This window comes from Trinickia sp., assembly GCF_051953405.1.
GTDB lineage: Bacteria > Pseudomonadota > Gammaproteobacteria > Burkholderiales > Burkholderiaceae > Trinickia.
In genome coordinates this window covers 1-49,574 of the sequence record NZ_JBQCIV010000085.1, presented here as the reverse complement: position 1 = coordinate 49,574, position 49,574 = coordinate 1, and the positions used below count along the sequence as shown (strand labels likewise).

Sequence of the window (49,574 nt, the reverse complement as noted above, 5' to 3'; positions counted from 1 at the left end):
CTCTGGAGCTGCAGGGCGAAGCTGACCAGCGCCGTGCTGCGACCCGAACCCGCGCGTCCCGCGACGAGGAACGCGCCCGTGTCGTCGGGGTCGATGACGACAGGCAGCAAGTCATCGGCGCGGACGCCGACGATCAGCATGCAGTGCCCCCAGATCCCGTGCGGCCGGCAGAAGCCCTGAGCGTCGCGCTCGAGCGTGAAGCCCGTGCCGCGGTTCTGCAGGCTGATCCCGGTGCCCGGCACGACGACGCCCGAGCCGAAACCCATGTAGTTCGATTGGATAAAGCTCACCATCATCCCGCGTTCGTCGGCGGCGCTCAGATAGATCGTCCCGCCGGCCGGCGGCATGCCGAAGCCGAACTGCGTCGCCCGCTTAAGGTCGATCATCGCGGCGCGCGAGGCGAGGTAGGCGTCGTCCAGCATCTGCTCGGGGGTGACTTCCATCGCGCGCGGATCGGCCACATAACGATAGACGTCGGCGAACGCGAGTTTCATCGCCTCGATCTGCACGTGCTGCGAGTCGATGCCGTCGCGCGCCAGCGCCGCCAAGTCGAACCGCTCGAGGATGCCCAGTGCGATGAGCGCCGCGATGCCCTGGCCGTTCGGCGGAATTTCGTGAACCGTGTAGCCGCGGTAGTCTTTGCCGATGGGCTCGACCCAGGCCGGCCGGTAGCTGGCCAGATCGAGCACGGTCATCGCGCCGCCGCCTTCGCGCGTGTAGGCGGCGATCCGCTCGGCCGGCTCGCCTTCGTAAAACGCGCGCGGCCCTTGCGCCGCCAAAAGCCGCAGCGTGCGCGCGTGATCGGGCAACCGCACGAGTTCGCTGACGAGCGGCGCGCGCCCGTTCGGCATGAAGGTGCCGGCGAACCCAGGCTGATCCTTCAGCTCGGGCACGGCCGCGCCCCATTTTTGGGCAACGACGCTCGCCACGGCATGGCCCCGTTCGGCGATGTCGATCACACTGACCATCAAGTCCCCGAAAGGCAGCAGGCCGAACTGCCGGTGCAGCGCCTCCCAGCCGGCCACCACTCCGGGCACGGTGGCCGTATCCCAGCCCCGTTTGGGCTGCATGGCCACGCCTGCGGTTTCGCCGTAGCGCTGCTTGAAGTACTCAACGCTCCATGCCGCCGGGGCCACGCCGGATGCGTTCAGCCCGTGCAGCTTCGCGCCGTCCCAAACGAGCGCGAACGCGTCCCCGCCCAGTCCGCATGAAACGGGCTCCACCACCGTCAGCACGGCCGCCGCCGCGATCGCCGCATCGACGGCATTGCCGCCTTGCCAGAGCACGCGCAATCCCGCTTGAGCCGCCAACGGATGGGACGTTGCGACGACATTGCGGGCGAACACCGGCAAGCGCGGCGTGGGATAGGGGTTGTGCCAGTCGAAACGGGTCATAGGTCGCAATCTCGCTCTCAAAGGGTGGGTTCGGCCAAAAGCGGAAGGCTCGAAGGTTTTACAATAGCCGCTCTTTGACTGTCCTGCCGCCGCACCATGAGCCGAGACCCACGCTTGAGCCTGAATGCCCGCCAACAAGAATTGCTCGATTGGGTGCAGCGCGACGGCTTCGTGACGGTGGACGACTTAGCCTCGCACTTCGCCGTAACACCGCAAACGATCCGGCGCGACGTGAATTGGCTCTCCGACATGAATCTGCTGCGCCGCTATCACGGCGGCGCCAGTTTGCCGACCAGCTCGGAGAACGTGTCCTACACGGCGCGGCAGCGGATGTTTCACGACGAAAAGCGGCGCATCGCCACGCTCGTCGCCACGCACATTCCCGACCAGGCCTCGCTCTTCATCAACCTCGGCACAACGACCGAGGAAGTCGCGCGCGCCTTGAATCGGCATCGGGGCCTGCGCGTCATCACGAACAACCTGAACGTCGCGAACATGATGAGCGGCTACCCCGAATGCGAGGTACTCGTCACGGGCGGCATCGTCCGCCCGTGGGACAAAGGCATCGTCGGCGAGTTGGCGATCGAGTTCATCCGACAATTCAAAGTGGATTTCGCGATCATCGGCACCTCGAGCATCGAGTTCGACGGCACGCTGCGCGACTTCGACACGCGCGAGGTGCGCGTGGCGGAAGCAATCATCGAACACGCCCGCACGGTGTTCCTGGCCGCCGATCACTCGAAATTCGGCCGCCCCGCGCTCGTGCGCCAGGGCCACCTGAACCAGATCGACGCCCTGTTCACCGATCGACCGACGCCGCCGGAGATGGCCGAGACACTCGCCACGGCCGGCACTCAGGTCTACGTCGCGGATGCCGACTGACCAAACGGCGCCTTATTCCATGCTGCGCCGCACGCGAAAGCTCAAGTAATTTCGCGAAATCGGCGCGACGAGCGAACCGCTTCCCCACCGGGCCATTGTCAAAGGGAAAATTTTCAGGGGACGATTTGGAGTTGAACGGGCGCTTGACTACACTCCAGTTCCCCAACGCACGTGCGTGCAGCATGTGCCGAGGCCATCGCTTCCCTACTCCCGATAGGTTGAGCGCAAGGTAGCCGAACAGCCGCTGCCGAGGCAATCCGATTGCCCATGGAGAGAACAATGCTGAGTCCGCATGAATTTGCCACGTTGCTACTCGTCAAGGACGCTCCCAACCAAGTCGATATGGACCGCGAAGAACTCGACGCCCTCCTCGAGCAACAACTGGTGCAGCTCGAGCGCCTCGGCTCGGGCCACCAGCAATGGCGCTTGACCGAGTCGGGCGACTCGGCGATCCGCGCGATCAAACGCTTTTCCTAGTTTCGATTCGTTTCACTTCTTTGTCGCGCCGCCCCGGTGCGCGCTTCGCGCGTACCAGCCGCGTGGCGCGACTTCGCGCGCCTGCCACGCGATGAGCCCTGCAAACTGCCGGGAGCGGTTCGGCACGCCGCGGCCTCCCTACGCTATCCTCCGCGCAGCGTCGGATCGATCTGCGCGCGCCAATCGATCGCCTTCACTCGCTGAGCATTGAAGTACTCGGCCCATGCGCGCTGCGCATCGGGGCCGCCCGCCGCTCGCATGCGGTAGTGGCTTGCGATGTCGCGATCGAACGCGCAGTACTCGGCCGACGAGAGGCGCCCGTGCCGATAGGCCACATAGGCATCGAACAACGTGCCGTAGACCGACTGCGCGTCCGCGCCATAATCCACGGCCGCGCCGCAGCTCGCCTGCAACGGCGCAAACGCCTGCCCCCCGCCGAATACCGCCACGCACCCCGTCACGAGCACCGTCCCCGCACAGGCGGCCGCCGTCATCCATCGTCGCATCGCGCACCTCTTAGTTCGTTTTCCGAGATGTTAGCCCTTGCGCGCGCTGGTTTCATCGGCGCTCGCATGCATAGTTCGAATACGAACCCTAAACACCCACTTTACTTTTTCGAATATGTTCGTTAGATTTCGCAAACGAACATTGATAGGTTCGCTTTATTTCGACGATAGCCGCAAGGCATAAGAGGGGACAGAGCAAGTGACGCAAGGCAGCCGATACGATTTGCTCGTCGTGGGCGGCGGGATCAATGGCGCGGGCATCGCCCGCGACGCCGCGGGGCGCGGCTTGTCCGTGCTGCTCGTCGAGCAACACGATCTGGCCTCCCATACTTCGTCGTCGAGCACGAAGCTGATCCACGGCGGGCTCCGCTACCTCGAATACAAAGAGTTCGGCCTCGTGCGCAAAGCGCTTCAAGAGCGCGAAACGCTGCTGCGGGCCGCGCCGCACATCATGTGGCCGCTACGCTTCGTGATGCCGCACATGCCCGATCTGCGTCCGGCCTGGCTGATCCGCGCGGGCCTATTCCTATACGACCATCTCGCGCGGCGCGAGCTGCTGCCCGGCTCGCGCGGCATCGACCTGCGCCGCCACCCGGCCGGCGCACCGCTCGTCGATTCGATCGCGCGCGGCTTCGTCTATTCGGACGGCTGGGTCGACGATGCGCGCCTCGTCGTGCTCAACGCGCTGGACGCCAGCGAGCGCGGCGCGACCGTCCTCACGCGCACGAAGCTCATCGGCGCCGTGCGAGCCGGCGGCGAATGGCATGCGCAGCTCCGACAGGCCGACGGCTCGCGCCTCGACGTGCGCGCCGGTGCGATCGCGAACGCGGCGGGGCCGTGGGTGGGCCAGTTACTGCACGACGCGCTCGGCCGCGGCGCGCATCACAGCGTGCGGCTCGTCAAGGGCAGTCATATCGTTACGCGGCGGTTGTTCGATCACGACCACGCCTACATTTTTCAGAATCCCGACAAGCGGATCATCTTCGCGATTCCGTACGAGCACGAGTTCACGCTCATCGGCACCACCGATGTCGAATACCGCGGCGATCCGGCCCAAGTCGCGATCACCGAAGACGAAACGCGCTATCTGTGCGAATCGATCAACCGCTACTTCACGCGCAAGATCACGCCGGCCGACGTTTGCTGGACTTACTCCGGGGTGCGTCCGCTGCTCGAGGAGGAAGGCGCCGAGAACCCATCGGCCGTGACGCGCGATTACCGCCTGGAACTTGACGCCCAAGCCGGCGAGGCGCCGCTCTTGTCGGTCTTCGGCGGCAAGATCACGACCTTCCGCAAGCTCGCGGAAGAAGCGCTCGATCGCCTGGCCTCGGTCATGCCGATCGCCAAAGCGGCTTGGACGGCGACCGCGCCGCTGCCCGGCGGCGATATCGCCGGCGCCAAGTTCGAACCGTTCGCCGCGAAGTTCGCAAACGAACATGTGTGGCTGCCGGCCGACGTCGCGCGACGCTATGCCCGCGCCTACGGCACCCGCGCGAACCGGCTCCTCGGCACGGCCCAGGCGCTGGCGGACCTCGGCCGCGAATTCGCCCCCGGCCTGTTCGAACAAGAGCTGCGCTATCTGCGCGACGTCGAATGGGCGCGCAGCGCGCAAGACGTCTTGTGGCGCCGCTCGAAGATCGGCTTGCATCTGCAACCCGGCACAGCCGAGGCAGTCGCAAGCGAGATCGACGCTTGGTTCGCCCGCACGCCGGCGCCTACCGTGCAGCGCAGTTCGTCCGCGTTGACGGGCTGACGACCGCAGCCGGATCGTCGGTTCGTCGGTTCGTCGAATTGGCAGTACCCGCTTCACCCGCAGTCCCAGGCCGCGCCCCTTCGATGTTCGCGGCACATCACGACAACACATGGAGAAGAGACAATGCAGGATCAATACATCCTAGCGCTGGACCAAGGCACCACCAGTTCGCGTGCGATGCTGTTCGACCGCAAGGGCAACATCGTCTCGGTCGCGCAGAAGGAATTCCGCCAGATCTACCCCCAGCCGGGCTGGGTCGAACACGATCCGCAGGAAATCTGGTCGACGCAAGCCGGCGTCGCCGCCGAGGCCGTGACGCGCGCCGGTGTGAACGGCACGGCGATCGCCGCCATCGGCATCACGAATCAGCGCGAAACGACGATCGTCTGGGATCGCGAGACGGGTCAGCCGATCTATAACGCCATCGTCTGGCAAGATCGCCGCACCGCCGGTCTGTGCGATCAGCTCAAAGCGCAGGGCCTCGAAGAAAAAGTCCGGGCGAAGACGGGCCTGCCGATCGACGCTTACTTCTCCGCCACCAAGATCCGCTGGATTCTCGACAACGTCGACGGCGCGCGCGAGAAAGCCAAGCAAGGCAAGCTCGCCTTCGGCACGGTCGATAGCTGGCTCGTCTGGAACTTCACGAAGCACGCACAGCACATCACCGACGTGACGAACGCGTCGCGCACCATGCTGTTCAACATCCACACGATGCAGTGGGACAACGATCTGCTCGAAGCACTCGACATCCCGCGCAGCATGCTGCCGGAAGTGCGCGCTTCGTCCGAAATCTACGGCAACACGGTCACCACGGTGTTCGCCTCGAAGATCCCGCTCGCGGGCATCGCCGGCGATCAGCAAGCCGCGCTGTTCGGTCAGATGTGCACGTCGTCGGGCATGGTGAAGAACACCTACGGCACCGGCTGCTTCCTGATGATGAACACGGGCGAAAAGCCGATCGAATCGAAGAACAACCTCGTCACGACGCTCGCTTGGAAGATCGGCAACGAAGTCAACTACGCGCTGGAAGGCAGCATCTTTATCGCGGGTGCGGTCGTCCAATGGCTGCGCGACGGCTTGGGCATCATCAAGAGCGCGTCCGAGATCGAAGCGCTCGCGGCCAGCGTCGAACATTGCGACGGCGTGTACCTCGTGCCCGCGTTCGCCGGCCTGGGCGCACCGCACTGGAACCCGCGTGCACGCGGCACGCTGTTCGGCGTGACGCGCGGCACGACGAGCGCCCATATCGCACGCGCGGCGCTCGATTCGATCGCCTACCAGTCGCTCGACGTGCTCAAAGCCATGGAAGCCGATTCGGGCATCAAGATCGGCGAGTTGCGCGTCGACGGCGGCGCCTGCGCGAACAACCTGCTCATGCAGTTCCAGTCCGATCTGCTCGGCGTCGCGGCCGTGCGTCCGCGCATCAGCGAAACGACCGCGCTCGGCGCCGCCTATCTCGCTGGGCTCGCGGTCGGCTACTGGAACAACGTGGGCGAACTCCAAAGCCAGTGGCAGCTCGATCGGCGCTTCTCGCCGGCAATGCAACAGGCCGACGTGCAGCAGTGCATCGCGGGCTGGCAGCGCGCCATCAACGCCGCCAAGGCTTGGGCCGACGCGAAGTGAGCGAAGCGAAGCCGGTGCGGCCGGCGTCGGCAGGCGGCGGGCCCCGGCTCGCGGCCGTCGGCGCCGGCCCCGTCGGCGGCAAGCGGATACGCACGATTCACCGATTCACGGATTTACCCCTTAACGCGCGGGCTCGCCGGGCCTATTGAGCCTGCCCGCGCCGATTCCACCAACAATCGACCAACAATAGTCATTCCGGAGACACACCATCATGTCGCCACTTATCGCGGAATTTCTCGGCACTGCGCTGCTCGTGCTACTCGGCAACGGCTCCGTCGCCAACGTGCTGCTCGCACGCACGAAGGGCAAGGGAGCCGATCTGATCGTGATCGTTTGGGGCTGGGCGATGGCCGTTTTCGTCGCTGTCTATGTGACGGCCTCGTTCAGCGGCGCCCATCTGAACCCGATCGTGACGATCAGCCTCGCGCTCGCCGGCAAGTTCGCCTGGTCCAAGGTGACCGGCTACATCGTCGCGCAAATGCTCGGCGGCATGGCCGGCGCGTTCCTCGTCTGGCTCGCCTACCGTCAGCATTTTTCGTCGACGGACGATGCCGATATCAAGCTCGCCTGCTTCTGCACCGCGCCCGCCATTCGCAGCACCCCGCACAACGTGTTGACGGAAATGATCTGCACGTTCGTCCTGATCCTCGGCGTGCTCTATCTCGCCTCGCCGCAAGTCGGCCTCGGCGCGCTCGACGCCCTGCCCGTCGGCCTGCTCGTGCTCGGCATCGGCATTTCGCTCGGCGGCCCCACGGGCTACGCCATGAGCCCCGCTCGCGACCTGGCGCCGCGCATCATGCATGCCCTGCTGCCGATCCCCGGCAAGCGCGGCAGCGACTGGCGCTACGCATGGGTGCCCGTGTTCGGCCCGCTCATGGGCGGCGCAATGGCCTCGTGGGTGTACGTCCACGCGCACTAAGCGAGGAAGATGCGGCGTCTAGCCGCATCGGATCGAATCGGGGCCGGGCGTCTGGCGCAAGCGGTATCGTGCGCCAGACGTCGGCGCCTCGATGGTCGGCCGGAGAGAAGAATCGGAGCACCGACACGCCAATACCCCGTATCATTGGCGTCTCACTACACAACAAAGTGCGCTACGGGGTTAGGCCGGCCACCGAGCGCGCGTTTCTCTCGTCATGTTCGACCATCTCATCTGCGACTGCGACGGCGTGCTCGTCGACAGTGAAGTGATCGCCGATCGCGTGCTGCTGCGCGCTTTGTCGGAGACGTTTCCCACCCACGATTTCGGCAGTGTCGCGCACCTGGCATTCGGCCAGCGTACATCGACCTTTCTCGCCGATATCGAACGGCAATTTCGCATCAAGCTTCCCGAAGGCTTTCTAGCGCGCGTCGAACGCGAGATCGACGCGGAATTGACGCGCTCGCTCGCGCCGATCGCCGGTGTGCGCGACGCGCTTTCGCAGGTCTTGCTGCCGGCGGCCGTCGTCTCGAACAGCCGGCTCACGCGGATTGCCGCGTCGCTGTCGCGCGTCGGGTTGACCGAAGTGTTCGGGCCGCGCGTGTTCAGCGCCGAGCAAGTCGCTCGGCCCAAGCCGCACCCGGACGTCTACCTGCACGCCGCCCGCGAACTGGGCGTCGCGCCCGAGCGCTGCCTGGTTGTCGAAGACAGCGTGACGGGCCTGTCCGCGGCACGCGCAGCGGGCATGCAGACGATCGCGTTCGTTGGCGCGAGCCACGTACCGAAAGGCTATGCGCAGGTGCTGCGCAATCTGGGCGTCACGCGCATTGTCGAGCGTATGGAACAACTGCCCGCGCTGATCGCCGCCGGGCTGCGCGGCGAGTTCGGGCAACTGCAGTCCTAAGCCGGGGCGCCGAGCGCGTTCATCCCACTTTGGGCGTTCCGTCGGGACGCACCAAACGGTTTTCTCGCCACCGGCGTCCGAGACTAAGCGCCCCCAGCGGATTCGTCCCGCCCAGGGCGCCTCGGTCTTACGCTTCGCTCGCGCAGCATTCGCGCTCGCGCGCGGCAGCGAGCCGCTCGCGAAACGCAACCAGCTCCTCGATCGTCAGCATCGGCAGAGCGTGCTTGGCCGCGAAACGCTCGACATCGGCGCCGCGCATCATCGTGCCGTCTTCGTTCATGAGTTCGCACAACACCCCTGCGGCGGAACACCCTGCCAACACCGCGAGATCGACCGTGCCTTCGGTGTGGCCTCGGCGCGCGAGCACGCCGCCCGGCTGCGCGCGCAGCGGGAACACATGTCCGGGACGGACGATGTCCTCGGGCTTCGCTTGGCTTGCGACGGCGGCGCGGATCGTCGTCACGCGGTCGGCGGCCGAGACGCCCGTACTCACGCCGTGGCGCGCCTCGATCGACACGGTGAACGCGGTGCCGTGACGGCTCTCGTTATGCGCGACCATCGGCGGCAGTTCGAGCGCGCGAATCTTCTCGTCCGGCAGACACAGGCAGACGATGCCGCTGCATTCGCGGATCAATAGCGCCATCGTCTCGACGCTCAAACGCTCCGCGGCGACAATCAGGTCGGCCTCGTTTTCGCGATCGTGATCGTCCTGCAAGACGACGGCGCGGCCCTCGCGCAATGCGGCTAGCGCCTGGGCGATGCGTGGGGGGACCGACGCAGAGGCGAGAAAGGGAAGTTCGGCGAATGCCGTGGAAATAGGTTCAGACATGTGAAACGCTCCTCGCGAGAGAAAAACGGCGAAAAACGTTTCAGGGCATCGCAAACGGCGCGAACGCCACCGCCCTCGGCACGGCAAAGCATGCCGAGCCGAGCGAGGCGGCGAACGCGACTGTCTGCGCATCTTCTTCCATCCGGACTATGACCGTCGGCTCTGGCTTCGCACCAGATCTGCTGACCCCGCGCGCAAGGCGGCCAATAAGGCCGCTTTTCGCATGGGCGCTCGCGGGCTCGCCGGCACATGGCCGACATACCGCCGGTGGGGAATTTCGCCCCGCCCTGAAGACGCACTAGATAGATATCGATTTGACCGGCACTTTGCCGGCCGGAACCGAGCATACACGAGCCGCGCCGCCGCTGCAGGCAAAGCCCTCCGGGCATCGAGGGCTCCGCGCCCCGGCCCGGCGGCGCATGCCGGCGGCCCGTGGGAAACGCCTCGTTGCGATCCCGAGACGGCCCTCTAAGCGATCGGCGCTATCGACGCACACGACCGAATTCGCAACGTTCTGCCCGCCCGAGACATCAAGACGCACAGGTCGCGGCGCTGCGCGCCTCGCGCACGCGACGCGCATCGAGGTAAGCCGCCAGCATCGTCACCGCAAGTGCCGCGACGGTCACGGCCACCGCCACCCAAGGCAGCGCGTCGAGCCCCGCGCCGTGCGTCAATGCCAGGCCGCCGAGCCAAGCGCCCAAGGCGTTGCCGATGTTGAACGCGCCGATATTCAGTGTCGAAGCCAAGTGCGGCGCATGGCTCGCTTTTTCGACGACGCGCATTTGCAGCGGCGGCACGGTCGCGAAGGCGGCGATGCCCCACACGAAGACGGTGACGGCAGCGGGCACAGCCAGATGGCTCGTTTTCGCGAAAACGCCCATGACGAGCGCCAGCAGCACGAGGATGCCCATTAGCGAGGGCATCAGCGCCCGGTCGGCCAGCTTGCCGCCCACCACGTTGCCGACGGTCAACCCCGCGCCGAAGAGCACGAGAATCATCGTCACCGCGCGCGGCGAAAAGCCGCCGATCTGCTCGAGAATCGGGGCAATGTAGGTAAAGACGACGAACACGCCGCCGAATCCGAGCACGGTCATCGCCAGAGCGAGCCACACTTGGGGCTCCTTGAGCACGCGTATCTCGCGAGCGAGCCCGACGGGACCTGCGTCGTGTCGGTTCGGGACGAGCGCGGCGATGCCCGCCAGCGAGAGCACACCGAGGGCGGCGACGATCCAGAACGTAAGCCGCCACCCAAACGACTGGCCGACGAACGTACCGAACGGCACGCCGAGCACATTCGCCAGCGTGAGCCCGGTGAACATGAGCGCGATCGCGCTCGCTTGCTTCTCGCGCGCGACGAGCGAGGCCGCAACGACAGCGCCGATGCCGAAAAACGAGCCGTGCGCGAACGACGTCACGACGCGGGCGATCATCAGCATCCGGTAGTCGCCGGCGACGGCGCACAGCATATTGCCGACGATGAAGACGATCATCAAGGCTTGCAGCGCAGCCTTGCGCGGCAGTTTGCTCGTCAATACGGCGAGCAAAGGCGCACCGGCGGCCACGCCGAGCGCGTAGCCGGACACGAGCAATCCGGCCGACGGAATGGAGACGGCTAGATCGCGCGCGACATCGGGCAAGAGCCCCATGATGACGAATTCGGTCGTACCGATGGCGAACGCGCTGAGCGCGAGCGCAAGTAAGGGAATGGGCATGACGGCTCCGGAAAGTTGTCGTTAGCGGTTAGGGCGTATTGTCGAAACATCGCCGCCGCTTGATAATTGCCGTCGCGCTTGAATCATTTTCAAACGAAATCGAATAATCCATGGATCGACTCGGCGACATTCGCCTTTTCGTCGAAGCGGCTCGGCTCGGCGGCATCTCGGCGGCCGGCAGGAAGCTCGGCCTGACGCCGGCGGCTGCCAGCGCACGCTTGGCCAAGCTGGAGACGTCGCTTTCGACGCGGCTCGTCGAGCGCACGACCCGCCAGCTCAGGCTCACCGACGAAGGCCGCGCGTATCTGCGGCACTGCATGCGCGCGCTGCAGGCGCTCGAGGACGCCGACGCCGAGTTGCAGGCGGGCCGCACCGTCGTGCGCGGCAAGATCCGCATTTCGACCACATCGGATTTCGGGCGCAACATGCTGATGGCGTGGCTCGACGAGTTCAACGCGCGCTACCCGGAAGTCACGTTCGCGCTGACGCTCGCCGATTCGGTCGCCAACCTGCTGCACGACGACATCGATCTGGCGATCCGGTTCGGCGCGCCGCGCGCGGACACCTCGCTGATCGCGCGGCCCCTTGCGACGAACCGGCGCGTGCTGGTCGCTTCCCCCCGCTATCTGGCGCAACATGGCGAACCGGCGGCACCGTCCGATCTGTCGCGTTTTCAGTGCATCGTGCTCACGATCGCGTCGGGGCCGCTCAACGAGTGGCGCTTCGTGCGCGGCGACGCGGCCGAGGACTACACAGTCCCGCTCGAAACGTCTCGCGAAACGAACGACGGCGCCGTCACCCGCATTTGGGCGATCGACGGGTACGGCATCGCGCTCAAATCCCTGTGGGACATCGATGCGGATTTGCGCGCCGGCCGATTGCGGATCGTGTTGCCCGAGTGGCGCTACGCGTGGGATACGCCGCTGCACGCCCTGTTTCACCGCAATCGCTACCGCCCCCCGCGCGTGCGGGCCCTGCTCGACTTTTTGATCGAGCGGTTCGCCGAGGTGGAACGCGATTGGTCGGCGCTGCCGGGGCTAGCGCCCTAATCTCGACCGGCGCTCGACCGGCGGTGCAACGCGCCCACTCGCGCCCCGCCCGGAAGCCGAAACCCCCGACCGGCTATAATGTCGGGTTATGCGGCGGGTGTCGCCGGTCACTTTGGGGGTCGCGCTTCGGTCGCGCACGTCGGGCGCCTTCGCGCCCCCATTGCGCAGTCGGTGCGCAACCGATGTGCGGCGAGGCTCAGCGGTCGCCCGCGCCCGACGCGCCGCCCGGCCGGCTATCCCGAACCGATTACCTACGCGCCTTACCCACGCCCCCAGGTCAACCACTGCGAACGGCGAGCTTCATGACCAAGAAAGTTTATGTAAAGACCTTTGGCTGCCAGATGAACGAGTACGACTCCGACAAGATGGTCGACGTACTCGGCGCCGCCGAAGGACTCGTCAAGACGGATTCCCCCGAAGACGCTGACGTCATCCTCTTCAATACCTGCTCCGTGCGCGAAAAGGCGCAGGAGAAGGTCTTCTCCGATCTCGGCCGCGTCCGCGAACTCAAAGAGGCCAAGCCCGACTTGCTGATCGGCGTCGGCGGCTGCGTCGCGAGCCAGGAAGGCGCGGCGATCGTCGCGCGCGCGCCGTACGTCGATCTCGTATTCGGCCCGCAAACCCTGCACCGTCTGCCGCAAATGATCGACGCACGCCGCGCGAGCGGGCGTTCGCAAGTCGACATCTCGTTTCCCGAAATCGAAAAGTTCGACCATCTGCCGCCGGCGCGCGTGGATGGCCCGAGTGCGTTCGTGTCGATCATGGAAGGCTGCAGCAAGTACTGCAGCTACTGCGTGGTGCCCTACACGCGCGGCGACGAAGTTTCGCGCCCGCTCGACGACGTCCTCACGGAAATCGCCGGGCTGGCCGACCAAGGCGTGCGCGAAGTGACGCTGCTCGGCCAGAACGTGAACGCCTATCGCGGCGCGCTGACGACGGGCGCGACCGACATCGCCGATTTCGCCACGCTGATCGAATACGTTGCCGAGATTCCCGGCATCGAGCGCATCCGCTACACGACATCGCATCCGAAGGAATTCACGCAACGGCTCATCGACGTTTACGCGAAAGTCGACAAGCTCGTTTCGCACCTGCACTTGCCCGTGCAGCACGGCGCCGACCGGATCTTGATGGCGATGAAGCGCGGCTACACGGTGCTCGAGTACAAATCGGTCATTCGCCGCCTGCGGGCGATCCGGCCCGATCTCTCGCTGTCGACCGACATCATCGTCGGCTTTCCGGGCGAGACGCAGGAAGATTTCGACAAGACGATGGCGCTCGTGCACGAGATGAGCTACGACACGAGCTTCTCGTTCATCTATAGCCCGCGCCCCGGCACGCCGGCCGCGAACCTTCACGATGACACCCCGCGCGAGGTCAAGCTCGAACGCCTGCAACATCTGCAGGCGACGATCGACGCCAACGTCGTGCGCATCAGCGAATCGATGGTCGGCAAGATCGAGCGCATCCTCGTCGAACGCCCGGCGCGCAAGGATCCGACCGAACTGGCGGGCCGCACTGGGAACAACCGGGTCGTGAACTTCCCGGCGCCGGTGGCCTCGCATGCGCGGCTCATCGGCCAAATGATCGACGTGCGCATCACGCGCGCCTATCCGCATTCGTTGCGCGGCGAACTCGTGCTCGCCGACCACCCGCAATCCATCGCTCAAGCTTAAGGAACGCACTCTCGCCTTGAAGACCGCCCCGTCCCTGGAATTCACCGCGCCGCGCGAAGATAACGCGCGTCTTGCCAACCTGTGCGGGCCGCTCGACGAAAACCTGCGGCAGATCGAGCAAGCGCTCGACGTCACGCTGCAGCGGCGCGGCCATCGCATCTCGATCCGCGGACGCGGCGCGAAAGTCGCGCTCGGCGCGCTCGAAACGTTCTACAACCGCGCACGCGAGCCGCTTTCGGTCGACGACATCCAGCTCGCGCTCGTCGAAGCGCGCCATCCCGCCAATCGCGGCGCGGCGCAAGACGAGGCCGCATCCAACCGCTACGATCCCGACCATCCGTTCGACGAGCCCGCGGGACTCGACGACGAAAACGTCGAAGAACTCGGCCCGAAGCTGTACACGCGCCGCGCCGATTTGCGCGGACGCACGCCGGCGCAGCGCGAATACCTGAAGCAGATCGTCTCGCACGACGTCACGTTCGGCGTCGGGCCCGCGGGCACGGGCAAGACCTACCTTGCGGTAGCCTGCGCCGTCGACGCGCTCGAGCGCGATCAGGTCAAACGCATCGTCCTCACGCGCCCGGCCGTCGAAGCCGGCGAGCGGCTCGGCTTTTTGCCGGGCGATCTCGCGCAAAAGGTCGATCCGTACCTGCGCCCGCTCTACGATGCGCTGTACGATCTGCTCGGCTTCGACAAAACGGCGAAGATGTTCGAGCGGCAAATGATCGAGATCGCGCCGCTGGCCTATATGCGCGGACGCACGCTGAACCACGCGTTCATCATCTTGGACGAAGCGCAGAACACGACGCCCGAGCAGATGAAGATGTTTCTCACGCGCATCGGCTTCGGTTCGAAGGCCGTCGTCACGGGCGACACGACGCAAGTCGACTTGCCGCGCGGCGCCAAGAGCGGCCTCATCGAAGCGCAGCAAGTCCTGACGAACGTGCGCGGCATCGCGCTCACTCGCTTCACGAGCGCGGACGTGGTGCGTCATCCGCTCGTGGCGCGCATCGTCGAAGCCTACGACAAGCACGGGAAGAAGGACGACGCGCAGCCGATCGACGGACGATGACGACAGACGCGTCCCGAACGAATGAACGAATGAAAGAGAAGACACGCACGCCGCAACTGAAGCTTTCGTTGCAGTTCCCCGCCGCCAAAGCCTTCCCGGACCACAAGGCGGCGCTCTCGCGCGCGCACGTCGCGAGCTGGATCAAAGCGGCGCTGTTCGCCGACGCCGAACTCACCGTGCGCTTGGTCGATGCCGACGAAGGCCGGCTGCTGAACCGCACCTACCGTAGCAAAGACTACGCGACGAACGTGCTGACGTTCGCCTACGCGGAAAGCGAAGACGATCCCGTCTCGGGCGACCTCGTCCTGTGCTGCCCCGTGATCGAGCGCGAGGCCGCCGAACAGGGCAAACCGCTCCTCGCGCATTACGCGCACATGATCGTGCACGGCACGCTTCATGCACAGGGCTACGATCACGAAGACGACGAGGAGGCGCAAGAGATGGAAGCGCTCGAAACGCAGATCCTCGGCCGGCTCGGCTTCGCCGATCCGTACGGAGACCGTTCCCGCTAGCCCCTACGCGATGTCCGACACGAGCCAACTCCCCGCCCCGCTCGACTCGGTATGCCCGAGTTACCCGCCCGTGCTCGGCGAAGCGCGGCTCCTTGACGACGACGAACTCGCGGCGTCGCTCGCTCAGACGATCAGCCACTGGGACGGCACGAGCGATTTATGGCTGTTCGGGTATGGCTCGCTGATCTGGAACCCCGGCATGCCGGCCGCGGAAACCGTACGCGCCCGCGTGCGCGGCTATCACCGCGGGCTCTATTTATGGTCTCGCGTGAACCGAGGCACGCCCGAACAACCGGGCCTCGTCTTGGCGCTCGATCGCGGCGGCTCTTGTACCGGGATGGCCTTTCGGCTGGCCGGCGACGGGGCCCGCCCGCACCTGGAGGCGCTGTGGCGGCGCGAAATGCCGATGGGCTCTTACCGGCCCGCGTGGCTGCCGTGCTGGCTGTCCGACGGGCGCCGCGTCGATGCACTGGCGTTCGTCATGCGGCGCGACGTGCCGACCTACACGGGCAAACTGTCCGACGATATGGTCAAGGCCGTGCTCGGTTGCGCGCGCGGCCGCTACGGCACGACGCTCGACTATGTCTGCCGCACGGTCGAGGCGCTGCGCGAGTGCGGCATGCCCGATCGCGCGCTCGAAGCGCTGCTCAAGCGCTGCCTCTGAAGACGCGATCGCGCGCGACCGGCACGGACGGCAGCCACAGATATCGCGCATATCGCACCGGCACGCATCCGTCGCCCTAACTTAGTGGGCTCAATACCCCGCGAACGCCACCGCGCCGACAATCGCACCGAGCCCGGCCACGCCTAGCGCCGCGCCGAGCAACCAGCGGCGACGCGTGAGCAGCGTAATCGCGGCCAAGGAAATCGCGATTTGCGTCAGCGTCGTCGCCTGCGCCCAACGGTGGTGCAGATGCAATTGCCGCTCGCTGGCCGCATCGGCTTGCGCGACGGTTTTTTCGAGGGCCTCCGCCTGGGCCCGAATCGCCGTCTTTTGCTGCGCGTACTTGGCGACATCGGCCGAGAATTTGGCGTTCGCCTTCGGATCGGCCGCTGTCAGCGCCGCACCGAGTTCGGCGAGATTCTGCTTTTCGCCCTTGGCCTGGTAGTAGCTCCACTGATTGGCCGCCTCCGTCTTGCGGATCGCCGCCTCGTTCTTGTAGAAGAGCGCCAGCCCTTCGGTAGATCCGCCTTGATACGAGAAGACAGCGCCGATCGTCGCCAGCACGGCGGTCATGACGGCGATGCGGCCGGCGAACGGATCCGGCGGCGCGCCGCTCGACGCATGACCGTGTTCATGGCCGTGCTCATGGCCCGCGTGCTCGAGCGCTTCTTCGTGCGGACCGCGTACTTCAAACTCTTCCGACATAATTCTTTCGTGCAAACAGGGTAAAAACGGCGGCAGAGCCGGTTCGCGCGCGCCTCGCGGCGCATGACTCGCACTTTAGCAGGCCGATCGGCAGTCATGGCCCTGCTTTTGCGTGGTGTATCCTTTACTCTCCGTTTACCACGCGTCCAGCCGCGCCGGACGCACCGCCATGAACGACGCCTATCCCAGTCGACGCCATACCGACAAGCCTACCGAAAAACGCTCGCTGCTCGAGCGGCTGACCGATTTCATTTCGCCCGAGCCCGACTCGCGGGGCGAGTTGCTCGAAATCTTGCAAGACGCACATGAGCGCAACCTGATCGACGCCGATTCGCTCTCGATGATCGAGGGCGTGTTCCAAGTGTCCGACCTGTGCGCGCGCGACATCATGGTCCCGCGCGCCCAAATGGACGCCATCGACATCGAGCGCAGCCCGGAGGAGTTCATCCCGTTCGTCCTCGAAAAGGCGCACTCGCGCTATCCCGTGTACGAGGGCAACCGCGACAACATCATCGGCGTCCTCCTCGCGAAAGATCTGTTGCGCTACTACGCCGAAGAATCGTTCGACGTGCGCGGCATGTTGCGCCCCGCCGTGTTCATTCCGGAAGCGAAACGGCTGAACGTGCTGCTCCACGATTTCCGCATGAACCGCAATCACATTGCGCTCGTCGTCGACGAATACGGCGGCGTGGCGGGATTGATCACGATCGAAGACGTGCTGGAGCAGATCGTCGGAGATATCGAAGACGAATTCGATTTCGACGAGGAAAGCGGCAACGTCATCGCGTCGCCCGACGGCCGCTACCGCGTGCGGGCGCTGACCGAAATCGAACAGTTCAACGAAGTCTTCGGCACGCATTTTTCGGACGAGGAAGTCGACACGATCGGCGGACTCGTCACGCATCATTTCGGCCGTGTGCCGCACCGCGGCGAACGCGTGCGCATCGACGACCTCATCTTCGAAATCTTGCGCGGCGACGCGCGCCAGGTTCACGTGCTGCTCGTTCGGCGCGACCCGCTCGCGGGCCAGCGAGAACGCGAGGCACAGCACGTGCAGACCTGACGGATGCCGCCGTCGGCGCCTGTAAAGGCGCGCTGATGCCTGTCTCGTGCCGCATGCTCGGCGGGGTGTCGCGTCCCGATCTTCACCGTCTAGTGCCTCGCAATGCGCCGCACTAGCACAGGGTGTCGGCGGTTACCCCTCGCGCATCGTCTTCGCCGAGCCAGACCTACAACGCTTTTTTTTGACGCCAGCCATCTATGGCCGAATCGATCACCTCCCGCCCCCGCGGCAGCGCCACGTCGGGCACCGCCGCGGCGCCCGATGCGCTTTCGCGCTGGCATTACGTCGTCGCGCTCGCGCTCGGCGCGCTCAATACCTTGTCGTTCGCGCCGACGCCTCACGGCGGCTGGCTCGAAATCGGCATCTTCGCCGTGCTGTATGCCTGGCTCGTGCGTACGACGAGTTGGAAAAGCGCGGCATTGACCGGCGGCGCATTCGGCTTCGGCAATCTGGTGACCGGGGTCTGGTGGCTGTACGTCAGCATGCATCACTATGGCGGGATGCCGGCGCCGCTCGCGGGCGCGGCCCTCGTGCTGTTCTCGCTTTACCTGGCGATTTATCCGGCTGTTTCGGCGGGATTGTGGTCGTTTTGCGCGGGACGACACACGGTGCGCGGCACGCGCGCTGCCGAAGATAGCCGGCCATTGTCTCCCGCCTGGCACGGCGCCTTCGTTTTTGCGAGTGCTTGGGCGATCGGCGAATGGCTGCGCGGCACCGTCTTCACCGGGTTTCCTTGGCTTGCCAGCGGCTATGCGCAGGTCGACGGGCCGCTGCGCGGCTTCTCGGCGATCACGGGTGTCTACGGCGTCGGCTGGCTCCTGGCGCTCGTCGCCGCGCTGATCGTTCAGAGCGGCTGGGCATGGTTCGCGTCGCCGCGCCGACGGATGGCCGTCCTGCTCCCGGCCGTCGCCGCGCTCGCCGTTATGGGCACGGGGATCCTGCTTTCGCGCGTGGCCTGGACGCAGCCGGGCAATGCCCCGCTGACCGTTCGCCTACTGCAAGGCAACGTCAAGCAGGAAATGAAGTTCGACGAAGCGGGCGTCCGCGCGGCGCTCGATCTCTACGAGCGGATGATCACGGCGCACGCGGCCGATCTGATCGTGACGCCGGAAACGGCGATTCCGATGTTGCCGCAGCAGTTCCCCGAGACGTTCGGGCGTGCGGTGCGCACGTTCGCGGACAACACAGGTTCGTCGATACTGATCGGCGCATTCGGCGCTTCGATCGCGCCCGACGGGCAATACACCGATGAAACGAACAGCTTCTTCGGCATTACGCCTGGCTCGCGCCAACTGTACCGCTACGACAAACACCATCTCGTGCCGTTCGGCGAATTCGTGCCCTGGGGCTTTCACTGGTTCGTGCAGTTGATGAATATCCCGCTCGGCGATCTTTCGCGCGGCAAGCCGGTGCAGCACGCGTTCATGGTTCATAACCAGCCGATCGACGTCGACGTCTGCTACGAAGATATCTTCGGCGAGGAGATCGCGCGCACGCTGCGCGAGGCGGCGGTGCCGGCCGGCGTGCTCGTGAACGCGTCGAACCTCGCCTGGTTCGGCGATACGATCGCGCTCGATCAGCATTTGCAGATGGCTCGGATGCGCACGCTCGAAACCGGGCGGCCTCTTATCGCCGCGACGAACACCGGGGCCACGGCCGTGATCGATGCACAGGGCCGCGTGACCGCGCGGCTGCCTGCTTTCACGGCGGGGCAAATCGAAGCCACCGTGCAAGGCATGACGGGGCGCACGCCGTACATCAGTATCGGCAATAGCCTCGTATTGGCGGTTTCGCTGGTGGGGATCGCGTTCGGGTTTTTGTTCGGGCGGGGCCGCCTTAGGTCGGGACGGAGTTAGGCGGGGAGGCGTCGGGTCAGGTCGTCAATGAACTCGGGGAAGAAACGGCAAGCATGACGTTGGTTGCCGCCTGAACCCACGCTCGCTCCCAGCCCGCTGAACGCCTCATCCGTTGACGGAAGCCGGACACGTGCCAGTGCCGGTCACGCCCGAGTGGCCTGACAGGACTCGGGATAGGGCTGGCGGGTGTGGGTCACCGCTAGGATTTCCACTTTCGTTGAAGTGACCTGATAGACGACCAGGTAGTTGGGATGGGCGACCACCTCGCGTGTGCCCGGCACACGTTCGCTGCGACGAAACAGATAAGGGTGCTCGGCTAGCGGAATCGTAGCCGCATCGATCAGATCCCTCATACGCCGTGCAGCCGCAGGATTGCTCCGCGCGATGAAGCCGATGATTTCCGCGAGGTCATTGCGCGCATCGACGCGCCATTCGATAGGCAGCATGCGTCATCCACCGTCCAAGCATCGATGGCCGGCCGTTACGACTGTTTCGCATCGAGCCCGAATTCCGCCGCTCGGATGATGGCATCCATCTCCGCCATCACTCGATCGTGCGGTATCCCTTGGCGCGTGTCCGCCAGGGCGGTCCCCACCTTGGCACGGAACCAGCGGTCGTATGCCTCGGCCTCTTCGACCGTGGCGAATTCCGACTGGATGGGAGAGAGCGGCTTGTTCATGCCGCGTAGCATACACCGGCCTGCCCCGCTCATTGGCTTGGGCGAGACACGCCTGCGAAAAGGAACCACTTGCATCTGCATGCTTTACCCTCCTTTGATTTTCCATGGATCAAGCCGATCGACACGTGTGAATCGACAGCATGTCGAACCCGGCAGAAAGGTGAGACGGTAGCGAAAGCTGGCCTTTGCAAGCGCATCCATGCAAAAAAACAGACTCGTCCGATGGCATGCCGGGTCCCCGTCGCTATCGTCGACGCTCATCCGAAGGCATGTCGATCACGGCTCGCCCGGGCGATCTTCGCGGCGCCGCTGCCGCCCGATTCGAGAGGCCGCACGCAGCCGGACTTGCACAAATGGCTGGCGAGCAAGGCACGCAGGCTACCAACGGCCGCAAGCAAGCCCCAATCCGGTAAAATCTAGCGTTTTCACCGCGCGGATCTGCGGCAATCGCCGTGGCCCGCGCAGCGGCCGCCCCGACGGGAGCCCCGATTCCGCCGGTTTTCCGGCATCGCAGCGGCCCCTACGCGCCGCTTGCCTCGAAAGGCACGACATGCTCACGTTTCAGCAAATCATCCTGACGCTGCAATCCTATTGGGACAAACAGGGTTGCGCGCTGCTCCAGCCGATCGACATGGAAGTCGGCGCCGGCACGTCCCACGTCCACACGTTCTTGCGCGCCGTGGGGCCCGAGCCCTGGCGCGCGGCCTACGTTCAACCATCGCGGCGTCCGAAGGACGGCCGCTACGGCGATAACCCGAATCGCCTGCAGCACTACTACCAGTACCAGGTCGTGCTCAAGCCCGCGCCCGAAAACATCCTCGACCTGTACCTCGGCTCGCTCGAAGCGCTCGGCTTCGATCTGAAGCAAAACGACGTGCGCTTCGTCGAAGACGATTGGGAAAACCCCACGCTGGGCGCCTGGGGCCTCGGCTGGGAGGTGTGGCTCAACGGCATGGAAGTGACCCAATTCACCTACTTCCAACAAGTGGGCGGGCTCGATTGCAAGCCGGTGCTCGGCGAAATCACGTACGGGCTCGAACGGCTCGCCATGTACCTGCAAAAGGTCGAGAACGTGTACGACCTCGTGTGGACCGAATGGGAGGAAATGGGCCCGAACGGTCCCGAGCTGCGACGCTTGTCCTATGGCGACGTCTACCATCAAAACGAAGTCGAGCAATCGACCTACAACTTCGAGCACGCGAACGTCGAGCTGCTGTTTACGCTCTTCAATAGCTACGAAGCGGAAGCGAAGCGCATGATGGAAACGCAGCTTGCGCTACCCGGCTACGAACTCGTGCTCAAAGCCGGCCATACGTTCAACCTGCTCGATGCGCGCGGCGCGATCTCGGTCACGGAGCGCGCGGCGTATATCGGCCGCATCCGTGCGCTGTCCCGCCTCGTCGCGCAAGCCTATTACGATTCGCGCGAAAAGCTCGGCTTCCCGATGCTCGGCAATCCCGTCCACGGGGCGCGCGGGTTGACCACCGATGAGCAGGACGCCGCCATGCCGGCATGGGCGCCGCCGCTGAAGGTCGAGCGTGCGATCGACAAGGAATGACGAGACTCCAACGAATATGACTCAAGCTCACCAAGCCACCCTGCTCGTCGAACTGCTCACCGAGGAACTGCCGCCGAGGGCGCTTGCGCGCCTATCCGCCGCTTTCGCCGATAGTCTCGTCGAACGCCTCGCCGCGCGCGATCTGATCGCGGGCGAACCGTCGTTCGAACGCTTCGCCACGCCGCGTCGTCTTGCGGTGCTCATCAAGAACGTGCGCACCGTCGCGCCCGAAAAACAAGTGCGCGAGAAAGTGCTGCCCGTCTCGGTGGCGTTGGACGCGAACGGCCAGCCCACCGCGCCGCTCGCCAAGAAGCTCGCGGCGCTCGGTTTCCCCGACGTTGCGCTGTCCGATCTCGAACGCGCCACGGACGGTAAAGCCGAAGCGTTCTTCCTGCGTTACGCCGCGCCGGGCGCGACGCTTGCCGACGGCCTGCAAGCGGCGCTCGACGAAGTCCTTGCACTCGGCAAGCTGCCGATTCCGAAGGTCATGACGTATCAGCGCCCCGACGGCACGAGCGTGCAATTCGTGCGTCCGGTGCAACGTCTGACGGTCTTGCACGGCGACCGAGTCGTGCCGGTCACGGCGTTCGGCGTCGATGCCGGCGATACCACGCTCGGCCATCGCTTCCTGTCGGAAGGCCTCGTTGGGCTGTTGCACGCCGACGACTACGCGCAAACGATGCACGCCAAGGGGCGCGTCGTGGCGAGTATCGAAACGCGCCGCGCGAGCATCGTCGACCAATTGAACGCGCTGGCGAACGGCGATCGCGTCGTCATGCCGGACGCGCTGCTGGACGAAGTGACCGCGCTCGTGGAATGGCCCGTCGTCTACGAATGCCGCTTCGACGATCAATTCCTGCAAGTGCCGCAGGAGTGCCTGATTCTGACGATGCAAACGAATCAGAAGTACTTCGCGCTCACCGATCAGGCCGGCAAGCTGCGCTCGCGTTTTCTCATCGTTTCGAACATCGAGACCGACACGCCCGGCGACATCGTCGAAGGCAACGAGCGCGTGGTGCGCCCGCGCCTGGCCGATGCGAAGTTCTTCTTCGAGCAAGACAAGAAGAAGCCGCTGGCCGATCGCGTGCCGCTGCTCGCGAATGTCGTCTACCACAATAAGCTCGGCTCCCAGCTCGCACGCGTTGCGCGTCTCGAGGCGCTGGCCCGCGTGATTGCTCCGCTCGTCGGCGCCGATCCTGTGCAGGCGGCACGCGCCGCGCGCCTGGCGAAGGCCGATTTGCTGACCGATATGGTTGGCGAATTCCCCGAACTGCAAGGCACGATGGGCACCTATTACGCCCGCCATGACGGCGAGGACGAGGAAGTCGCCCTCGCCTGCACCGAACACTATCAACCGCGCTTCTCGGGCGATGCGCTGCCCAGCACGCGCGTCGGCACCGCCGTCGCGCTCGCGGATAAGCTCGAAACGCTCGTCGGCATCTGGGGCATCGGCCTCGTGCCCACTGGCGAAAAGGATCCGTTCGCGCTGCGCCGCCATGCGCTCGGCGTGCTGCGCATCTTGATCGAAAAGCAGTTGCCGGTCGACCTCGTCGCCTTGCTGCGCGAAGCCGCCGCCTGCTTTGCCGCCACGGCGCAGTTCGCCGATTGCACGGACGCGCTCTACGCATTCTTCATGGACCGCCTACGCGGCCTGCTGCGCGAACGCGGCTATGCCGCCGGCGAGATCGAGGCCGTATTGAGCCTGCAGCCGAACACGCTGGATGACATCGTCGCGCGGCTCGATGCCGTGCGCGAGTTCTCCGCGCTGCCCGAAGCCGGCGCGCTGGCCGCCGCCAACAAGCGGATCGCGAACATTCTGAAGAAGTCGGAGGCCGAGGCGAGCGTCGCCGCGGCCGGTGCGGCGCCGGCGAACGGCGTGGCCGGCGCCTCGGTCCGGGCCGAGCTGCTCGTCGAGCCGGCGGAGCGCTCGCTGTCCGAGCAACTGCGCAAGGTCGCGCCGACGGTTCAAGCCCAACTCGTGCAACGCGATTACACGCGCGCGCTGTCGGCGCTGGCCGCGCTGCGCGATCCCGTCGATACGTTCTTCAACGATGTGATGGTCAACGCCGAAGACGCCGCGCTGCGCAAGAACCGGCTTGCATTGTTGGCCGAGCTGCACGCGCAGATGAACTGCGTGGCCGACATCTCCAAGCTCGCGGCGTAACCGGCAATAGGGCGAAGCCACACCATGACATCCGCCAAGAAGCTCGTCATCCTCGATCGCGACGGCGTCGTCAATTTCGATTCCGACGCGTTCATCAAATCGCCCGACGAGTGGATTCCGATTCCGGGCAGCCTCGAGGCCATCGCACGTCTGAACCAAGCGGGCTACCGCGTGGCGATCGCGTCGAACCAGTCCGGCATCGGCCGCGGCTTGTTCGACATGGCCACGCTCAACGCCATGCACTTGAAAATGCATCGCGCGGCGGCGGTGGTCGGCGGCCGCATCGATGCCGTCTTCTTCTGCCCGCATACGGCCGAAGACCAATGCGAGTGCCGCAAGCCGAAGCCGGGCCTGCTGCAAATGATCATCGACCGCTTCGAGATCGACCCGGCTGCGACGCCGGTCGTCGGCGATGCGCTGCGCGATTTGCAAGCCGGCGCGGCGCTCGGCTTCCCGACCCACCTCGTGCTGACGGGCAAAGGCAAGAAGACGCTCGCGGCGGGCGGCCTGCCCGAGGGTGCGAAGGTGTACGACGACTTGAAAGCCTTCGTCCTGTCGTTCCTCGCGGATCAGCAAGATTGAGTGCCGCGAGCACGCCCGACGCCAACCGATCGAAGACCCCGATGCCACTCATTCGCTTCATCCGCTCGCTGCTGCTGTTTCTGTATTTCATCGTCTTCACGGTTCCGTACGCCACGGCGTGTTTCATCGCCTTTCCGTTCCTGAACGCCGACCGGCGCTATTGGATGGCGGTGGGCTGGTGCCGTTCCACGGTAGCCGTCGTCCGCTATCTGAACGGCATTCGCTATCGGATCGAAGGCGCCGAGAATTTGCCGGACGGCCCTGCCGTGCTGCTCTCGAAGCACCAATCCGCGTGGGAGACGCTCGCGTTTCCGGCCATCATGCCGCGCCCCTTGTGCTACGTGTTCAAGCGCGAGCTGCTTTACGTCCCCTTCTTCGGCTGGGCGCTCGGCATGCTGAAGATGGTCCATATCGATCGGAAGGAAGGCAAATACGCGTTCGCGTCCGTCGTGAAGCAAGGACGACTGCGCATGAGCGAGGGGGCGTGGGTCATCATGTTCCCCGAAGGCACCCGCACGAGCGTCGGCAAGCAAGGCAAGTACAAGACCGGCGGCGCGCGTTTCGCAATCGATGCCGGTGCGCCCGTGGTGCCGATCGCGCACAACGCCGGCCATGTCTGGCCGCGCAATTCGTTCATCAAGTACGCGGGCACGGTGACGGTCTCGATCGGCAAGCCGATCGACTCCACCGGCCTCACCCCCGACGAACTGAATAGGCGCGTCGAAACATGGATCGAAACGGAGATGCGCCGAATCGATCCGGGCGCTTACCACGATGCCGACGGAGCCGGTTTTCGCCCCGGGCGGCGTGCAAAAGCCTCCACCTAGTCCGCCGATGCCTAAGTCCGCCAAGCCGCGTCCGGCGACCGCGCTCGACAACCCCCAGCTCGACCTGCCGCTCTTCGCGGATCTGGCCGATGATGGCGTGTCCGCGCCGCCGGCTGCGTCGGTCCCGCCACGGCAGGACCCGACGCCTAACGGCGTGAAGCTGCGGCGGCTGACGCTCAATGGTCGCACGCTCGAATATGCGTTGAAACGCTCGTCGCGACGGACGATCGGTTTTTCGATCGACAGCAGCGGGTTGGCCATCACGGCGCCGCGCTGGGTGACGCTGGCCGACATCGAAACCGCCATCGCCGGCAAGGAGCGCTGGATTTTCGCGAAGTTGGCGGAATGGCAGACCCGCGCGGAGCAACGCGCCTTGCCGCGCATCGAATGGCGCGACGGTGCGCAGATCCCCTACCTCGGCAAGCCCGTCACGATCGCGCTGGCCTCGGCGAACGCCGCGCTCGCGTTCGATGCGCAGGCGGCCATGCTCTCGTTGGCGCTGCCCGCGCACGCCGAAGCCCAACAAATCAAAGACCGCGTGCAAGGCTGGCTGCAGACCGAAGCCAGACGCGTATTCGGCGAACGGCTCGATTTTTACGCGGAAAAGCTCGGCGTGGCGTACAAGGGCCATGCGTTGTCGTCGGCGGCGACGCGCTGGGGGAGCTGTTCGAGCGATGGCCGCATCCGCCTGAACTGGCGGCTCATTCACTTCCCGCTCTCGATCGTCGACTACGTTGTCGCGCACGAGTTGGCGCATCTGCGCGAGATGAATCACAGCCCGCGCTTCTGGCAAACGGTGGAATCGATCTTCCCCGAGTTTCGCGAGGCGCGGCATACGCTCAAACATCATCCGCCGGAATTGCTGCCGTCGCTTTGATGCGATGCGAGAGGCGAGCATCGCCCGCGCCGCCGGCGCGCGGCGAATGAGCGGCCGCACGCGGTGCGTCTTACTGCGTCTTCTTCTGAACGAATTCGATCTTGTAGCCGTCGGGATCGGTCACGAATGCGATGACGGTCGTACCGTGCTTCATCGGGCCCGCTTCGCGCGTGACGTTTCCGCCTTGCGCCTTGATCTTCGCGCAGGCGGCATAGGCATCGTCGACTTCGAGCGCGATGTGGCCATACCCTTCACCGAGATCGTAAGTCTTCGTATCCCAGTTGTGCGTGAGTTCGATCACCGCACCTTCGCTTTCATCCGTGTAGCCGACGAAAGCCAGCGTAAAGCGTCCTTCGGGATAGTCCTGGCGGCGCAGCAGTTTCATGCCGAGCAGCTCCGTGTAGAACTTGAGCGAGCGATCGAGGTCGCCAACCCGCAACATGGTGTGCAGCAAGCGCATCGTGAACTCCGGTGTCGTCGAAAAGAAGCGAATCTACCAAGAAACCGAGCAAGCCGCTCGCCCTGCTGGCATTGGGGTTAATGCCGCGGCAAAGCGCGCGCAGTCGTGTTTTGGTATGGTACGCAGGGTAGTCGTTTTGCCAGGCGCTTGCCGGAGCTGCACCGCGCTTCCCCGGCCGCGCCGAACGATCGGCGAGACACGCGCCGCCCTCCCGTTCACGCCCAACAGACGCTTCAGATGAACACCGCCGCAGCCATCGCCACGCCGGCACCCGTGCGCCGTGCCCCCGATACGTTCGCCATCGCGTTGATGGTCCTGCTCTGCGCGATTTGGGGCCTGCAGCAAGTCGCGATCAAAACGACGAACGGCGCGCTAGGCCCGATGCTGCAAGCGGGGTTGCGCTCGACCATCGCGGCCTTGCTGGTCTTCGGCTGGGCACGCCTGCGCGGCACGCCGCTGTTTCGACGCGACGGAACGTTCGGCCCCGGCCTGGCAGCCGGCGTGCTGTTCGCCGGGGAATTCATCTGCATTTTCGCGGGGCTCACGCTGACGAGCGCTTCGCGCATGGCCGTCTTCCTTTACACGGCACCGTGCTTCACGGCCCTCGGGTTGCACGCATTCGTCGCCGGCGAGCGGATGCGCCCGCTGCAATGGTGGGGCGTCGCGGTAGCCTTCGCGGGCATCGCCCTGGCGTTCGCCGACGGCTTCGCTCGACACGCGGCGCCCGGCACCTGGGCGCTCGGCGGCGCCTTGGGCGATGCGCTCGGCGTGCTCGGCGGCGTCATGTGGGCGGCGACGACCGTCGTCGTGCGCGCCACCTCGCTCTCGCATACGAGCGCGAGCAAGACCTTGTTCTACCAACTGGCGGTATCGGCCGTCGTGCTGCTCGCGCTCGCGTTCGCGTTCGGCGAACCGCATCGCGTCCAACTCTCTGCGCTGGCCGTGGCCAGCCTTGGCTACCAAGCGGTCGCAGTCGCCTTCGTCAGCTATTTGACGTGGTTCTGGCTGCTCACGCGCTACACGGCGTCGCGTCTATCGGTGTTTTCGTTCCTAACGCCGCTCTTCGGCGTGGCCTTCGGCGTCGTCCTGCTCGGCGAATCGTTCAACTCGAGCTTCCTGCTGGCTGCGGCCCTGGTGCTTGTCGGCATCGTGCTCGTGAACGCACCCGCGCGCCGACCGGCAGCGACCTAGGCGCGCGTTCCTCGGTCCGGCGATTGGGCGATTGAGCGATCGGCGGCAATCAAGCCGGAGCGTCCCCGAGCGTTTGGGCGACACGCACGTACTCGTCCACCGGAACGTCCTCGGCGCGCCGAGCCAAATCGAAACCGAGCCCCTCGAAATCCACGCGGTCGCGATACGCCGCCAGCGTGTTGCGCAGCATTTTGCGCCGCTGCGAAAACGCAGCCGTCACGAGTTCCCCGAATACCGCCATATCGACCGGCGCGAGTTCATGCGGCGCGTAAGGAATCATCCGCACGATGGCCGAATCGACTTTCGGCGGAGGCTGAAACGATTCGGGGGGCACGTCGAGCTGCTTGTCGATCACATAGCGGTACTGCAGCATCACCGATAACCGGCTGAACGCCTTTGTGCCGGGCTCGGCCACCATCCGCTCCACCACCTCGTTTTGCAGCATGAAGTGCTGATCGACGACGATCGGCGCGAACGTCATGAGGTGAAACAGCAGCGGGCTCGAAATGTTGTAGGGCAAATTGCCGACGATACGCAGGGTCGGCCGCTCGTGCGTTTCGACGAGCGAAGCGAAATCGAAGGCCAGCGCGTCGCCCGCATGGAGCGCCAATCGATCGCCGAATTTGTTCTGCAATCGCGCGATGAGATCGCGATCGAGTTCGACCGCGTGCAGCGGCGCCTCCGGTGTGGCCAGGCGCTCCACAAGCGGCTCGGTGAGCGCCCCGAGGCCCGGGCCGATTTCGACCATACGTTGGCCGCGCTCGGGCGCGATCAGCGAGACGATCGAATCGATGATGCCAAGATCGACGAGGAAGTTTTGCCCGAACCGCTTACGCGCGAAATGGCCTTGATGCTGTCTGCTGGTGGACATCGAAAGAAAACCGAAATGAACGAAAAGCGCCGCTTGGCCGGCCCGCGGCGATCGTCAACCGGCGCGCCGGTTGCGCGCCATCGTGACGGCCGTATCCATGGCGGCGATCATACTACCCGCGTCGGCACGCCCGGTGCCCGCCAGATCGAGCGCGGTACCGTGATCGACCGACGTGCGTACGATCGGCAGCCCTAGCGTGATATTGACGCCTTCGCCGAAGGTGGCGAACTTGAGCACCGGCAAGCCTTGATCGTGAAACATGGCGAGCACGCAATCGGCGTCGCCGAGATAACGCGGCTGAAACAGCGTGTCGGCCGGATACGGGCCGCGTGCGTCGATGCCGCGCTGAACCGCTTGTGCCAGCGCCGGCGCAATGATGTCGATCTCTTCGCGCCCCAAATAGCCGTTCTCGCCCGCGTGCGGGTTGAGCCCGGTCACGAGAATCCGCGGCACGGGTAGGCCGAAGTCGCGCCGCAAATCGCGATCGACGATCGCGATCGTTTCGACGAGGCCGTCGATGCTGAGCGCGGCGGGAACATCCTTGAGCGGCAAATGCGTCGTGGCGAGCGCGACGCGCAACGGGCGCGAGCCCGTCCCCGCCAGCATCATGACGACGCGCGCCGTACCCGTACGCTCGGCGAGGTACTCCGTATGGCCGGTGAACGGTACGCCCGCATCGTTGATCGTGCTCTTTTGCAACGGCGCCGTGACGATCGCATCGAATGCACCGCGAAGCGCGCCGTCGATCGCTTCGTCGAGCAAGCCGAGCACATAGGGGCCGTTGGAAGCATCGAGCCGCCCCGGCAGGCAAGGCGCGGCAAGCGGCCGATGCACGAGGTGGATATGGCCGGCCTGTAACAACGCCGCCCAATCGACACCCACGGCGCGGGCACGCGCCTCGAGCAATGCGGCATCGCCCAGTACCGTGAATTCGACACCGGGCCAATGCGCCGCGGCGCCCGCGAGGGCCGCCGCCGTCAACTCGGGCCCGACGCCGGCCGGCTCACCGGTCGTGATCGCGATAGTCAGCGGGGCAACGCTCGGAGCGCTCGTCATCGTCTATTGGCTCACTGCTGTGCGAGCGGGCCGCCGACCTTGTATTGCACGTACGCGGAATCGCGCAGTTGGCGCAGCCAGTCGGAGTATGCCTGCTCCGCCTTGCGCTGGCCGATCGCCTGGCGCGCCAAATCCATTTGCTGCTGGACCGAACCCTCGGCCTCGCGCCGGCCGAGCACCTGGATCAGGTGGTAGCCGTATTCGCTGCGCACCGGTTCGCTGATTTCGCCGTCCTTCAAATCGTTCATCGCGCGTTCGAACTCGGGCACCGTTTCGCCGGGGCTGATCCAGCCGAGATCGCCGCCTTGCGACGCGGAACCGTCTTGCGAATACGTGCGCGCGAACTGGGCAAAATCGCCGCCCGCTTCGATCTGCTTGCGCAAGTCGAGCAGCTTCTGCCGGGCTGCCGCCTCGGACTGGCCGTCGCCGACACGAATCAGAATATGCCGCACATGCGTTTGGACGAGTTTCGGCGCATCGGCCGCCGACCCGCCGATCCCAACGCGCCGATCGACCAGCCGCACCACTTCGAAGCCGTCGTCGGTGCGGATCGGCGCGGGCGCGACTTCGCCGGGACGCAACTCCGATGCGGCCTTGACGAACGCATCGGGCAAATTCCCCGGTGCCTTGAACCCGAGATCGCCGCCTTGCTTCGCGTCGGCCGCCTGCGATTCGTCCTTCGCGAGCGATTCGAACTTCGTGCCGCTCTTCGCGCGCTGCAAGATGGCCTCGGCCTTCTTCTGGGCGGCGTCGACGACGTCTTGCGCCGCGCCGGCCGGCACCTTGACGAGGATGTGCTCGATGCGCAAGTCCTGCTGCGCCCGCACGCCGGGCCCGCGCTGGCTGGCGATGTAGTTCGCGACTTCGGCGTCGGACACGGTCACCTTGCTGTCGACCTCTTTCTCGCGCAGCTTCGAGAGCGTCAGCTCATTGCGCGCATCGCGCGTAAACACCGACCACGACACCCCTTCGGCTTCGATCCGCGCGCGGTATTGATCCACCGGCATGTTGTTGGCGGCCGCCAGGCGCTGCAGCGTCTTTTGAACATCGGCATCGCTCACTACGATACCGTCCTCCTTCGCCTTCTCGAGTTGAACGCGCTCGAGCACCATTTGATTGAGCACTTGCGCGCGCAACTGGTCTTTCGGCGGCACCGGCGCGTGTTGCTGCTCGAGGCGCCGGGCGATGAGGCCGGTCCGTTCGTCGAGTTCGCGCACGGTGATGACGTCGTCGTTGACGACAGCAGCCACGGAGTCGACCGTCTGGCCGGCCGGTGCGCGTCCCAACGCCTGTGCCGCGGCCGGCGCGACCGGCAGGAAAACGGCGGCGGCCATCGATGCCGCGAGCGTTGCCAAGCGAAGCTTATTCACGATTGCCACACATGCTCCAAATATCTCGGGCCGCTTGTTGCGCCCCTTTTTTGCGCGCACGAGCCGAAAGGCTCCACGCGTTGCTCGTACGATCACTCGTAATTCGTAAAGCGCGCCAACGGCGGCGCCGGCGGCGGGGGCGGCTGGTAGCCCGCCACGCCTGCGCGGAATGCCGCCACGAGGCCGTTATCGACGTTCGACAGCCCCTTGAGCGTCAATTGCGCCAGCACGCGCGTGTCCCTCGTATACTGCCCGGTCGAATTCAGGCCGTTCAAGTAACGCTGCGCCCCGATGCCGAGGACCCAGCAATCGGCATCGTACTGGAAGCCGACTAGGCCGTCGACGAGCCGGTGCCCCCCCAGCTCATAGTTCAGTCGCGCCACCGCGTAGATCCGATGCGTGAGCGGCCACTCGGACGAAACCAGGATTTGCTTGATCGGCCTGTTGCCGAGCGTTTGACTCGCCCGCGTATACCGATAGGCCACATTGATGACCTTGCGTTCCTCCGGGCTGAACCCGAAACCGATACTGGCCCGCACGAGCTGGTTGTCGTCCGCATTATATTGGAACGCCGTTTCCGAAGCGAAACCGGCGCCAAGCTTGAGCGACGCCCCGGCTAGCAAGTCGGAGTGGCCTGTCGCCGGCGTCGGGGTATCGGTGCCCAGCGTCACGCGCTGATCGGTGAAGTAGTACTGCTGCGCAATGACGAAGCGCGCGCGTTCGTCCCCCGTCGCCGGATTGATGAAGCGCGTGGTGAGCGCGGCTGTCAGGCGATTCGCATCGGCGACGCGGTCGTTGCCGACGAACGTATTCGGCGTAAAGATTTCGGCGAGCCCGAAGTCCGCTTCGGCGGTATCGAACACGGGCGCGAAGCTCTGATTGCGATACGGCGTGTAGACGTAATAGATCCGAGGCTCGAGCGTCTGGATATAGTCGTCGCCGAACAAGCGAACGGAACGGTCGAACACGAGCCCGCTGTCGAAGCTCAATGTCGGAATCGACTCGGTGAACGCCTTCGGCTGCCCCGTGGGTGCCGTGCTGGAAATATGGTTGAGATCGTACGATGCGAAGTGCCACTGCACCTTCGGCACGACGAAGTAACCCGGCCCGACGATCCCGTACGAAACGTACGGGTTGAACATCAGGCGATCGCCCTCGGTTGCATCGGCCGACGTGATGCGAAAGCGCGTGTAGTCGGCTTCGGCGCCGAAATCGAAGCCGCCGACGTTGTATTTCGCGTATTTGACGTTCAACTGGGGCTCGCGGCCGTATGGCGGCGTGGAGCCCGCGAGCGTTTGCCAATGCTGCTCGCGTGCCAGCACCGACCATGGGCCGTTGTAGTAGGTGAGCCCGGCTTCCTGCTGGAACAACACCTGGGTGCCGAGGAGGAACTGGTTGCCGGCCGCGGCCAGATCGTGCGTATAGGTGTCGTCGGACACCTTGTTGTACGACACGTAGGCGCCGAACCCATGGCCGAGATTCTGGCTATGCTGCCAGTAGATCGCATACCGGTTCTCGTGCTTGATCGCGTCGTTCGGCAAGAATTCGCCGGTGAACGTGCCCGAGTAGGTCGGAGACAAATAGCGGAACACCGCCTGACTCTGCACCCCGCGCTTCGAGATAATGCGCGGCGTGAACGTCAAATCGCGATTCGGCGCGATATTGAAGTAATACGGCACCGAGAGTTCGAAGCCGTTCGTCGAACTCATCGAAAACTGCGGCGGCAACAAGCCGCTGCGACGCTCGCCCGTCAGCGGAAACGACAGCCACGGGCTCGCAAAGATCGGCACCCCTTGAAAGAACAGGACGCTATTGTGCGCGACGCCTTCGTCCGCGCCAGTGTCGAAATCGAAGCGGCTGCCCCGGATGTACCAAGAAGGATTCGCGCACTGGCAGGCCGTGTAAGTGCCGCTCGTGAACTCGGAACGCTCGCTGTCGAGCAGATCGACGCGCTCGGCGCTGCCCGAGCCGCCGTTCGAATTGAAGTGGTACTTCGGCAACGGCATGTAGCCCTGGCTCGCTTCCACCTTCAGATGAGCCTCGGGCCCCGCGAATAGGACGCCATTTTCGATCACGCGCACGTTGCCGTACGCGTCGGCCATGTCGGTGTCCTGATCGTAGTGGAACGCATCGGCCTTGATCACGGCCACGTGGCGCCGCAGCTCCCCCGAGCCTTTCACCGCCACGTCCCGATCGGCTGTCCCGCTCGTGCCGTCGCCGATCACGAACGTGGCCGGCGAGCTGCCCGGCAGCAACGGGTGCTCTTCGAGTTGCGGCGCAAGCCGCAGCCCCCATGGCGCATCGGTCGGCTGCGGCTGGGCGGCCGCGCCCGCCAATTGCGCGTGCGATACGGCGGGCATGAAGCCCGGAACGGCGATCAGCGCCGCAGCGAGCCGCCTTAGGCGCGGCAGTTTCTCGCCGGGGAAATTCGTGAAAATGGGCTGTCTGGGCGGCATCTATCGTTTGGCGAATCGGCTCGGCGGCGGGAGGCAAGCGCCCGTCGCACGTTACCCGTACCGCAAGCGGGCAAGGGGCGGGTCGCGCCACACGCCGGCGACGAACGCACGCATGCCGACGACGAGCAGTCGAACGGAACCGTGCGAAAGCCGACACGGGAACAAGGCGCAACATAAAAAGTCGTCGGGTATTATATGGCAAGACGTTTTGCCCTCCCCCGATACAATGACCGATTCTCCCGCCGATACCCGGCGCGCTGCCCTCGCCGCCTGGCTCGGCACGCTCGCGCCCCGCTACGGCCTGGCCCTGCCAAGCCTCGTGCCGGCGTCCGCCGACGCCAGCTTCCGTCGCTATTTCCGTCTCGCGAGCGCGTGCGAGTACGGCGCATCGCTGATCGCCGTCGATGCCCCGCCGCCCGAAAAATGCCGCGAGTTCGTTCAGATCGCGAAGATGCTGGCCGACGCCGGCGTGCATGTACCGCGCGTGCTCGAGTGCGACTTCGACGCCGGCTTCATGCTCGTGACGGATCTCGGCACGCGCCCCTACATCGCCGAAATGGATCCGAGCGACACGGCGCGCGCCAAACCGCTCATGCGCGATGCGATCGACGCGCTGATCCGCTGGCAGCGCACGTCGCGCGAGGGCGTATTGCCGCCGTTCGACGAAGCCTTCCTGCGCCGCGAGATGGAACTCATGCCCGAGTGGTACGTCGCGCGGCACTTGGGCCGCGAGGTGGACGAGACCCTACGCGGCGTGCTCGACCGCACCTACGCGCTGTTGATCGCGAGCGCCCGCGCCCAGCCGCAGGTGTATATGCTGCGCGATTTCATGCCGCGCAATCTCATGATCTGCGAGCCCAATCCCGGGGTCCTCGATTTTCAGGACGCGGTGTACGGGCCCATCGCATACGACATCGCCTCGTTGCTGCGCGATGCGTTCATCAGTTGGGACGAGGAGTTCGAACTCGATTGTTTCGTCCACTATTGGGAGCGCGCGAAAAAGGCCGGCCTGCCCGTCGATCCCGATTTCGGCGAGTTCTACCGGCAAATCGAATGGATCGGGCTGCAGCGGCATATCAAGATCCTGGGCTTGTTCGCCCGCTTGCATTATCGCGACGGCAAGCCCCGCTATCTGGACGACCTGCCTCGCTTCGTCGGCTATGCACGCAAGGTGGCCGAGCGCTATCGGCCGCTCGTCCCGTTCGCGCGCGTGCTGGACGATCTCGAAAGCCGCTCGACGCAAGTCGGCTACACGTTTTGAGCGGGCGGGCGAGGCCAATGACGTACGCGCTCACCACAGCGATGATCTTTGCCGCGGGCCGCGGCGAGCGGATGCGCCCGCTCACCGACACCCGCCCCAAGCCCTTGCTCGAAGCCGGCGGCAAACCGCTGATCGTTTGGCAAATCGAACGTCTTGCGCAAGCGGGGGTGTCGACGATCGTCGTCAACCAAGCTTGGCTCGGCGAGCAAATCGAACGCGAACTCGGCGACGGCGCGCGCTTCGGCGTGCGGCTGCTCTATTCGCCCGAGCGCGAGGCGCTAGAAACAGCGGGAGGAATCGCTAAAGCGTTGCCTCTGCTCGAAGCGAACGGTGTGCCGAGCGTCTTTGCGGCCGTCAGCGGGGATGTGTTCTGCGAATTCGACTACGTACGGCTGCGCGAGCCGGCCGCTCGAATGGCCGCATCGACGCAGCCGCTCATGCATCTCGTCATGGTGCCGAATCCGGTGTTCCATCCGCGCGGCGATTTTTCGCTCGATACGGCCGGGCGCCTGTCGCTGGACGGCGCGGCGCGTTATACGTTCGGCAATATCGGCGTCTACGATACGCGAATGTTCCGCGCGCTCGCGCCGGGAGAACGTCGCGCACTCACGCCGTACTACCGGGAGACCGTCGCCGCCGGGCTCGCCAGCGGCGAACTCTACGACGGGCGCTGGGAAAACGTCGGCACGCCCGATCAGTTGCGTGCGCTCGACGCCGAACTGCGTGCCGGAGGCGTTCGAGCGTAGCCGTTACGCGCCTTCGCTTTGCGCGTGGGCACGCGATGCGGCGCGCTGCTGCAGCGCCCACATTTGCGCGAACGCGCCGCCCGCCTCCAGCAACTCGGCATGAGTGCCCCGCTCGACGATACGCCCGTGATCCATGACGATGATTTGCTCGGCGTGGACGACCGTCGATAACCGGTGGGCGATGACGAGCGTCGTGCGCCCCCGCGCGATTTGATCGAGTTCGTTCTGAATCGCTCGCTCCGAGTGCGAATCGAGCGCGGACGTCGCTTCGTCGAAAATGAGAATCGGCGGGTTCTTAAGCAACGTCCGAGCGATGGCGACGCGCTGCTTTTCCCCGCCCGACAGCTTGAGCCCCCGCTCGCCCACGGGCGTTTCGTAGCCCTTGGGCAACCCTTCGATGAATTCGTGGATGTGGGCCGCCCGCGCGGCCGCGATCACCTCGTCGCGCGTCGCTTCGGGGCGCCCGTAGGCGATGTTGTAGTAGATCGTATCGTTGAACAGCACCGTGTCTTGCGGCACGATGCCGATCGATGCCCGCAGCGAATCTTGCGTCACGTCGCGCACGTCCTGGCCGTCGATCGTAATCGCCCCGCCGGCCGCACGGTCGAGATCGTAAAAGCGAAACAGCAGCCGCGCCAACGTGGATTTGCCCGAACCGCTCGGCCCGACCACCGCCGTCGTCGTGCCCGCCGCGATCGAAAAGGTCACCCCATCGAGAATCACGCGCGTGCTTTCGTAGCCGAAGCGGACGTGCTCGAAACGCACTTCGCCGCCGCGCACGGCAAGCGCTCGAGCGCCGGGCGCATCCGGCACCTCGCGCGCGGCGCCGAGCAGCGTGAACATCCGGTCCATATCGGTGAGGCTTTGCTTGAGTTCGCGATACACCACGCCGAGGAAGTTCAGCGGAATATACAGCTGCAGCATGAACGTATTGATGAGCACGAGATCGCCTAGCGTGAGGCGTCCCGCCATGACGCCTTGCGTCGCGCGCCACAGAATGAAGACAAGTGCCGTGCCGATGATCGCTTGCTGGCCGAAGTTCAGCAGCGACAGCGAGTTCTGCGACTTGATCGCCGCAGCCCGATAGCGCTTCAGGTTCTCGTCGTAGCGCCGAGCCTCCCAATCTTCGTTGCCGAAGTATTTCACCGTCTCGTAGTTGAGCAGCGAATCGATCGCGCGCGAATTGGCGCGCGAGTCGAGTTCGTTCATCGTGCGCCGAAAATGCGTGCGCCACTCGGTCACTTTGACCGTGAAGACGATGTACGTCACCAACGCGACGAAGGCGACGAGCGCATAGTAAGCCTCGTATTTGACGACGAAAAAACCCATCACGAGGCCGACTTCGACGAGTGTCGGCAAGATGCTGTACAGCGAGTACGAGATCAATTGCGAAATGCCGCGCGTACCGCGCTCGATGTCGCGCGACATGCCGCCTGTTTGCCGGTCCAGATGAAAGCGCAGCGAGAGCGAATGCAGATGGCGAAACACCTTCAGCGCGACTTGGCGCACGGCGCTTTCCGTCACCTTCGAAAAGAGGATTTCGCGCAGCTCGGTGAACAGCGAGGTCGACAGCCGCACGAGCGCATAGGCGACGACGAGCAAGCCCATGCCGCCGGCCAGCACGATCGCCGGCTCGTGATGCGCCCGCCCGAGCGCCGTCAGTTGGCGCATGGATACGAGGCCGTCGACGATGTGCTTCATGACGATCGGCACCCCGAGATTGGCGAGCTTCGCGCCGATCAGGCACGACAGCGCAAGCGCTACGCGCCCCTTGTAGTCGGCAAGGTAGGGCAGCAGCGAACGGATCGTCTGCCAGTCGCGGCGCGCGGCGCCGGGGGTGGCCGCGGGCGCGGGTTCTGTCGATGAGCTATAGCGGCGCATGGGTCCACACGGAAACGAAGCCGCGCAAGCGGCGGATGGGCGGGCGGCCTGCGGGCATTGCACGCGGCGATCGCGACGATCGCGACGCATGCGCCCGTGGCACGAGGCGTGCGCCGTGTCCGCGTTTGCCCGTACAATTTCGATGGCCGACCGTTCGCTGGCGACCATTGTCGCAGGCTCGGCCCATTGTCGCAGAACAGGTAACCTCGATGACTATTTCCCCCCCGCTGCTTCCGCAGAAGAATTGCGCCCTGCGCGTCGTCCCGCAGCCCTCCGACGCCAACGTACACGGCGACGTGTTCGGCGGCTGGATCATGGCGCAAGTCGACATCGCCGGCTCGATTCCCGCGAGCCGGCGCGCCAACGGCCGCGTCGCGACGGTCGCCGTCAACTCGTTTATCTTCAAGCAGCCGGTGTTCGTCGGCGATCTGCTCAGCTTCTATGCCGATATCGTGAAAACGGGCACGACCTCGATCACGGTTTCCGTTGAAGTCTTTGCCCAGCGCATGAGCCTGACCGAGGAACTCGTCAAGGTCACGGAAGCCACGCTCACCTACGTGGCGACCGATAAGGACCGCCGTCCGCGCAAACTGCCCGATCTAGCCTGACACACCGGCCGCTCCGCGGCGGCCGGCGCTCCGGCGTTACGCCGGCACGCCGCCGGCCACGCCCACGTGCGGCCCACGCGCTTGCTGCAGCAGTGCGGGAATCGCATCGTGCGGCATCGGTCGCGCAAAGAAGTAGCCCTGCATTTCGTTACAGGCGCGCTCCTTGAGGAAATCGAGTTGCGCCGCCGTTTCGACGCCTTCGGCAATCACCTGCAGTTGCAGCGAATGCGCCAGCGCGATGATGGCCGAGGTGATCGTCTCGTCGTCGTTCGAGGCACCGATGTCCGACACGAACGAGCGGTCGATCTTCAGACGGTCGACCGGGAAACGCTTCAGATAACTCAGGCTCGAATAGCCGGTTCCGAAATCGTCGATGGCCAGACCGATGCCGAGCGCGTGAAGTTCGGCGAGCATCGTGACCGCCTCCTCCGCATTGCGCATGATCGTGCTTTCGGTCAGCTCGAGTTCCAGATACTGCGGTTCGAGGCCGGTTTCCTCGAGAATCGACATCACGAGTTTGGCGATGTCGCGCTGCTGAAACTGCCGCGCCGACAAGTTCACCGACACGCGCGCGGGCGGCAAGCCTTCGTCCTGCCACGCCTTGTTTTGCCGGCACGCCTCGCGCAGCACCCACTCCGAGAGCGGACCGATCAGTCCGCTCTCCTCGGCCACGGGAATAAAGGCCGAAGGCGGCACGAGCCCGACTTCGGGATCGAGCCAGCGCACGAGCGCCTCCATCCCGACGATCTGGCCTGTTTCGATGTCCACCTGCGGCTGGTAGTGCAACAAGAACTCGCTGTCGCGCAAGGCTCGGCGCAGACGACGCTCGAGATTGAGCCGGGCGCCCACGCTCGTATTCATCTCGGGCTGATAGAACTGGAACGTGTTGCGCCCCATGTCCTTGGCGCGGTACATCGCCAAATCCGCCTTTTTCAGCAAGGTTTCGACGTCCTCGCCGTCTTGCGGAAACAAGCTCGCGCCCATGCTGCAGCCCACGTACAGCTCGGTGCCGTCGAGCATGACCGGCTCGGAGATCGTCGCGCGCACGCGCTCCATCCAACCGATCAGCGTTGCTTCGTTCACGGCATCGGTCAGCACGATCACGAACTCGTCGCCGCCGTGCCGCGCCACCGTATCGCCCGGGCGCGCGCTGCGTGCGAGCCGTTCGCCCACCACGCCCAGCAACCGGTCGCCCACGCTGTGGCCGAGGCTGTCGTTGACGTTCTTGAACCCGTCCAAATCGATGAAGACGACCGCGAGCGGCTTGCCGCGCCCGATCGCCTGATTGAGCCGCTCGCGCAGCAAGTTGCGATTCGGCAACCGCGTCAAGCCGTCGTAGTTCGCCTGATACTCGAGCTGCTCCTGGTAGCGGATCAGATCGGTGACGTCGTTGATGACGCCGATATGGTGCGTGGTATTGCCGTCAGGATCGGGCACGGGCGCAATGAACAGCTGATTCCAAAACAGCGCGCCGTCCTTGCGATAGTTGCGCAAGACGGCGCTCACTTCGCGGTTCGCGGCCAGGGCTTCGCGAATCGCGACCAGCCCTTCCTGGTCGCGGTCGTCCCGCTGCAAGAAGCGGCAATCCTGGCCGACGACTTCGGCCGGATCGTAGCCCGTGATCCGCTTGAACGCCGGGTTCGCATATTCGATGACATGGCCGCCGCCGGAGGCGGCCGTGATCAGCACGGCATTGACGCTCGCATCGAGCGCCCGGCTTTGCAGACGCAGCGCGAGATCGGACCGCTTGCGCTCCGTCACGTCCGTGTAGGAGCCGAGCACGCCGATGACGGTGCCGTCGCCGTTCGTCAGCGGAATCTTGCTCGTGATCCCGGCGCGGTGCACGCCGTCGATCATCACCTCGAATTCGTGGTTCATCTTCGGCACGCCGGTCTCGATCACTTCCTGGTCGGCCTTGCGCAGCGAGGCGGCCAATGCGCCCCACGGCATGTCCTCATCGGTCTTGCCGATCACTTGCTCGGTGTACGCAAGCCCCGCGTCCCGCGCGAACGCCACGTTGCAGCCGAGGTAGCGCGAATCGCGGTCTTTCCAGAAGATGCGCTGGGGGATGTTGTCGATGACCGTCTCGAGCATCTGATTCGAGCGCTGAGCTTCGGCTTCGGCCTTGATTTGCTCGCTGACGTCGTCCGCGAGGACGAACATCGCCGGGCGGCCCATGAACGTGAGCGCATGGTTCGTGATATCCGCGCTCAATTGCGTGCCGTCGCGGCGGCGTTGCCGCCATACGCCCGCCGATACCCGGCCGCGGCGCGGCGCGGCGTAACCGCGCACGAGGTACGACTCGAGCCGGGCAATCTCGTCGGGCCAGCAAAGATCGCGAATCGTCATGCCGTGAAACTCGCTTTCGCTGTAGCCGTACTGCTCGACGGCCGCCGCGTTCACGGCGAGAAAGCAGAGCGTGTCGCGATCGTAGATCCACATCGGCACAGGGTGGGCATCGAACAGCTCGCGAAAGCGCTGGTCGCTGCGCCGCATCGCGCGGGCCACACGGAGCTTCGCGCGCGCGGCGCTCTCGCGCACGCCGAACGTGTAGATCAGCATGCCGCAGCCAGCCACCATCGTCACGATGAGCAGCAGCGTGGCCAGACGCGTCGAATGCGCGGAGGCCGCCAGCGACGACTCCAATGCGTCATCTTCCCGTTCGCGCAGTTTCGCGACGGAGGCATCGACGACGTCGAGCGCCGCCCCCACTCGCATGTACACGGGCGCGGCCCAAGCACGTGCGGGGACGTCCCCGACCGCATCCGCGTTGGAACCCGTCGATTGTTGCGCCGCACGAACCAGCGCCGCGTGGGTCGGGCCCTCGACGCCGTCGGCGAGCGTCAACAGCGCGTCGAGATCGCCGCGCATCGCGGCATCGTCCGAGAGCGCCTGCCGAAGCCGCGCCTTGACGCTCGCGAGCGCCGCTTCGCGCTCGCCGATGAACGCGGTGCGAATCGGTTCGCCGGCGCGCTCGAAACGGCCCAGGGCCGCGAGCCCGGAGCCGAGCGTCGCGCGGTATGCGTCGAGATCGCGCTTGACGCTCATGGAGCGCTGGGTGCGCAAATCGGTCGCTCGCTCGCTACGAATCTGCCCGTAGGCGACGAACGCGTTGGCGCCGATCGCAGCGGCGGCAACCACGACGTTGATCAGCAGCCGCTTGGATAAAAAGGAACGCATTGGATGTCGAAAGCCGGTCGTTCTAGTGCCCAGGGTGGAGATCCTGGGTTGAGGGGCACTCAGGATGGGGCGGCATGTTCATGCGACTGCAACGCGCCCGCTCGATCCTTCGTGCCGAGACCGATCCGAGGCTTTCCGCGCCAACCTATGGATATCGGCGGTGCGCGGCCGAACTTGAGGGAGCGCGTTAAAAATGTCGTGGGCCGCAGCCGGACACACCCGGCGCCGCCTCCGGCCGGCATCGCGGGAAAGGGGCGCTCAAATACCTGGGGGTCAATCCATCAGGCCGAACTCGCGCATGGCGGGCAGAAAATCGTGGCTCGCCTCGGGTTTGCGCGTCAATTTCGTCAGGACGTAGCGTTTGAACGGATCGAGCCGCCCCCAGCGCTCGACGCTCGGCGCATTGGCGCCGGCTTCGCGGCTGTGCCTAAGCACGCCTTCGGGTACGGCGGATGCGTTGCGCCAGGCCGGCTCCTGTTCCGGCGTGAACCATTCGGGTTCCAGGTTCGCGTGCGTACGCATCATTTCGAAGAGGGCATGATCGAAGTTCGGCTCGATCTGGGCGTCTTCGTCGACAGGAAACCGTGCCAGCAGCGTGCGATCGGCATGCGGTAACAATTGCCACTGCGCGAGCGAAATGCGTAGACCGAAGCGGTCGAGATTGAAACGGACCGACATCGGCATATAGGTGAGGTCCTCCGACGAGACCCGCTCGAAATCGAACATCAACGGCGTTTCATGCAATCCCATGGCGGTGTCCTTTGGCGCGCGCGCGCCGGCGCAAAGCGGGCAAGCGATGCCCGCTTGAGGTATTTTAGAACCTTATGCGCGAAACGCCGGCCGGCGCGAGCCGCGGTGCGGCGATCGGCCGGCGGGCGCGCCATTTTCGACGAGGAGCGAAGTTGAACGAGCCATGGGACGGTGCCGAAGAGCGAGGCATCGTCGAGCAAGCGGTACGCCGGCATCGCGATGGCGAGATCGAGGCGACAGTCGATGAGGTCGGCCAGGAATGGCCCGTCGCCCTCGTCTTCAACGGCATCTCCCATGCCGTCATGATGTGCACGCCGCGCGAACTCGAAGCATTCGCGGTCGGATTCGCCATCTCGGAGGGCATCGTCAAGCGGCGCGCCGATATCCGCGATATCGACGTTGCGTTCCATCGCGACGGCGCGACGCTGCCCTATGCGCACGTCGAGCTGACGATCGCGCAAGAAGCGTTCGGCGCCTTGAAGGAACGCCGCCGCGCCCTCGCGGGCCGGACCGGCTGCGGCGTGTGCGGCATCGAAAGCATCGACTTGCTCGACTTGTCGCCCGAGCGCGTACCGGCGACGGGATTCATGGCGCGCCTCGCACCCGATGCGATTGCGCGAGCGGCGCGCGAGCTGCCAGCCCACCAAGCGCTCACGCGACTGACGGGCGGCTTGCACGCCGCCGCCTGGTGCGATGCGGACGGTGCGATTTCGATCGCGTTCGAAGACGTCGGCCGGCACAATGCGCTCGATAAGCTCATCGGCCGCCTCGTGCTCGATCGCGTGGATACGACGAACGGCTTCGTGTTTCTGTCGAGCCGCGCGAGCTACGAGCTTGTACGCAAAGCGGCGCGCGTCGGCATACCCATGGTGGCGACCATCTCCGCACCGTCGTCGCTCGCCATCGCCATTGCCCGGCAAGCCGGCATTCGGCTCGTCAGCTTTTGCAGAGAGACGAGCTACGTGGAATACGGCGGCGCGTAGGGTCGTTGCGCACCGTCGCAGCCGATCCCTTAACCGAACTGCCGGAAGTCGGGCTTGCGTTTCTGAAAGAACGCCATCATCGCTTCGCGCGCTTCGGGTGCGAGCAGCATCTTGCCGAAGTGCACCACCTCTTCCTTCATGCGCTCGCCGATCTCCTGCCCGTGCGCACGCTTCATCAGCATCTTCGTGACGCGCAGCGACGACGCCGGCAGCGCACTGAGCTTGAGCGCTTGCGCATACGCGAATGCATCCACCTCGCCCGCGGGCAGCAAGCGATTGACGATGCCCATGCGGTGCGCCTCTTGCGCATCGAAGGCCTCGCCGAGCAGGAGTTTTTCGGCGGCGAGCGGATAGCCCGACAGGCGCGGCAGCAACAAGCTGGACGCCGCCTCGGGGCACAACCCCAACTGAGCGAACGGCAGCGAGAACGTCGCCGCGTCGGACGCGTAGACGAGATCGCAGTGCAGCAGCAACGTCGTGCCGATGCCGACGGCCACGCCGGCCACCGACGCGACGATCGGCTTGTTCGCCCCGCTGATACGCCGCAGGAACTGCAGCACCGGCGCGTCCTCGCTGCTCGGCGGCGATTTCATGAAGTCTTCGAGATCGTTGCCCGCGCTGAACGCGTGCGGGCCGCCGCGGATCAAGATCGCGCGCACGGCGGCGTCCTCCTGCGCGTCGGCCAGCGCATCGGCCATCGTTTGGTACATCGCCGAGGTAATGGCGTTTTTCTTTTCGGGCCGATTCAAAGCGATCGTCATCACGCCTTCGGCACTACGCTCAACCACTATGTCCATCGTCTCTCTCCAAAGGAAAACGGTTCGCGGCCCCGGAGGATCGCTCCAAGGCCCACGAACCGTCATAACCGGGTCACGGTGGGGTTACAGCCGCTCGATGATGCCCGCCGCCCCCATGCCGGTGCCGACGCACATCGTCACCATGCCGTACTTCAAATTGCGGCGGCGCAGGCCGTGCACCACCGTTGCCGCACGGATCGCCCCCGTCGCGCCGAGCGGGTGGCCGAGCGCGATCGCGCCGCCGAGCGGGTTGACCTTCGACGGGTCGAGACCGAGTTCGCGCATCACCGCCAGCGATTGCGCCGCGAACGCTTCGTTCAGCTCGATCCAATCGAGATCGTCCTGCGTGAGGCCCGCCGCCTTGAGCGCGGCCGGAATCGCTTCCTTCGGGCCGATCCCCATCACTTCGGGCGGCACGCCGCGCACGGCGAAGCTCACGAAGCGCGCGAGCGGCGTCAGGTTGAATTGCTTCAGGATCTTCTCGGACACGACGATCAGCGCGCCGGCGCCGTCCGACGTTTGCGAGCTATTGCCGGCCGTGACCGAGCCCTTGTTCGCGAACACAGCGCGCAGCTTGCCGAGCCCTTCGAGTGTCGTGTCGGGACGCGGGCCTTCGTCGAGCGCGATCTCGCGCGTCTTCGTTCTGACTTCGCCCGTGGCGAGATCCGGCACGCGCTCCACGAGCGCATACGGCGAGATCTCGTCCTTGAACTCGCCGGCCTGTTGCGCGGCGATCGCCTTTTGGTGCGATTCGAGCGAGAAGCGGTCTTGATCTTCGCGGCTCACCTTCCAGCGCTCGGCCACGCGCTCGGCCGTGAGGCCCATCCCGTAAGCGATGCCGAAGTTTTCGTTGTTGTCGAAGATGTGCGGCGACATCGACGGCGTATTGCCCATCATCGGCACCATGCTCATCGATTCGCAACCGCCCGCAATCATCGCATCGGCTTCGCCGACGCGGATCCGATCGGCCGCCATCGCCAGCGCCGTGACGCCCGATGCGCAAAAGCGGTTGACGGTCACGCCGCCCACCGATTGCGGCAGGCCCGCGAGCAGCGCGCCGATCCGCGCGACGTTCAGGCCCTGCTCGGCTTCGGGGATCGCGCAGCCGACGATCGCGTCTTCGATCACCTTCGTATCGAGCCCCGGCACCTGCGCCACGGCCGATTTGATGGCGTGCACGAGCAGCTCGTCCGGCCGCGTGTTCTTGAATACGCCCCGCGGTGCTTTGCCGATCGGCGTGCGGCTCGCGGCGACGATGTAGGCGTCTTGCAATTGTTTGCTCATTTGTCGCTCCTGCCGTTTAGTTTCGCACCGGCTTGCCGGTCTGCAGCATGCCCATGATTCGTTCTTGCGTCTTTTGCGTGCCGAGCAGATCGACGAACGCGCGGCGCTCGAGTGCGAGCAGCCATTCTTCGTCGACGAGACTGCCCGCTTCGACGTCGCCGCCGCATACGGCTTCGGCGATACGCGAGGCGATCAGGAAGTCGTGCGCGCTGATGAAGTTACCGTCGCGCATATTCACGAGCTGGGCCTTGATCGTCGAAATCGCCGAGCGGCCTGCGACTGGAACCTGTTTGACCGGCAACGGCGGACGATACCCCGCCGCCGCCAGCGCGCGCGCTTCCTTCTTCGCCGTGTCGAGCAGTTCGAACACGTTGAAGACGATCGTGTCCGACGGCTTCAGATAGCCCATCGCACGCGCTTCGATCGCCGACGCCGAGACCTTCGCCATCGCCGCGTTTTCGAACGACTTCGAGAGGAATTTCAGCAGCTCGCCGTTCGATGCGCCGATAGCGGCGGCCGCCTCGGCGGCACGCAGCGCGGCTTCCTTCAGGCCGCCGCCCGCCGGCACGAGGCCGACACCGACTTCGACGAGACCGACATAGCTCTCGATGTGCGCCACCCGCTTGGCGCTATGCAGCATGAGTTCGCACCCGCCGCCGAGCGCGATGCCCGAAACGGCGGCCACCACCGGCACGTTCGCGTATTTGACGCGCAGCATGCCTTGCTGGAATTTCTTGACGAACGGCTCGATCCCCTTGGCGCCGCCCATCATGAACGCGGGCATGGCCTCTTCGAGATTGGCGCCGGCCGAGAACGGGCCGCCCGGCGTACCGAGCTTGAGCGACGTGGGCTGCCACACGACCACGCCCTTGTACGAGGTCTCGGCCAATTCGATGGCTTGCGCGAGGCCGTCGAGCACCCCCGGGCCGATCGTGTTCATCTTCGTCTTGAACGAGACGATGACGACGTCGTCTTCGCCCGCGCGGTCATCCACCCATGCGCGGACCGAATCGGTTTCGAACAGCGTCTTGCCGTAAGCCTTGGGATCGACACCGGCTTCGCCGAGCAGGGGAGCCCGGAACACTTGCTTGCCGTAGACGGGCAACGTCGAGCGCGGCTCGAATCTGCCGGCCGCCGGCGACCACGACCCTTCGGCCGTATGCACGCCGCCCTGTTCCGCCACGACGCCTTCGAACACCCACGAGGGCAGCGGCGCGTTCGCCAATGCCTTGCCCGCTGCAATGTCCTCTTGCACCCACTCGGCCACCTGCTTCCAGCCGGCGGCCTGCCAGCCCTCGAACGGACCTTCGTTCCAGCCGAAGCCCCACCGAATCGCGAGATCGACGTCGCGCGCGTTATCGGCGATCGATTCCAAATGCACGGCGATGTAGTGGAACACGTCGCGGAAGATCGACCACAGGAATTGCGCTTGCGGATGCTCCGATTCGCGCAAGAGCTTCAAGCGCTCCGCCGCCGGGCGCTTCAAGATGCGTCCGACCAGTTCGTCGGCTTTCGCCCCGCCCTCGACATACTCGCCCGTCTTCGGGTCGAGCACCTTGATCGCCTTGCCGTCCTTCTTGTAGAAGCCGGCGCCCGTCTTCTGGCCGAGCGCGCCCTTCGCGACGAGCGCGGCCAACACGGCCGGCGTCTCGTAGACCGGGAAGAACGGATCGTCGGCGAGGTTGTCCTGCATCGTCTTGATGACGTGCGCCATTGTGTCGAGACCGACGACATCGGCCGTGCGGAACGTCGCCGACTTGGCGCGACCCAGCCGCGAACCCGTCAGATCGTCGACTTCGTCGAAGCGCAGTCCGAACTTCGCGGCTTCCGCGACGACCGCGAGGATCGAGAAGATGCCGACGCGGTTGGCGATGAAGTTCGGCGTATCCTTCGCGCGCACGACGCCCTTACCCACGACGCTCGTCAGGAACGTTTCGAGATCGTCGAGGATGTGCGGTTGCGTATGCGACGTCGGAATCAGCTCGACGAGATGCATGTAGCGCGGCGGATTGAAGAAGTGCACGCCGCAAAAGCGCGACTTCAGCTCGTCGGAAAATCCTTCGGACAACTGCGTGATCGACAGGCCCGAGGTGTTCGTCGCGAAGATCGCATGCGGCGCGAGATGCGGCGCGACCTTTTTGTACAAATCGTGCTTCCAGTCCATCCGCTCGGCGATCGCCTCGATGACGAGGTCGCATTGCGCGAGCTTCGCGATGTCGTCTTCGTAATTGGCCGGCTCGATGTAGCGAGCGTCGTCCTTCGCACCGAACGGCGCGGGCGAGAGCTTCTTGAGGTTCTCGATCGCCTTCGAAGCGATCGCGTTCTTCGGGCCTTCCTTGGCCGGAAGGTCGAACAGCAGCACCGGCACCTTGGCGTTGATCAGGTGCGCGGCGATCTGCGCGCCCATCACGCCGGCGCCGAGTACGGCCACCTTGCGAATGATCAGATTGCTCACGTCTTTCCTCCCTCGGAGTCATGCGTTTTCGCTGGCTCGATCGCGGCGTGTCGCGGCGTGTCGCGCTTAGCGACGCGGGTCGAACCGCGGTGAATCGGATGAGCGCGGCGCGTGCTCTCGTACGCGCCGCGCGGCGGGGGCGCTGGCTTAGAACAGCGCCTCGTCGACTTCCATCAGCGTCTTCGATCCCGCGCGTGCCTCGCGGATCGTCTTGGCCGTTTCGGGCAAGAGCTTCGCGAAGTAAAAGCGCGCCGTCGCGAGCTTGGACTGGTAGAACGGGTCGCCCGATGCAGCTTTGTCGAGCGCGATGCGTGCCATGCGCGCCCAGAAGTACGAGAACACCAGATGGCCGACCGTGCGCAGATACGGCACCGCCGCCGCGCCCACTTCGTCTTGGTTGGCCATGGCCTTCATGCCGATTTCCATCGTGAGCTTTTGCACCTTGTCGCCGATATCGGCGAGCGGGTTCACGAACTCTTGCATCTCCGGCTTCACGCCTTCGGCTTCGACGAAGTCCGTCACGAGCTGGCCGAACTTGCGCAGCTTCGCACCCATGTCGCCCAGCACCTTACGGCCGAGCAGATCGAGCGACTGCACCGCATTCGTGCCTTCGTAGATCATGTTGATGCGGGCATCGCGCACGTACTGCTCCATGCCCCATTCCTTGATGAAGCCGTGGCCGCCGAAGATTTGCATCGCGTGGTTCGTGCACTCGAACGCGTTGTCCGAGAGGAACGCCTTCAGGATTGGCGTGAGCAGCGCGACGAGATCGGCCGCTTCCTTGCGCTCGGCTTCGTCTGCGTGCGACAGCTCTTTGTCGATCTGCAGGGCCGACCAATACGAGAAGGCGCGTGCGCCTTCGGCATAGGCCTTTTGCGTGAGCAGCATGCGGCGCACGTCCGGATGCACGATGATCGGATCGGCTGCCTTCTCCGGTGCCTTCGGGCCCGTCAGCGAACGCATCTGCAGACGCTCCTTCGCATAGACGAGCGAGTTCTGATAGGCCACTTCGGTCAGGCCGAGGCTTTGCATGCCGACGCCGAGGCGCGCCGCGTTCATCATGACGAACATCGCCTGCAGGCCGCGGTTCGGTTCGCCGACGAGCCAGCCCTTGGCGTTGTCGAGATTCATCACGCACGTGGCGTTGGCGTGGATGCCCATCTTGTGTTCGATCGAGCCGCACTTGATGCCGTTGCGCTCGCCCGGTTCGCCGGCCGCGTCCGGGATGAACTTCGGCACGATAAACAGAGAAATGCCCTTCGTTCCCGGAGGCGCATCGGGCAGACGCGCGAGCACGAGGTGAACGATGTTTTCCGCGAGATCGTGTTCGCCGCTCGAAATGAAGATTTTCGTGCCGGTGATCAGGAACGAGCCGTCGCCGTTCGATTCGGCCTTCGTGCGCAAGATGCCGAGATCGGTGCCGCAGTGCGGTTCGGTCAGACACATCGTGCCCGTCCACTGGCCGGCCACGAGCTTGGGCAGATACACCTGCTGCTGCTCGGGCGTGCCGTGTGCGTGCAGGCATTCGTAGGCGCCGTGCGACAGGCCCGGATACATCGTCCATGCTTGGTTGGACGAATTAAGCATTTCGTAGAGTGCGTTGTTCACGAATGCCGGCAAGCCTTGGCCGCCGTATTCGGGGTCGCAGCCGAGCGCAGGCCAGCCCGCCTCGACGTATTGGCGATACGCCTCCTTGAAGCCCTTCGGCGTCGTCACCACGCCGTCGCCCGCATAGGTGCAGCCTTCCTCGTCGCCGCTTTGGTTCAGCGGAAACAGGACTTCGGCGCAGAACTTCCCGGCTTCTTCGAGCACTTGGTTGATCGTGTCGGCATCGAGATCGGCGTGCTTGGGCATGCCTTTGACTTCGTTTTCGACGTTCAGCAGTTCGTGCAGCACGAATTGCATGTCGCGCAGCGGCGCGGCGTACTGACCCATGACTTCCTCC

At 65.1% G+C, this 49,574-nt stretch carries 42 protein-coding genes and 1 riboswitch; of the genes, 23 read left to right on the top strand and 19 right to left on the bottom strand.

Features of this window, described 5'->3' with window-relative positions; translation table 11 throughout:
- The coding region (locus tag ACTHN9_RS14800; protein WP_440537517.1) for a gamma-glutamyltransferase family protein at positions 1 to 1,394 on the bottom strand (1,394 nt) is incomplete at its 3' end.
- A 96-nt stretch (positions 1,395 to 1,490) separates the two neighbouring features.
- On the opposite strand from ACTHN9_RS14800, the gene ACTHN9_RS14795 reads away from it, so the two are divergent.
- Positions 1,491 to 2,276, top strand: a complete 786-nt coding sequence (locus ACTHN9_RS14795; RefSeq protein WP_440537516.1) for a DeoR/GlpR family DNA-binding transcription regulator — start codon at positions 1,491 to 1,493, stop codon at positions 2,274 to 2,276.
- Positions 2,277 to 2,555: 279 nt separating this feature from the next.
- Positions 2,556 to 2,753, top strand: a complete 198-nt coding sequence (locus ACTHN9_RS14790) for a hypothetical protein (protein WP_440537515.1) — start codon at positions 2,556 to 2,558, stop codon at positions 2,751 to 2,753.
- Positions 2,754 to 2,896: 143 nt separating this feature from the next.
- Here the strand turns inward: ACTHN9_RS14790 and ACTHN9_RS14785 are convergent, their stop codons facing one another.
- A complete protein-coding gene (locus tag ACTHN9_RS14785; RefSeq protein ID WP_440537514.1) occupies positions 2,897 to 3,259 on the bottom strand; it encodes a hypothetical protein in 363 nt (120 codons plus the stop codon).
- 199 nt (positions 3,260 to 3,458) lie between these two features.
- On the opposite strand from ACTHN9_RS14785, the gene glpD reads away from it, so the two are divergent.
- The 4 genes from glpD (at position 3,459) to ACTHN9_RS14765 (ending at position 8,455) form a co-directional block, all read left to right on the top strand.
- Complete coding sequence (gene glpD, locus ACTHN9_RS14780; RefSeq protein ID WP_440537513.1) at positions 3,459 to 5,012, top strand: glycerol-3-phosphate dehydrogenase; 1,554 nt, start codon at positions 3,459 to 3,461, stop codon at positions 5,010 to 5,012.
- Positions 5,013 to 5,135: 123 nt separating this feature from the next.
- Entirely contained in the window at positions 5,136 to 6,635 is a 1,500-nt protein-coding gene (gene glpK, locus ACTHN9_RS14775) for a glycerol kinase GlpK (RefSeq protein ID WP_440537512.1), read from the top strand.
- Between the two features lie 211 nt (positions 6,636 to 6,846).
- A complete protein-coding gene (locus ACTHN9_RS14770) occupies positions 6,847 to 7,554 on the top strand; it encodes an MIP/aquaporin family protein (protein ID WP_440537511.1) in 708 nt (235 codons plus the stop codon).
- Between the two features lie 214 nt (positions 7,555 to 7,768).
- A complete protein-coding gene (locus tag ACTHN9_RS14765; RefSeq protein WP_440537510.1) occupies positions 7,769 to 8,455 on the top strand; it encodes an HAD family hydrolase in 687 nt (228 codons plus the stop codon).
- A 127-nt stretch (positions 8,456 to 8,582) separates the two neighbouring features.
- Here ACTHN9_RS14765 and ribB read toward each other — a convergent pair whose 3' ends face one another.
- Together ribB and ACTHN9_RS14755 are read right to left on the bottom strand one after the other, a co-directional pair.
- The gene (gene ribB / locus ACTHN9_RS14760; RefSeq protein WP_440537509.1) at positions 8,583 to 9,284 is read right to left on the bottom strand and encodes a 3,4-dihydroxy-2-butanone-4-phosphate synthase; all 702 of its coding nucleotides are present in this window, start codon (positions 9,282 to 9,284) and stop codon (positions 8,583 to 8,585) included.
- Positions 9,285 to 9,410: 126 nt separating this feature from the next.
- Positions 9,411 to 9,583, bottom strand: a riboswitch (FMN riboswitch).
- A 231-nt stretch (positions 9,584 to 9,814) separates the two neighbouring features.
- Positions 9,815 to 10,996, bottom strand: coding sequence for an MFS transporter (locus ACTHN9_RS14755; RefSeq protein WP_440537508.1), 1,182 nt, complete (start codon positions 10,994 to 10,996; stop codon positions 9,815 to 9,817).
- Positions 10,997 to 11,106: 110 nt separating this feature from the next.
- Between ACTHN9_RS14755 and ACTHN9_RS14750 the strand changes: the two genes are divergently transcribed.
- The 5 genes from ACTHN9_RS14750 (at position 11,107) to ACTHN9_RS14730 (ending at position 15,969) form a co-directional block, all read left to right on the top strand.
- Complete coding sequence (locus tag ACTHN9_RS14750) at positions 11,107 to 12,045, top strand: LysR family transcriptional regulator (protein ID WP_440537507.1); 939 nt, start codon at positions 11,107 to 11,109, stop codon at positions 12,043 to 12,045.
- 302 nt (positions 12,046 to 12,347) lie between these two features.
- Positions 12,348 to 13,721 carry a tRNA (N6-isopentenyl adenosine(37)-C2)-methylthiotransferase MiaB gene (gene miaB, locus ACTHN9_RS14745; RefSeq protein WP_440537506.1) on the top strand — a complete coding sequence of 458 codons (1,374 nt, stop codon included), beginning with the start codon at positions 12,348 to 12,350 and terminating at the stop codon, positions 13,719 to 13,721.
- A gap of 16 nt (positions 13,722 to 13,737) precedes the next feature.
- Positions 13,738 to 14,793 (top strand): PhoH family protein, encoded by a 1,056-nt coding sequence (locus tag ACTHN9_RS14740; RefSeq protein WP_440537505.1) that lies wholly within the window; start codon positions 13,738 to 13,740, stop codon positions 14,791 to 14,793.
- Positions 14,794 to 14,822: 29 nt separating this feature from the next.
- Positions 14,823 to 15,305 carry an rRNA maturation RNase YbeY gene (ybeY, locus tag ACTHN9_RS14735; protein WP_440537504.1) on the top strand — a complete coding sequence of 161 codons (483 nt, stop codon included), beginning with the start codon at positions 14,823 to 14,825 and terminating at the stop codon, positions 15,303 to 15,305.
- A 10-nt stretch (positions 15,306 to 15,315) separates the two neighbouring features.
- Positions 15,316 to 15,969: a gamma-glutamylcyclotransferase gene (locus tag ACTHN9_RS14730; protein ID WP_440537503.1), complete on the top strand. Its 654-nt coding sequence runs from the start codon at positions 15,316 to 15,318 to the stop codon at positions 15,967 to 15,969.
- Between the two features lie 90 nt (positions 15,970 to 16,059).
- Here the strand turns inward: ACTHN9_RS14730 and ACTHN9_RS14725 are convergent, their stop codons facing one another.
- A complete protein-coding gene (locus ACTHN9_RS14725; protein WP_440537502.1) occupies positions 16,060 to 16,674 on the bottom strand; it encodes a DUF4337 domain-containing protein in 615 nt (204 codons plus the stop codon).
- 169 nt (positions 16,675 to 16,843) lie between these two features.
- Here ACTHN9_RS14725 and ACTHN9_RS14720 point away from each other — a divergent pair, with 169 nt between their 5' ends.
- Together ACTHN9_RS14720 and lnt are read left to right on the top strand one after the other, a co-directional pair.
- Positions 16,844 to 17,737, top strand: coding sequence for an HlyC/CorC family transporter (locus ACTHN9_RS14720; RefSeq protein WP_440537501.1), 894 nt, complete (start codon positions 16,844 to 16,846; stop codon positions 17,735 to 17,737).
- 197 nt (positions 17,738 to 17,934) lie between these two features.
- Positions 17,935 to 19,593, top strand: a complete 1,659-nt coding sequence (gene lnt, locus ACTHN9_RS14715) for an apolipoprotein N-acyltransferase (protein ID WP_440537500.1) — start codon at positions 17,935 to 17,937, stop codon at positions 19,591 to 19,593.
- Positions 19,594 to 19,736: 143 nt separating this feature from the next.
- Here the strand turns inward: lnt and ACTHN9_RS14710 are convergent, their stop codons facing one another.
- Entirely contained in the window at positions 19,737 to 20,039 is a 303-nt protein-coding gene (locus ACTHN9_RS14710) for a type II toxin-antitoxin system RelE/ParE family toxin (protein ID WP_440537499.1), read from the bottom strand.
- A 35-nt stretch (positions 20,040 to 20,074) separates the two neighbouring features.
- The gene (relB, locus tag ACTHN9_RS14705; RefSeq protein ID WP_440537498.1) at positions 20,075 to 20,272 is read right to left on the bottom strand and encodes a type II toxin-antitoxin system RelB family antitoxin; all 198 of its coding nucleotides are present in this window, start codon (positions 20,270 to 20,272) and stop codon (positions 20,075 to 20,077) included.
- Between the two features lie 550 nt (positions 20,273 to 20,822).
- On the opposite strand from relB, the gene glyQ reads away from it, so the two are divergent.
- Genes glyQ through ACTHN9_RS14680 form a run of 5 tightly spaced genes read left to right on the top strand, consistent with a single transcriptional unit; the run spans position 20,823 to position 26,280 of the window.
- The gene (gene glyQ / locus ACTHN9_RS14700; RefSeq protein ID WP_440537497.1) at positions 20,823 to 21,830 is read left to right on the top strand and encodes a glycine--tRNA ligase subunit alpha; all 1,008 of its coding nucleotides are present in this window, start codon (positions 20,823 to 20,825) and stop codon (positions 21,828 to 21,830) included.
- A 16-nt stretch (positions 21,831 to 21,846) separates the two neighbouring features.
- Positions 21,847 to 23,994, top strand: coding sequence for a glycine--tRNA ligase subunit beta (glyS, locus tag ACTHN9_RS14695; protein WP_440537496.1), 2,148 nt, complete (start codon positions 21,847 to 21,849; stop codon positions 23,992 to 23,994).
- Between the two features lie 24 nt (positions 23,995 to 24,018).
- Entirely contained in the window at positions 24,019 to 24,576 is a 558-nt protein-coding gene (gmhB, locus tag ACTHN9_RS14690) for a D-glycero-beta-D-manno-heptose 1,7-bisphosphate 7-phosphatase (protein WP_440537495.1), read from the top strand.
- A gap of 50 nt (positions 24,577 to 24,626) precedes the next feature.
- Entirely contained in the window at positions 24,627 to 25,403 is a 777-nt protein-coding gene (locus ACTHN9_RS14685; RefSeq protein WP_440537520.1) for a lysophospholipid acyltransferase family protein, read from the top strand.
- A 7-nt stretch (positions 25,404 to 25,410) separates the two neighbouring features.
- The gene (locus ACTHN9_RS14680; protein WP_440537494.1) at positions 25,411 to 26,280 is read left to right on the top strand and encodes a M48 family metallopeptidase; all 870 of its coding nucleotides are present in this window, start codon (positions 25,411 to 25,413) and stop codon (positions 26,278 to 26,280) included.
- Positions 26,281 to 26,350: 70 nt separating this feature from the next.
- Here ACTHN9_RS14680 and gloA read toward each other — a convergent pair whose 3' ends face one another.
- The gene (gloA, locus tag ACTHN9_RS14675) at positions 26,351 to 26,740 is read right to left on the bottom strand and encodes a lactoylglutathione lyase (RefSeq protein ID WP_440537493.1); all 390 of its coding nucleotides are present in this window, start codon (positions 26,738 to 26,740) and stop codon (positions 26,351 to 26,353) included.
- Positions 26,741 to 26,977: 237 nt separating this feature from the next.
- Here gloA and ACTHN9_RS14670 point away from each other — a divergent pair, with 237 nt between their 5' ends.
- Entirely contained in the window at positions 26,978 to 27,931 is a 954-nt protein-coding gene (locus ACTHN9_RS14670) for a DMT family transporter (protein WP_440537492.1), read from the top strand.
- A 49-nt stretch (positions 27,932 to 27,980) separates the two neighbouring features.
- Here ACTHN9_RS14670 and rsmA read toward each other — a convergent pair whose 3' ends face one another.
- From rsmA to ACTHN9_RS14650, 4 genes are all read right to left on the bottom strand, one after another.
- Complete coding sequence (gene rsmA, locus ACTHN9_RS14665; RefSeq protein WP_440537491.1) at positions 27,981 to 28,802, bottom strand: 16S rRNA (adenine(1518)-N(6)/adenine(1519)-N(6))-dimethyltransferase RsmA; 822 nt, start codon at positions 28,800 to 28,802, stop codon at positions 27,981 to 27,983.
- A gap of 54 nt (positions 28,803 to 28,856) precedes the next feature.
- On the bottom strand, positions 28,857 to 29,858 hold the full coding sequence (gene pdxA, locus ACTHN9_RS14660) for a 4-hydroxythreonine-4-phosphate dehydrogenase PdxA (protein ID WP_440537490.1): 1,002 nt from the start codon (positions 29,856 to 29,858) through the stop codon (positions 28,857 to 28,859).
- An 11-nt stretch (positions 29,859 to 29,869) separates the two neighbouring features.
- Positions 29,870 to 31,192, bottom strand: a complete 1,323-nt coding sequence (locus ACTHN9_RS14655; protein WP_440537519.1) for a peptidylprolyl isomerase — start codon at positions 31,190 to 31,192, stop codon at positions 29,870 to 29,872.
- Between the two features lie 128 nt (positions 31,193 to 31,320).
- Positions 31,321 to 33,684 (bottom strand): LPS-assembly protein LptD, encoded by a 2,364-nt coding sequence (locus ACTHN9_RS14650; protein ID WP_440537489.1) that lies wholly within the window; start codon positions 33,682 to 33,684, stop codon positions 31,321 to 31,323.
- Positions 33,685 to 33,910: 226 nt separating this feature from the next.
- On the opposite strand from ACTHN9_RS14650, the gene ACTHN9_RS14645 reads away from it, so the two are divergent.
- Together ACTHN9_RS14645 and murU are read left to right on the top strand one after the other, a co-directional pair.
- Positions 33,911 to 34,945: an aminoglycoside phosphotransferase family protein gene (locus ACTHN9_RS14645; RefSeq protein WP_440537488.1), complete on the top strand. Its 1,035-nt coding sequence runs from the start codon at positions 33,911 to 33,913 to the stop codon at positions 34,943 to 34,945.
- A 17-nt stretch (positions 34,946 to 34,962) separates the two neighbouring features.
- A complete protein-coding gene (gene murU, locus ACTHN9_RS14640; RefSeq protein ID WP_440537487.1) occupies positions 34,963 to 35,691 on the top strand; it encodes an N-acetylmuramate alpha-1-phosphate uridylyltransferase MurU in 729 nt (242 codons plus the stop codon).
- Positions 35,692 to 35,694: 3 nt separating this feature from the next.
- Here the strand turns inward: murU and ACTHN9_RS14635 are convergent, their stop codons facing one another.
- The gene (locus ACTHN9_RS14635; protein WP_440537486.1) at positions 35,695 to 37,572 is read right to left on the bottom strand and encodes an ABCB family ABC transporter ATP-binding protein/permease; all 1,878 of its coding nucleotides are present in this window, start codon (positions 37,570 to 37,572) and stop codon (positions 35,695 to 35,697) included.
- A 209-nt stretch (positions 37,573 to 37,781) separates the two neighbouring features.
- On the opposite strand from ACTHN9_RS14635, the gene ACTHN9_RS14630 reads away from it, so the two are divergent.
- Entirely contained in the window at positions 37,782 to 38,180 is a 399-nt protein-coding gene (locus tag ACTHN9_RS14630; protein ID WP_440537485.1) for an acyl-CoA thioesterase, read from the top strand.
- Between the two features lie 36 nt (positions 38,181 to 38,216).
- Here the strand turns inward: ACTHN9_RS14630 and ACTHN9_RS14625 are convergent, their stop codons facing one another.
- A complete protein-coding gene (locus ACTHN9_RS14625; RefSeq protein WP_440537484.1) occupies positions 38,217 to 41,360 on the bottom strand; it encodes a sensor domain-containing protein in 3,144 nt (1,047 codons plus the stop codon).
- A 273-nt stretch (positions 41,361 to 41,633) separates the two neighbouring features.
- Entirely contained in the window at positions 41,634 to 42,110 is a 477-nt protein-coding gene (locus ACTHN9_RS14620; protein WP_440537483.1) for a nitrate reductase associated protein, read from the bottom strand.
- Between the two features lie 152 nt (positions 42,111 to 42,262).
- Between ACTHN9_RS14620 and fdhD the strand changes: the two genes are divergently transcribed.
- Positions 42,263 to 43,093, top strand: coding sequence for a formate dehydrogenase accessory sulfurtransferase FdhD (gene fdhD / locus ACTHN9_RS14615; protein WP_440537482.1), 831 nt, complete (start codon positions 42,263 to 42,265; stop codon positions 43,091 to 43,093).
- 29 nt (positions 43,094 to 43,122) lie between these two features.
- On the opposite strand, the gene ACTHN9_RS14610 is transcribed toward fdhD, so the two are convergent.
- The 4 genes from ACTHN9_RS14610 to ACTHN9_RS14595 all read right to left on the bottom strand — a co-directional run bounded on the left by ACTHN9_RS14610 (position 43,123) and on the right by ACTHN9_RS14595 (position 49,564).
- Positions 43,123 to 43,890: an enoyl-CoA hydratase gene (locus ACTHN9_RS14610; RefSeq protein ID WP_440537481.1), complete on the bottom strand. Its 768-nt coding sequence runs from the start codon at positions 43,888 to 43,890 to the stop codon at positions 43,123 to 43,125.
- 84 nt (positions 43,891 to 43,974) lie between these two features.
- The gene (locus ACTHN9_RS14605) at positions 43,975 to 45,174 is read right to left on the bottom strand and encodes an acetyl-CoA C-acyltransferase (protein ID WP_440537480.1); all 1,200 of its coding nucleotides are present in this window, start codon (positions 45,172 to 45,174) and stop codon (positions 43,975 to 43,977) included.
- Between the two features lie 16 nt (positions 45,175 to 45,190).
- Positions 45,191 to 47,629 carry a 3-hydroxyacyl-CoA dehydrogenase/enoyl-CoA hydratase family protein gene (locus tag ACTHN9_RS14600; protein WP_440537479.1) on the bottom strand — a complete coding sequence of 813 codons (2,439 nt, stop codon included), beginning with the start codon at positions 47,627 to 47,629 and terminating at the stop codon, positions 45,191 to 45,193.
- A gap of 147 nt (positions 47,630 to 47,776) precedes the next feature.
- A complete protein-coding gene (locus ACTHN9_RS14595) occupies positions 47,777 to 49,564 on the bottom strand; it encodes an acyl-CoA dehydrogenase C-terminal domain-containing protein (protein WP_440537518.1) in 1,788 nt (595 codons plus the stop codon).
- Between the last annotated feature and the right edge of the window lie 10 nt (positions 49,565 to 49,574).

Coding starts and splice junctions, on each gene's coding strand:
- gmhB (WP_440537495.1), top strand. CDS start 24,019: ATGACATCCGCCAAGAAGCTCGTCATCCTCGATCGCGACGGCGTCGTC.
- ACTHN9_RS14630 (WP_440537485.1), top strand. CDS start 37,782: ATGACTATTTCCCCCCCGCTGCTTCCGCAGAAGAATTGCGCCCTGCGC.
- glyS (WP_440537496.1), top strand. CDS start 21,847: ATGACTCAAGCTCACCAAGCCACCCTGCTCGTCGAACTGCTCACCGAG.
- gloA (WP_440537493.1), bottom strand. CDS start 26,740: ATGCGCTTGCTGCACACCATGTTGCGGGTTGGCGACCTCGATCGCTCG.
- ACTHN9_RS14725 (WP_440537502.1), bottom strand. CDS start 16,674: ATGTCGGAAGAGTTTGAAGTACGCGGTCCGCACGAAGAAGCGCTCGAG.
- ribB (WP_440537509.1), bottom strand. CDS start 9,284: ATGTCTGAACCTATTTCCACGGCATTCGCCGAACTTCCCTTTCTCGCC.
- glyQ (WP_440537497.1), top strand. CDS start 20,823: ATGCTCACGTTTCAGCAAATCATCCTGACGCTGCAATCCTATTGGGAC.
- ACTHN9_RS14765 (WP_440537510.1), top strand. CDS start 7,769: ATGTTCGACCATCTCATCTGCGACTGCGACGGCGTGCTCGTCGACAGT.
- ACTHN9_RS14730 (WP_440537503.1), top strand. CDS start 15,316: ATGTCCGACACGAGCCAACTCCCCGCCCCGCTCGACTCGGTATGCCCG.
- miaB (WP_440537506.1), top strand. CDS start 12,348: ATGACCAAGAAAGTTTATGTAAAGACCTTTGGCTGCCAGATGAACGAG.
- ybeY (WP_440537504.1), top strand. CDS start 14,823: ATGAAAGAGAAGACACGCACGCCGCAACTGAAGCTTTCGTTGCAGTTC.
- ACTHN9_RS14645 (WP_440537488.1), top strand. CDS start 33,911: ATGACCGATTCTCCCGCCGATACCCGGCGCGCTGCCCTCGCCGCCTGG.
- ACTHN9_RS14795 (WP_440537516.1), top strand. CDS start 1,491: ATGAGCCGAGACCCACGCTTGAGCCTGAATGCCCGCCAACAAGAATTG.
- ACTHN9_RS14650 (WP_440537489.1), bottom strand. CDS start 33,684: ATGCCGCCCAGACAGCCCATTTTCACGAATTTCCCCGGCGAGAAACTG.
- ACTHN9_RS14680 (WP_440537494.1), top strand. CDS start 25,411: ATGCCTAAGTCCGCCAAGCCGCGTCCGGCGACCGCGCTCGACAACCCC.
- ACTHN9_RS14710 (WP_440537499.1), bottom strand. CDS start 20,039: ATGCTGCCTATCGAATGGCGCGTCGATGCGCGCAATGACCTCGCGGAA.
- ACTHN9_RS14655 (WP_440537519.1), bottom strand. CDS start 31,192: ATGGCCGCCGCCGTTTTCCTGCCGGTCGCGCCGGCCGCGGCACAGGCG.
- ACTHN9_RS14595 (WP_440537518.1), bottom strand. CDS start 49,564: ATGGGTCAGTACGCCGCGCCGCTGCGCGACATGCAATTCGTGCTGCAC.
- lnt (WP_440537500.1), top strand. CDS start 17,935: ATGGCCGAATCGATCACCTCCCGCCCCCGCGGCAGCGCCACGTCGGGC.
- relB (WP_440537498.1), bottom strand. CDS start 20,272: ATGAACAAGCCGCTCTCTCCCATCCAGTCGGAATTCGCCACGGTCGAA.
- ACTHN9_RS14785 (WP_440537514.1), bottom strand. CDS start 3,259: ATGCGACGATGGATGACGGCGGCCGCCTGTGCGGGGACGGTGCTCGTG.
- pdxA (WP_440537490.1), bottom strand. CDS start 29,858: ATGACGAGCGCTCCGAGCGTTGCCCCGCTGACTATCGCGATCACGACC.
- ACTHN9_RS14755 (WP_440537508.1), bottom strand. CDS start 10,996: ATGCCCATTCCCTTACTTGCGCTCGCGCTCAGCGCGTTCGCCATCGGT.
- glpK (WP_440537512.1), top strand. CDS start 5,136: ATGCAGGATCAATACATCCTAGCGCTGGACCAAGGCACCACCAGTTCG.
- ACTHN9_RS14670 (WP_440537492.1), top strand. CDS start 26,978: ATGAACACCGCCGCAGCCATCGCCACGCCGGCACCCGTGCGCCGTGCC.
- ACTHN9_RS14620 (WP_440537483.1), bottom strand. CDS start 42,110: ATGGGATTGCATGAAACGCCGTTGATGTTCGATTTCGAGCGGGTCTCG.
- ACTHN9_RS14610 (WP_440537481.1), bottom strand. CDS start 43,890: ATGGACATAGTGGTTGAGCGTAGTGCCGAAGGCGTGATGACGATCGCT.
- ACTHN9_RS14605 (WP_440537480.1), bottom strand. CDS start 45,174: ATGAGCAAACAATTGCAAGACGCCTACATCGTCGCCGCGAGCCGCACG.
- ACTHN9_RS14720 (WP_440537501.1), top strand. CDS start 16,844: ATGAACGACGCCTATCCCAGTCGACGCCATACCGACAAGCCTACCGAA.
- ACTHN9_RS14770 (WP_440537511.1), top strand. CDS start 6,847: ATGTCGCCACTTATCGCGGAATTTCTCGGCACTGCGCTGCTCGTGCTA.
- rsmA (WP_440537491.1), bottom strand. CDS start 28,802: ATGTCCACCAGCAGACAGCATCAAGGCCATTTCGCGCGTAAGCGGTTC.
- ACTHN9_RS14790 (WP_440537515.1), top strand. CDS start 2,556: ATGCTGAGTCCGCATGAATTTGCCACGTTGCTACTCGTCAAGGACGCT.
- ACTHN9_RS14635 (WP_440537486.1), bottom strand. CDS start 37,572: ATGCGCCGCTATAGCTCATCGACAGAACCCGCGCCCGCGGCCACCCCC.
- murU (WP_440537487.1), top strand. CDS start 34,963: ATGACGTACGCGCTCACCACAGCGATGATCTTTGCCGCGGGCCGCGGC.
- ACTHN9_RS14625 (WP_440537484.1), bottom strand. CDS start 41,360: ATGCGTTCCTTTTTATCCAAGCGGCTGCTGATCAACGTCGTGGTTGCC.
- ACTHN9_RS14750 (WP_440537507.1), top strand. CDS start 11,107: ATGGATCGACTCGGCGACATTCGCCTTTTCGTCGAAGCGGCTCGGCTC.